The sequence below is a fragment of the Bradyrhizobium sp. Tv2a-2 genome (genome assembly GCF_000472425.1).
GTDB lineage: Bacteria > Pseudomonadota > Alphaproteobacteria > Rhizobiales > Xanthobacteraceae > Bradyrhizobium.
Window position 1 is genome coordinate 336,968 of sequence record NZ_AXAI01000007.1, and the last position, 56,405, is coordinate 393,372.

The 56,405-nt window shown below is 63.4% G+C and carries 55 protein-coding genes (2 of these 55 running past the window's edge); 26 read left to right on the forward strand and 29 right to left on the reverse strand.

Going from position 1 to position 56,405, the window contains the following annotated elements; all coding sequences use genetic code 11:
* A protein-coding gene (locus A3AI_RS0116720; RefSeq protein WP_024516697.1) for an ABC transporter permease crosses the window boundary here: on the forward strand, positions 1-251 show its end. 577 nt of this gene lie to the left of the window's left edge; only the last 251 of its 828 coding nucleotides appear in the window; its start codon lies off the left edge, out of view; it ends in the stop codon at positions 249-251.
* 194 nt (positions 252-445) lie between these two features.
* On the opposite strand, the gene gtdA is transcribed toward A3AI_RS0116720, so the two are convergent.
* The gene (gene gtdA, locus A3AI_RS0116725; protein WP_024516698.1) at positions 446-1,486 is read right to left on the reverse strand and encodes a gentisate 1,2-dioxygenase; all 1,041 of its coding nucleotides are present in this window, start codon (positions 1,484-1,486) and stop codon (positions 446-448) included.
* A 101-nt stretch (positions 1,487-1,587) separates the two neighbouring features.
* Here gtdA and maiA point away from each other — a divergent pair, with 101 nt between their 5' ends.
* Positions 1,588-2,220 (forward strand): maleylacetoacetate isomerase, encoded by a 633-nt coding sequence (maiA, locus tag A3AI_RS0116730; RefSeq protein WP_024516699.1) that lies wholly within the window; start codon positions 1,588-1,590, stop codon positions 2,218-2,220.
* Positions 2,210-2,716 carry a MarR family winged helix-turn-helix transcriptional regulator gene (locus A3AI_RS0116735; RefSeq protein WP_024516700.1) on the forward strand — a complete coding sequence of 169 codons (507 nt, stop codon included), beginning with the start codon at positions 2,210-2,212 and terminating at the stop codon, positions 2,714-2,716. The genes maiA and A3AI_RS0116735 overlap by 11 nt, the downstream gene beginning before the upstream one ends.
* 166 nt (positions 2,717-2,882) lie before the next feature.
* Here the strand turns inward: A3AI_RS0116735 and A3AI_RS0116740 are convergent, their stop codons facing one another.
* The 4 genes from A3AI_RS0116740 to A3AI_RS0116755 form a co-directional block, all read right to left on the reverse strand.
* Entirely contained in the window at positions 2,883-4,496 is a 1,614-nt protein-coding gene (locus A3AI_RS0116740; protein WP_024516701.1) for a benzoate-CoA ligase family protein, read from the reverse strand.
* A 1-nt stretch (position 4,497) separates the two neighbouring features.
* A complete protein-coding gene (locus tag A3AI_RS0116745; protein ID WP_024516702.1) occupies positions 4,498-5,643 on the reverse strand; it encodes an FAD-dependent monooxygenase in 1,146 nt (381 codons plus the stop codon).
* A 230-nt stretch (positions 5,644-5,873) separates the two neighbouring features.
* Positions 5,874-6,737 (reverse strand): cysteine rich repeat-containing protein, encoded by an 864-nt coding sequence (locus A3AI_RS0116750; RefSeq protein ID WP_024516703.1) that lies wholly within the window; start codon positions 6,735-6,737, stop codon positions 5,874-5,876.
* Between the two features lie 190 nt (positions 6,738-6,927).
* Positions 6,928-7,929 (reverse strand): NADP-dependent oxidoreductase, encoded by a 1,002-nt coding sequence (locus tag A3AI_RS0116755; RefSeq protein WP_024516704.1) that lies wholly within the window; start codon positions 7,927-7,929, stop codon positions 6,928-6,930.
* 201 nt (positions 7,930-8,130) lie between these two features.
* Here A3AI_RS0116755 and A3AI_RS0116760 point away from each other — a divergent pair, with 201 nt between their 5' ends.
* The 3 genes from A3AI_RS0116760 (at position 8,131) to A3AI_RS0116770 (ending at position 11,163) form a co-directional block, all read left to right on the forward strand.
* Complete coding sequence (locus tag A3AI_RS0116760) at positions 8,131-9,426, forward strand: dicarboxylate/amino acid:cation symporter (RefSeq protein ID WP_024516705.1); 1,296 nt, start codon at positions 8,131-8,133, stop codon at positions 9,424-9,426.
* Between the two features lie 12 nt (positions 9,427-9,438).
* Positions 9,439-10,362 carry an amino acid ABC transporter substrate-binding protein gene (locus tag A3AI_RS0116765; protein ID WP_024516706.1) on the forward strand — a complete coding sequence of 308 codons (924 nt, stop codon included), beginning with the start codon at positions 9,439-9,441 and terminating at the stop codon, positions 10,360-10,362.
* Positions 10,363-10,572: 210 nt separating this feature from the next.
* Positions 10,573-11,163 carry a PAN domain-containing protein gene (locus A3AI_RS0116770; RefSeq protein WP_024516707.1) on the forward strand — a complete coding sequence of 197 codons (591 nt, stop codon included), beginning with the start codon at positions 10,573-10,575 and terminating at the stop codon, positions 11,161-11,163.
* Between the two features lie 132 nt (positions 11,164-11,295).
* Here A3AI_RS0116770 and A3AI_RS0116775 read toward each other — a convergent pair whose 3' ends face one another.
* The 3 genes from A3AI_RS0116775 to tldD are packed head-to-tail and all read right to left on the reverse strand — an operon-like array spanning position 11,296 to position 14,173.
* Entirely contained in the window at positions 11,296-11,898 is a 603-nt protein-coding gene (locus tag A3AI_RS0116775; RefSeq protein WP_036048597.1) for a nucleotidyltransferase family protein, read from the reverse strand.
* Between the two features lie 38 nt (positions 11,899-11,936).
* Positions 11,937-12,749: a signal peptidase I gene (lepB, locus tag A3AI_RS0116780; RefSeq protein ID WP_024516709.1), complete on the reverse strand. Its 813-nt coding sequence runs from the start codon at positions 12,747-12,749 to the stop codon at positions 11,937-11,939.
* Complete coding sequence (tldD, locus tag A3AI_RS0116785; RefSeq protein WP_024516710.1) at positions 12,746-14,173, reverse strand: metalloprotease TldD; 1,428 nt, start codon at positions 14,171-14,173, stop codon at positions 12,746-12,748. The genes lepB and tldD overlap by 4 nt, the downstream gene beginning before the upstream one ends.
* Positions 14,174-14,262: 89 nt before the next feature.
* Here tldD and A3AI_RS0116790 point away from each other — a divergent pair, with 89 nt between their 5' ends.
* Complete coding sequence (locus A3AI_RS0116790) at positions 14,263-14,754, forward strand: GNAT family N-acetyltransferase (RefSeq protein WP_024516711.1); 492 nt, start codon at positions 14,263-14,265, stop codon at positions 14,752-14,754.
* Positions 14,755-14,953: 199 nt separating this feature from the next.
* On the opposite strand, the gene A3AI_RS0116795 is transcribed toward A3AI_RS0116790, so the two are convergent.
* Positions 14,954-15,523, reverse strand: coding sequence for an invasion associated locus B family protein (locus A3AI_RS0116795; protein ID WP_502685749.1), 570 nt, complete (start codon positions 15,521-15,523; stop codon positions 14,954-14,956).
* A 497-nt stretch (positions 15,524-16,020) separates the two neighbouring features.
* Here A3AI_RS0116795 and coxB point away from each other — a divergent pair, with 497 nt between their 5' ends.
* The 13 genes from coxB (at position 16,021) to A3AI_RS0116860 (ending at position 27,682) form a co-directional block, all read left to right on the forward strand.
* Positions 16,021-16,857 carry a cytochrome c oxidase subunit II gene (gene coxB, locus A3AI_RS0116800; RefSeq protein WP_024516713.1) on the forward strand — a complete coding sequence of 279 codons (837 nt, stop codon included), beginning with the start codon at positions 16,021-16,023 and terminating at the stop codon, positions 16,855-16,857.
* Positions 16,858-16,940: 83 nt separating this feature from the next.
* Positions 16,941-18,560 carry a cytochrome c oxidase subunit I gene (gene ctaD / locus A3AI_RS0116805; RefSeq protein ID WP_024516714.1) on the forward strand — a complete coding sequence of 540 codons (1,620 nt, stop codon included), beginning with the start codon at positions 16,941-16,943 and terminating at the stop codon, positions 18,558-18,560.
* A 64-nt stretch (positions 18,561-18,624) separates the two neighbouring features.
* Positions 18,625-19,563, forward strand: coding sequence for a heme o synthase (locus tag A3AI_RS0116810; RefSeq protein ID WP_024516715.1), 939 nt, complete (start codon positions 18,625-18,627; stop codon positions 19,561-19,563).
* A 7-nt stretch (positions 19,564-19,570) separates the two neighbouring features.
* Positions 19,571-19,747, forward strand: coding sequence for a cytochrome c oxidase system small membrane protein (locus tag A3AI_RS0116815; RefSeq protein ID WP_024516716.1), 177 nt, complete (start codon positions 19,571-19,573; stop codon positions 19,745-19,747).
* A 5-nt stretch (positions 19,748-19,752) separates the two neighbouring features.
* Positions 19,753-20,388 carry a cytochrome c oxidase assembly protein gene (locus A3AI_RS0116820; RefSeq protein ID WP_024516717.1) on the forward strand — a complete coding sequence of 212 codons (636 nt, stop codon included), beginning with the start codon at positions 19,753-19,755 and terminating at the stop codon, positions 20,386-20,388.
* A 72-nt stretch (positions 20,389-20,460) separates the two neighbouring features.
* Positions 20,461-21,357 (forward strand): cytochrome c oxidase subunit 3, encoded by an 897-nt coding sequence (locus A3AI_RS0116825; protein WP_024516718.1) that lies wholly within the window; start codon positions 20,461-20,463, stop codon positions 21,355-21,357.
* A gap of 190 nt (positions 21,358-21,547) precedes the next feature.
* On the forward strand, positions 21,548-21,946 hold the full coding sequence (locus A3AI_RS0116830; RefSeq protein ID WP_024516719.1) for a DUF983 domain-containing protein: 399 nt from the start codon (positions 21,548-21,550) through the stop codon (positions 21,944-21,946).
* Positions 21,943-22,701 (forward strand): SURF1 family protein, encoded by a 759-nt coding sequence (locus A3AI_RS0116835; protein ID WP_502685747.1) that lies wholly within the window; start codon positions 21,943-21,945, stop codon positions 22,699-22,701. Before A3AI_RS0116830 ends, A3AI_RS0116835 begins: the two co-directional genes overlap by 4 nt.
* Positions 22,702-22,848: 147 nt before the next feature.
* Positions 22,849-23,418, forward strand: a complete 570-nt coding sequence (locus A3AI_RS0116840; protein WP_024516721.1) for a cysteine hydrolase family protein — start codon at positions 22,849-22,851, stop codon at positions 23,416-23,418.
* 187 nt (positions 23,419-23,605) lie between these two features.
* Positions 23,606-25,024, forward strand: coding sequence for a threonine synthase (gene thrC, locus A3AI_RS0116845; RefSeq protein ID WP_024516722.1), 1,419 nt, complete (start codon positions 23,606-23,608; stop codon positions 25,022-25,024).
* Positions 25,021-26,310, forward strand: a complete 1,290-nt coding sequence (locus tag A3AI_RS0116850) for a M16 family metallopeptidase (RefSeq protein WP_024516723.1) — start codon at positions 25,021-25,023, stop codon at positions 26,308-26,310. The genes thrC and A3AI_RS0116850 overlap by 4 nt, the downstream gene beginning before the upstream one ends.
* A 34-nt stretch (positions 26,311-26,344) precedes the next feature.
* Positions 26,345-26,932 carry a GNAT family N-acetyltransferase gene (locus A3AI_RS0116855; RefSeq protein WP_024516724.1) on the forward strand — a complete coding sequence of 196 codons (588 nt, stop codon included), beginning with the start codon at positions 26,345-26,347 and terminating at the stop codon, positions 26,930-26,932.
* A gap of 114 nt (positions 26,933-27,046) precedes the next feature.
* On the forward strand, positions 27,047-27,682 hold the full coding sequence (locus tag A3AI_RS0116860) for a hypothetical protein (protein ID WP_024516725.1): 636 nt from the start codon (positions 27,047-27,049) through the stop codon (positions 27,680-27,682).
* A gap of 141 nt (positions 27,683-27,823) precedes the next feature.
* Here the strand turns inward: A3AI_RS0116860 and A3AI_RS0116865 are convergent, their stop codons facing one another.
* The 5 genes from A3AI_RS0116865 to A3AI_RS0116885 all read right to left on the reverse strand — a co-directional run bounded on the left by A3AI_RS0116865 (position 27,824) and on the right by A3AI_RS0116885 (position 30,380).
* Entirely contained in the window at positions 27,824-28,309 is a 486-nt protein-coding gene (locus A3AI_RS0116865) for a F0F1 ATP synthase subunit B family protein (RefSeq protein WP_024516726.1), read from the reverse strand.
* A gap of 6 nt (positions 28,310-28,315) precedes the next feature.
* Positions 28,316-28,882: a F0F1 ATP synthase subunit B family protein gene (locus A3AI_RS0116870; protein WP_024516727.1), complete on the reverse strand. Its 567-nt coding sequence runs from the start codon at positions 28,880-28,882 to the stop codon at positions 28,316-28,318.
* A gap of 31 nt (positions 28,883-28,913) precedes the next feature.
* Positions 28,914-29,141, reverse strand: coding sequence for a F0F1 ATP synthase subunit C (locus A3AI_RS0116875; RefSeq protein ID WP_024516728.1), 228 nt, complete (start codon positions 29,139-29,141; stop codon positions 28,914-28,916).
* A gap of 40 nt (positions 29,142-29,181) precedes the next feature.
* Positions 29,182-29,931 carry a F0F1 ATP synthase subunit A gene (locus tag A3AI_RS0116880; RefSeq protein WP_024516729.1) on the reverse strand — a complete coding sequence of 250 codons (750 nt, stop codon included), beginning with the start codon at positions 29,929-29,931 and terminating at the stop codon, positions 29,182-29,184.
* Between the two features lie 68 nt (positions 29,932-29,999).
* Positions 30,000-30,380 carry an AtpZ/AtpI family protein gene (locus A3AI_RS0116885; RefSeq protein ID WP_024516730.1) on the reverse strand — a complete coding sequence of 127 codons (381 nt, stop codon included), beginning with the start codon at positions 30,378-30,380 and terminating at the stop codon, positions 30,000-30,002.
* A 359-nt stretch (positions 30,381-30,739) separates the two neighbouring features.
* Here A3AI_RS0116885 and A3AI_RS0116890 point away from each other — a divergent pair, with 359 nt between their 5' ends.
* From A3AI_RS0116890 to A3AI_RS0116900, 3 genes are all read left to right on the forward strand, one after another.
* Positions 30,740-31,369, forward strand: a complete 630-nt coding sequence (locus tag A3AI_RS0116890; protein ID WP_024516731.1) for a 2-hydroxychromene-2-carboxylate isomerase — start codon at positions 30,740-30,742, stop codon at positions 31,367-31,369.
* 85 nt (positions 31,370-31,454) lie between these two features.
* Positions 31,455-31,964 (forward strand): hypothetical protein, encoded by a 510-nt coding sequence (locus A3AI_RS0116895; RefSeq protein ID WP_024516732.1) that lies wholly within the window; start codon positions 31,455-31,457, stop codon positions 31,962-31,964.
* 182 nt (positions 31,965-32,146) lie between these two features.
* A complete protein-coding gene (locus tag A3AI_RS0116900) occupies positions 32,147-32,620 on the forward strand; it encodes a secondary thiamine-phosphate synthase enzyme YjbQ (protein WP_024516733.1) in 474 nt (157 codons plus the stop codon).
* A 162-nt stretch (positions 32,621-32,782) separates the two neighbouring features.
* On the opposite strand, the gene A3AI_RS0116905 is transcribed toward A3AI_RS0116900, so the two are convergent.
* Entirely contained in the window at positions 32,783-34,417 is a 1,635-nt protein-coding gene (locus A3AI_RS0116905; protein ID WP_245286904.1) for an MFS transporter, read from the reverse strand.
* Between the two features lie 320 nt (positions 34,418-34,737).
* On the opposite strand from A3AI_RS0116905, the gene A3AI_RS0116910 reads away from it, so the two are divergent.
* Positions 34,738-35,412, forward strand: coding sequence for a response regulator (locus tag A3AI_RS0116910; protein WP_024516735.1), 675 nt, complete (start codon positions 34,738-34,740; stop codon positions 35,410-35,412).
* Between the two features lie 134 nt (positions 35,413-35,546).
* Here A3AI_RS0116910 and A3AI_RS0116915 read toward each other — a convergent pair whose 3' ends face one another.
* The 7 genes from A3AI_RS0116915 to A3AI_RS0116945 form a co-directional block, all read right to left on the reverse strand.
* Entirely contained in the window at positions 35,547-39,053 is a 3,507-nt protein-coding gene (locus A3AI_RS0116915) for a hybrid sensor histidine kinase/response regulator (protein WP_024516736.1), read from the reverse strand.
* A 382-nt stretch (positions 39,054-39,435) separates the two neighbouring features.
* Positions 39,436-40,665 carry a 5-aminolevulinate synthase gene (hemA, locus tag A3AI_RS0116920; protein WP_024516737.1) on the reverse strand — a complete coding sequence of 410 codons (1,230 nt, stop codon included), beginning with the start codon at positions 40,663-40,665 and terminating at the stop codon, positions 39,436-39,438.
* A gap of 303 nt (positions 40,666-40,968) precedes the next feature.
* Positions 40,969-42,030, reverse strand: coding sequence for an MBL fold metallo-hydrolase (locus A3AI_RS0116925; protein ID WP_024516738.1), 1,062 nt, complete (start codon positions 42,028-42,030; stop codon positions 40,969-40,971).
* A gap of 208 nt (positions 42,031-42,238) precedes the next feature.
* Entirely contained in the window at positions 42,239-44,377 is a 2,139-nt protein-coding gene (locus A3AI_RS0116930) for a methyl-accepting chemotaxis protein (protein WP_024516739.1), read from the reverse strand.
* Between the two features lie 170 nt (positions 44,378-44,547).
* A complete protein-coding gene (locus A3AI_RS0116935; protein WP_024516740.1) occupies positions 44,548-45,276 on the reverse strand; it encodes an outer membrane protein in 729 nt (242 codons plus the stop codon).
* Positions 45,277-45,510: 234 nt separating this feature from the next.
* Positions 45,511-45,828 (reverse strand): helix-turn-helix domain-containing protein, encoded by a 318-nt coding sequence (locus A3AI_RS0116940; protein WP_024516741.1) that lies wholly within the window; start codon positions 45,826-45,828, stop codon positions 45,511-45,513.
* A 146-nt stretch (positions 45,829-45,974) separates the two neighbouring features.
* Entirely contained in the window at positions 45,975-47,198 is a 1,224-nt protein-coding gene (locus tag A3AI_RS0116945; protein ID WP_024516742.1) for an ABC transporter substrate-binding protein, read from the reverse strand.
* A gap of 75 nt (positions 47,199-47,273) precedes the next feature.
* Here A3AI_RS0116945 and A3AI_RS0116950 point away from each other — a divergent pair, with 75 nt between their 5' ends.
* The gene (locus tag A3AI_RS0116950; protein WP_084800949.1) at positions 47,274-48,197 is read left to right on the forward strand and encodes an NAD-dependent protein deacetylase; all 924 of its coding nucleotides are present in this window, start codon (positions 47,274-47,276) and stop codon (positions 48,195-48,197) included.
* A 28-nt stretch (positions 48,198-48,225) separates the two neighbouring features.
* Here A3AI_RS0116950 and A3AI_RS0116955 read toward each other — a convergent pair whose 3' ends face one another.
* From A3AI_RS0116955 to A3AI_RS0116970, 4 genes are all read right to left on the reverse strand, one after another.
* Entirely contained in the window at positions 48,226-48,708 is a 483-nt protein-coding gene (locus tag A3AI_RS0116955) for a hypothetical protein (RefSeq protein WP_024516744.1), read from the reverse strand.
* Positions 48,709-49,552: 844 nt separating this feature from the next.
* Positions 49,553-49,789 carry a hypothetical protein gene (locus A3AI_RS47570; protein WP_156927810.1) on the reverse strand — a complete coding sequence of 79 codons (237 nt, stop codon included), beginning with the start codon at positions 49,787-49,789 and terminating at the stop codon, positions 49,553-49,555.
* Between the two features lie 10 nt (positions 49,790-49,799).
* Positions 49,800-50,822, reverse strand: a complete 1,023-nt coding sequence (locus A3AI_RS0116965; protein ID WP_024516746.1) for an LLM class flavin-dependent oxidoreductase — start codon at positions 50,820-50,822, stop codon at positions 49,800-49,802.
* 120 nt (positions 50,823-50,942) lie between these two features.
* A complete protein-coding gene (locus A3AI_RS0116970; protein ID WP_024516747.1) occupies positions 50,943-51,140 on the reverse strand; it encodes a hypothetical protein in 198 nt (65 codons plus the stop codon).
* 654 nt (positions 51,141-51,794) lie between these two features.
* Here A3AI_RS0116970 and A3AI_RS0116975 point away from each other — a divergent pair.
* Positions 51,795-52,034: a hypothetical protein gene (locus tag A3AI_RS0116975; RefSeq protein WP_024516748.1), complete on the forward strand. Its 240-nt coding sequence runs from the start codon at positions 51,795-51,797 to the stop codon at positions 52,032-52,034.
* Between the two features lie 169 nt (positions 52,035-52,203).
* Here the strand turns inward: A3AI_RS0116975 and A3AI_RS0116980 are convergent, their stop codons facing one another.
* The 3 genes from A3AI_RS0116980 to A3AI_RS0116990 all read right to left on the reverse strand — a co-directional run.
* Positions 52,204-54,504: a penicillin acylase family protein gene (locus A3AI_RS0116980; RefSeq protein WP_198030126.1), complete on the reverse strand. Its 2,301-nt coding sequence runs from the start codon at positions 54,502-54,504 to the stop codon at positions 52,204-52,206.
* A 595-nt stretch (positions 54,505-55,099) separates the two neighbouring features.
* Positions 55,100-56,155: a glycosyltransferase family 9 protein gene (locus A3AI_RS0116985; RefSeq protein ID WP_156927811.1), complete on the reverse strand. Its 1,056-nt coding sequence runs from the start codon at positions 56,153-56,155 to the stop codon at positions 55,100-55,102.
* A 199-nt stretch (positions 56,156-56,354) separates the two neighbouring features.
* Positions 56,355-56,405 carry the 3' end of an SURF1 family protein gene (locus tag A3AI_RS0116990; protein WP_024516751.1) on the reverse strand. Its footprint extends 717 nt past the window's final position, so the window shows 51 of its 768 coding nt (coding positions 718-768); its start codon lies beyond the right edge, outside the window; it ends in the stop codon at positions 56,355-56,357.

Below are 56,405 nucleotides of genomic sequence, written 5' to 3' on the forward strand. Positions count from 1 at the left end.
GCGTGATCTGGCCGGGCGCGCTGCCCTCGATCCTCGCCGGCTTCCGCATCACGGCGTCGGTGGCGCTGCTGCTGGTGGTGAGCGCGGAAATGATCGGCGCCGAATACGGCATCGGCGCCTTCGTGCTGCAGGCGGGCAATCTGATGCAGACCGATCAGCTGCTCGCCGGTGTGGTCATCCTGTCGCTGTTTGGCCTCGCGATCGGGAAACTGATCGGGCTGCTGGAAACGCGGCTGTTGCACTGGCGGTAGTCGTTAGAGCGTTTTCGAGCGAAGTGGACACCGGTTCGCGTGAAGAAAACGCGTCAAAACAAGAATCTGGCGCAACCGCCGCCACAGCGTCATGCCCAGGGCCTGTTCCGGGCATCCACGTCTCTCCTCAGGCGCAGCTTTTCGTGGATGGCCGGGTCAAGCCCGGCCATGACGGAGAAGGGGCTTCGCACGCCCTACGCGTTCCCGCGATCTTCCCTGAACAGGTCGAGCTTCTGCTGCACCGGGCGGTCGGAGAAGCTGAACAGCACGGCGTCCTCATCGGCCTCGTGCGTCACCCAGTGCCAGCTCGGCACCACGAACAGATCGCGCGGCCCCCATTCAAAGGTCTGGTCGCCGATCCGGGTGCGGCCCCTGCCTTCGACCGCGGTAAACACGGTGGCATCTGTCGAGCGATAGCGCGCGGTCTTGAACCCTTTCGGCAGCAGCTGGATGAAGGTGCCGATGGTCGGCATGGCGAAATCGCCGGTCTCGGGGTTGGAGAATTTCAGCTTCAGCCCGTGGCAGGTGTCCCATTCCTCGCGTTGCCGCGCCTGCTCCAGCGCCTCGCGGGTATGGCTGTAGGGATAATTGAAGATCGGCGACGTCCCTGAGCTGCGCTTGTCGTCGACCGGCAACAAATTGCGGCCGTAGCGTGCAAAGCTGTCGCCGACGGGCTTTGTGATTGTCTGCTGGTCCTCCTTCGCGCCTTCGGCAAAGGAGGCGTCGAAGAACTGCACCACGGGAATGTCGAGCCCGTCGAGCCAGAACATCGGTTCGCTGGTTTCGTTGCCGTGGTCGTGCCAGGCCATCGATGGCGTGATGACGAAATCGCCTGATGCCATCATCGTCTTCTCACCGGCGACGGTGGTGAACGCGCCCTTGCCCTCCAGGATGAAGCGCAGCGCCGACTGGCTGTGCCGATGCGCGGGCGCGATGTCGCCGGGCAGCACCAGCTGGATGCCGGCGTAAAGCGAGGTCGTCACCTTGGACTGCCCGCGCAGGCCCGGATTTTCCAGGATCAACACCCGCCGCTCGGCTTCCTTGGCGGTGATCAGCTTGCCCGCTTCCATCATGTAGGCGCGGATGGCATCGTAGTTCCACAGATGCGGCCGGCAGGCGCTCCTCGGCTCCGGCGTGATCAGGTCACCCATGACATTCCACAGCGCTGATAGGTTTTCGCCGTCGATCTTGCTGTAGAACGCCTCGCGTTCCGGCGTCTTGGCCACGGCTTCCATGGGGAGCCTCCGGATCTTGTTGCTGGATTAATTGACAGCATACTGACAATATAGGTAGCGTCAATCGGCAACCATAATCGCCGTGAGTGGGGGAGGCCTTGATGAAGCTGCATGGCTATTTCCGCAGCAGTGCATCTTATCGCGTTCGAATAGCCCTGAACCTGAAGGGCCTGCGCGCCGAGCATCTGCCGCATCATCTCCGCAAGGGCGAACAGTGTGCGCCCGCCTATCTCGCGCTGAACCCGCAAGGCTTTGTGCCGACGCTCGAGAGCGACGCCGGCGACATCCTGACCCAGTCGCTTGCGATCATCGAATGGCTGGAGGAAACGCACCCCACGCCGCCGCTGTTGCCGAAGGATCCGCTGCGCCGTGCAAAAGTGCGGGCGTTCTCGATGGCGCTCGCCTGCGACACCCATCCGGTGCAGAACCTGAAGGTGCTGGCGCGGCTGCGGCAGCTCGGCCTGCCCGAGGAGGCGGTGACGGAGTGGGCAGCCTGGGCCAACCGCGAAGGGCTCACGGCGAGCGAGAAGCTGGTCGCGGGCGAAGCGGGGCCGTTCTGCTTCGGCGCGGCGCCGACCATGGCCGATCTCTGCCTGGTGCCGCAGCTCGCGAACGCGCGCCGCTTCGGCGTGGATGTCTCGGCCTTTCCGCGGCTGTTGCAGGCCGAAGCTGCCGCAAAGGCACTGCCGGCCTTCGCGGATGCCGCACCGGAGCGCCAGATCGATGCCGAATAGGGAAGCGCCGCTGACGATGGATGCGGTCTACACCAAGCCGGGCTATCTGTTCCGGCGCATGCAGCAGATCGCGGTCGCGATCTTTGTCGAGGAGTGCAAGGATATCGACATCACGCCGGTGCAGTATGCGGCGCTGGTCGCGATCCAGACCCATCCCGGCATCGACGCGACGCGGCTCTCCGCCGTGATCGCCTTCGACCGTTCCACGCTCGGCAGCGTGATCGAGCGTCTGGAGACGAAAGGCCAGATCGAGCGCAAGGCGGCAAACGACGACAAGCGCGTCAAGCTGCTTTATCTGACGCGCGCGGGCTCAAAACTGCTGCGCGACATTCTGCCCGCGGTCGACCGCGCCCAGGCGCGTATGCTGGAGCCGCTCAAGGCCGGCGACCGCAAGCTGCTGATGGCGCTGCTCGCCCAACTCGTCGACCGCAACAACGAAGCCTCCCGCGTTCCGCTGCGCGCGGAGGAGGCGCTGGAGCATCTGGGGCGGGGGTGAAGGCAACGAGAGGGCCAACCGCTCATTGTCGTCCCAGCCCCCCGTGCGCAATTGCGCACTAAAGCGCGTCTTTGATTGAGCATGATCTTTTCGGAAAACCGCTACACACTTTTCCGGATCATGCTTTAGGCCGGGACGACACCGAGGATGCATCGCTGTCCTGCCGTCACATCCGCATTACAGCCTGCCGATCGATCTTGCCCGTGCCCGTCTTCGGCAGTTCGTCGATGAAGCGGATCTCGCGCGGATATTTGTAGGGCAGCAGCTTTGCCTTCACGTAATCCTGCAGCTCCCTGGTCGCGCCGCTCTCGTCGAAGCCGGCCCTGTTCATCACCACCACTGCCTTCAATGTCATGCGGCGGTCGGGCAACTCGGCGGCGAAGACGGCGCATTCGCGCACTTCGGGGTGCTCGGCGAGACAGAGCTCGACCTCGAGCGGATAGACCCACTGTCCTGAAATCTTGATCAGGTCATCGGCGCGGCCGCGGAAGAAGTAGAAGCCGTCGGCATCGCGCACGAAGCGGTCGCCGGTGTAGATCCAGCCGCCTTCGCGGATGGTCTCGGCGGTCTTGTCCGCGCGGTTCCAGTACAGCGGCGTGGCGGAATCGCCGCGCACCCAGAGAATGCCTTCCTCGCTGTCGCCGACGTCGCGGCCGTCCTTGTCCTTGAGCGCGATCTCATAGCCGGGCACGCGCAGGCCAGCCGCGCCGAGCTTCTTCGTTTCCGCGCGGTTGGACAGATAGACGTGCAGCACCTCGGTGGAGCCGAGGCCCTCGACGATCTCGAGCCCGGTCAGCGCCTTCCAGCCATTGAACACGTCGCCGGAAAGCACCTCTGCGGCGGAGACCGCCATGCGCAGCGACGAGAAATCGCATCCTGCGGCGCCGTCGGCCTTGGAGAGCGAGGTGTAGAGCGTCGGCAGCCCGAAGAACACGGTCGGGCGGAAGCGCGCGATCGCCTCGAAGATCGCCGCCGGCTTCGGCTGGCCGGGCAGCAGCAGCGTCGCTGCGCCGGCGGAAAATGGAAAGGTGATGGCATTGCCGAAGCCATAGGCGAAGAAGATCTTCGGCACCGAGAAGCAGATGTCGTTTGCGCCAAGCCTTAGCACGTTGCGCGCGAAGGCCAGCTCGCTATAGGCCATGTCGTGCTGCAGATGCACGATGCCCTTCGGCCGGCCGGTCGAGCCGGAGGAGTACATCCAGAACGCCATCTCGTCGCGATGGGTATCGGCTTCCGCAAGCCGGGACGGAAATTGCGCGAGCCATTGGTCGGCGGCGATCACGCGCGGCGCGGCATTCTGACTCGCCCGGCCATTGACGACGATCAGTGTGCGCAGCGCAGTGTCGCGACACGCCTCGGCGTTGAAGCGGGCGCAGAACTCGGCATCGGCAATCGCAGCGCCGGCATCCGAATCGGCGAGATAGAAGTGCAGCAGCTCGGGCGGCGTCAGCGTATTGATCAGGAGCGGCACGAAACCGGCACGCACCGCGCCGAAGAACGCCGCGGGGTAGGCGGGCGTATCGTCCAGAAACAGCAGCACGCGGTCGCCGCGCTTCAGCCCCAGCGAGATCAGCCCGTGGCCCCAGCGCGCGGCGTCGGCACAGAGCTCGGCATAGCTCAGTGTACCGGCCGGGCCGGTCAGCGCGAGCGCTTCGCCGCGGCCCTGTGCGAGATTGTCGAACAGAATTCGGCTCGCATTGTAGCGCTCGGGAATCGCAAAGCCGATCTCGAGCGCGCCCGCCGCGTCGCGCGGCACCGCGTCCCGGATATTGGTCGTCATCTCAGCCATTTTCGCTGGCTCCAGCCTGACCTGCGGCCTCGTAGGCGGCCATGAAGCGCGGCGACATCGCGCGCAGCCTCGCGTCGTCGATGCGGCCGGAGCGGGTGATGTAGCTATAGGCAAAATCAAGCGGATCGAGCTGCATGTGGCCCGGGAATTTCTCGTACCAGTTGGCGCTGGTGCGCGCGGCGGTGACGAGCTTCTTCACGATCGGCTTGCGGTCGGCCTGGTAGCGCGCAAGCGCAGTCGCGACATGCGCCTCCGCTTCCAGCGCCTTGGCCAGCGCAATCGCGTCCTCGATCGCAAGCCGCGTGCCGGAGCCGATCGAGAAATGCGCCGAATGCAGTGCATCGCCGATCAGCACCATGTTCTTGTGGAACCAGTGCTCGTTCCACACCCAGGGGAAATTGCGCCACACCGACTTGTTGGAGATCAGCATGCCGCCGCCGAGCGCTTCGGCAAACACTTCCTCGCAGATTGCCTTGGATTGGTCGACGTCCTTGTACGCGAAGCCGTAGTGGTCCCAGGTGGCGCGGTCGCATTCCACCAGGAAGGTGCTCATATCTGGCGCGTAGCGATAATGATGCGCGTTGAACGTTCCGCGCGCGGTCTTCACGAAGGTCTGCGACAGTGTCTCGAAGCGCTTGTGGGTGCCGTACCAGGCGAACTTGTTGGTCGAGTAGGAGATGGAGAAGCCGAAATCGCCCTCAAAGCTGCGGCGCACCAGCGAGTTGAGCCCGTCGGCGGCGACGATCAGATCGTAGCCGTTCAATTGGTCGAGCGAGTGGATCGGGTTGCTGAAATGCGCGGTGACGCCGACCGCAAGCGCGCGCGCCTGCAGGATGGAGAGAAGTGTCAGTCGCCCGATGGAGGAGAACCCGACGCCGTCGATCTCGACGCTCTCGCCGCGATGGTTGAGCGTGATGTTGTTCCAGCTCTCCATCTCGGGTGCGATCGCATCCACCGTTTCGGGATCGTCGGCGCGGAGGAACTCCAGCGCCTGTTCCGAGAACACCACGCCGAACCCCCAGGTGGCGTCGGGGGCGTTCTGCTCGAACAGATCGATCTGTGCCTCCGGATGGCGTCTCTTCCAGAGATAGGCGAAATAAAGCCCGCCGGGGCCGCCGCCAAGAACGGCAATGTGCAAGGCGTTTCCCTCCCAATTTGACAGTATACTGCCAATTGGCGCGCACCATAATCCGACCGCCGGCGCTGCGCCAGCGAAAAAAGGTGGCGGGCCGGGTGTGGTCAAGCGTGCAGCCCTACGTCGACACCGGCAGTGGCCCTACCCGACAACCACAGCACGATATCGTTGTTTGGCTTACCTCTCCCTCCGGGAGAGGTGGGCGCTGCCCGCCGAAGCTGCGCTCGATCTCTCTACTGCGCGGCGAATTGGCCGAGCACGGCGCGACAGTCGGGCGACAGCGACGAGGCGTTGCTGGCGAGGCACTGCAGGATGCGGCCGCCGCCGGGGTCGACACCGGCGCACAGCGTGCGGACGTCGGCGCCGCAGGCCGAGCGCATCACGAAGAGCACCTCGCGTGGCCGCATCGGCCGCAGCACGATCGCTGCGGGGGCGGATGGTGCGGCAGGCGCGGCAGCAGGCGCGGCGGGGCTGGTTGCCGCCTCCTGTGCCGGCGCGCTGCCGGCCGGCGCTGTGGCGCCACCGGCGACCGCAGCGACAGCGTTCTGGCAGGCCGGTGAGACACCGGCCTTGTTCTTTTCCAGGCATTGCAGAGCCTGCGCGCCGCCGGTGGGTACGCCAGCGCAAACCTTCGGATAGTCGGAGCGGCAGGCCGAGCGGATCGCCGCGATCTGCGCGCTCGATGGCTTCCTGGCGGTGGTGGTCTTCGTCTTCGCAGCCGGCTTCTCTGCGGGCTCAGCCGCGGGCGCTGCGGCCGTCGCCGGTGCCGGTTCGGTTTTGCTTTCCGTCGCGGGCGTCGCTGCGGGCTCTGTCTTGGTTTCCGTTCTGACTTCGGATGGCGCGGCGACCGCGCTGACGGCGGCCTGGCAGCCGGGTGCGAGGCTTGCCATGTTCTTCCGCAGGCATTGCAGCGAGGCCGCGCCGCCAGGGGGAATGCTGGAGCAATGCGCGATGTAGTCGGAGCGGCATTGTGATTTGATCGCGTCGCGCTGGGCCTGGGTCGGGGCCTGCGCCATCGCTCCTGTCGCCACGATGCTTGCTGTAGTTGTGATGATCGCGGCCGAGCGAGCCAAGGCACGGCTGAATGCGTCGTGCATTTGCATAAATCCCTTTTTTTGATCTTGTTCTCTTTAATCTTGTTATCGCTCGAGCCGCCGTTCCAAGCGAAAAAAGTCGAATAGTTTTGGTCCTACAAATGCCGGCAAGCGGCATCATTCGCTGGTTTCGGCTCCACTTCAAGTAGAATGTGGAGCCGAAGGCATGAATAACTTCGTCGTAGCTTGTTCTTTAAAGCCTGACCATCCGCTTGCCGCGGTTTTCGCCCGCAAGCAGCCCGATCAAAGCGCGCGGCGTGTTTTCCAGACCGTCGATGATGTCCTCCTGCACCTTCAGCCGGCCGGAGGCGACCCAGCCTTGCAGATCGGCGATGGCGCGCTCGCGCTGATCCATGAAGTCCATCACGATAAAGCCTTGCATGATCAGGCGCTTTACCACGATCAAGCCGGGCACGCCGCGCGGCCCATGGGCGGACGGCACGCCGTCATATTGCGAGATTGCACCGCAGCAAGCGATGCGGCCACGCAAATTCATCAATGACAGGCACGCTTCGAGAATGTCGCCGCCGACATTGTCGAAATAGACATCGATGCCATCAGGGGCCGCTGCGCGCAGCGCCTTGAAGGTGGCGCCATCCTTGTAGTCGACCGCGGCATCGAAGCCGAGCTCGCCGGTTAGCCAGTTGCATTTGTCCTTGCCGCCGGCGATGCCGATGACGCGGCAGCCCTTGATCTTGGCGATCTGGCCGACGATCGAGCCGACCGAGCCGGCCGCAGCCGACACCGCCACCGTCTCGCCAGCCTTCGGCTTGCCGACGTCCAGCAGCCCGAAATAGGCGGTGAGGCCGGCAATGCCGAACACGCTGAGCAGATGCGACAGCGGCTCGATCCGCGGCAGCTTTGTCAGCTGCTTGGCAGGAAGGGCGGCATAGTCCTGCCAGCCGGTGTCGGCGAACACGATATCGCCGGGCGCAAAGCCTGATGCCTTGGAGTCCACCACCTCGGCAATACCGCCGCCGGCCATCACCGTGTTGGCTTCGACCGCGGAGCGGTAGGTCGCGCCGTGCATCCAGGCGCGGTTGGCGGCGTCGAGCGAAATATAGCGGACCTTCAGCAAGACCTCGCCATCGCGTGGCGAGGGAGGTGCCGATGACGTCTGCTTGAAATGCTCCAGGCCGAGCTTTCCGCTCGGCTTCTCGGCCAGCAGGATCTGTCGGTTGACGGTGTCGCTCATCGCATTTCCTCCTCTCGTTGCTTGATCATTATTGATGCAGTGCGCGCGCAGGAAACGTGCAATCCCGCGCTTTGTGCATTGCGCTCAAGCTAGAGAAAGCGCGCCTGTTTCACAACGGGAACAATTTCCCAGCTCGAAGCGAGTTGCACGGGTTACAAAATCTGCCAAACTCCAGGCGCCGGAGTTGACGGGGGTTGACGAATGTCGAACAGGTTTACGCAGTACATCCTGGGCGCGATGGTGCTGGGCATCATCACAGGCACGCTGATCTTCAATTTCCTTCCCGACCAGCGAGCCGAGCTCGCGGCCGACATCAATCTGATCGCGATGCTGTTCCTGCGCCTGATCAAGATGATCATCGCGCCCCTGGTGTTCGCCACGCTGGTCGGCGGCATCGCGCATATGGGCTCAGGTGCCAAGCTCGGGCGCATCTTCGCCAAGACCATGGGCTGGTTCATCAGCGCCTCCTTCGTGTCGCTGCTGCTCGGCCTCGTGATGGTGAACCTCCTGCAGCCCGGTGCAAACTTCCCCGGCACGCTGCCGGACAAGTCGCAGTCGACAGGCCTGCCGGTCTCGGCCTTCTCGCTTGAAAAGTTCCTGACCCACCTGATCCCGACCTCGATTGCGGACGCGATGGCGCAGAACGAGATCCTGCAGATCGTGATCTTCGCCGTGTTCTTCTCGGTCGCGATGGGCGCGCTGCCTGAGCGGTCCAAGCAGATCCTGTCGTTGATCGATGATCTCGGCCACATCATGCTCAAGGTGACGAGCTATGTGATGATGTTCGCGCCCTTCGCGGTGTGGGCGGCGATCGCTGCCACCGTCGCCAAGAACGGCCTCCTCGTGCTATGGAAGCTCGTGGTGTTCATGGGCGGCTTCTATCTGTCGCTCATGATCCTCTGGGGCCTCCTGGTGATCGTCGGCTTCGTGGTGATCGGGCCGCGCTACAGCCAGCTGCTGCGGTTGATCCGCGAGCCCCTGATGATCGCATTCTCGACCGCGAGCTCGGAAGCCGCCTATCCCAAGACGCTGGAGGGGCTCAACCGCTTCGGCGCCTCGTCGCGGATTTCGAGCTTCGTGCTGCCGCTCGGCTATTCCTTTAATCTCGACGGCACGATGATGTACTGCACTTTCGCGTCCATCTTCATCGCGCAGACCTACAAGATCGAGATGTCGCTCGGCACGCAGCTTGCGATGCTCGCGACATTGATGCTCACCTCGAAGGGCGTGGCCGGCGTGCCGCGTGCCTCGCTGGTGGTGATCGCCGCGACGCTGTCCCAGTTCGGAATCCCCGAGGCGGGGCTGCTCATGATCATGGGCATCGACACCTTCCTCGACATGGGACGCAGCGCCACCAACGTCATCGGCAACACGCTCGCCACCTCTGTTGTGGCGAAATGGGAGGGCGAGCTTGCGCCCGAACATGCGCTCGGCCCCGATGACGTGGTGCCGCCGAGCATGATCCCCGGAGAGGTGGCTGCGATGGCAGGACACTGACGGAGGCTCTCAATGCGTCAAGCCTCAAGTCGAGCAATCGGGGCGATCGGCCTGTTGCTGGCGGCGTTGCTGCCGGCGACGGCGACGTTCGCGCAAGGCGGCGAAGGGCTCAGCCCCACGCTCGCCCGGATCAAGAGCGCCAATGTCGTCCATGTCGGCTATCGCGAAAGCTCGCCGCCGTTTTCGTTCCTGGACGCAGCCAACCGCCCGATCGGCTACAGTCTCGAGCTCTGCGAGGCCATCGTCGAGGAGATCGCCGCCGAGGTCGACGCCCCCGATCTGAAGATCGACTATGTCAAGGTAACCTCCGACGACCGCATCCCGGCGGTCGTCCAGAACAAGATCGATCTCGAATGCGGCTCGACCACAGCGAATGCCGAACGCTCCAAGCAGGTAGCGTTCTCGCCACTGATTTTCGTTGCCGGCACCAAGCTGATGGTGGCGAAATCGTCGCCGATCGCGGCGGCGACGGATCTCAAGGGCAAGACCGTGGTGGTGACCAAGGGCACCACCAACGAGCAGGCGATGCACAATGTCGACAAGAAATTCCAGCTCGGGCTGAACATCGTGACGGCGGGCGATCACGAGCAGTCCTACCAGATGCTGGCCGACGGCAAGGTCGATGCCTTCGCGACCGACGACATCCTCCTCTACGGCCTGATCGCCCATCACAAGTCGCAGGACAAATTCCGCGTCACCGGTGATTACCTGTCCTACGAGCCCTATGGCATCATGTTCCGCAAGGGCGAGCCGGAATTGGCAGGCGTCGTGGAGCGCGCCTTCCGCAAGCTCGGCTCCAACCACGACCTGATCCCGCTCTATGAGAAGTGGTTCGTGCGGCGGCTGCCGACCGGGGAGCGCCTCAATGTCGCGATCTCTCCGCAGCTCGAGGAGGCCTTCCACGCCATGGACGATTCCCCCGGCGCCAATAATTAACAATTGGTAAGGGGCGGGCGGGGGCGCCCGGCTGCATGAAACCCGCAGCTTTGCTGCGCCGGATTGCCGCCCAGCCTGATCGGTTCGCCCGATCAGTTGGAGGTGGCCTGACGCCCGTTCACGCCGTTCATCCGCCATACAGGTTCGTGGCGATCAAATGGCGGCCTTTCAAAAAGCAAGCTGGTTCAATAAGTCGGAAGCTGGTCGCGAATGGGGAAAGGCCGTCGGAACGGGGCGTGGTCGGCGACGCTCGCCTGTGTGGCGGCCGCCGCCTTGCTGTGTGCTGCCTGCGTGTGGGTCGCGTTGGACGTCCCGGCACAAGCGCAGACGCAGGTCAATTTTGACCGGCCGGGCGGCGATTACACGAACGCGCCGATCCCCTCCGGCGACCCCGCCGATTGCGCGCTGTTGTGCGAGCGTGACCGCCACTGTCGTGCCTGGAGCTTCAACTACCCGAACGACTCCACGCCGGGCGCGGTGTGCTGGCTGAAAAGCACGGTGCCGGCACGAGTCCAGGACGATTGCTGCGTCTCCGGCGTGCGCGGCGCCGGCGTGGTCGAGCCGCGCAATCGGATCGCGGAGACCTCGATCGACCGCGCCGGCGGTGATTACCGCTCGTTCGAGCTGAAAGGCGACGAGGGCGACGAGGCCTGCCACGCCGCCTGCATCGCCGACAACAAATGCCGCGCCTGGACCTTTGCGAGGCCCGGCTATGTCGGCAAGGCGCCGCATTGCTTCCTGAAAAAGGAAGTGAAGCCGCCCCACCGAAAGGCAGGATTCATTTCGGGCGTAGTGAGATGATCTCTGCAGTCTTCCCGGCGAAAGCCGGCACGACGACGGGTTGAACTAAAGTGTTTTCGGGCGAAGCGGACATCGGTTCGCAGTGAAGAAAACGCGTCAAAACAAAAATTGGGAGCTTCGGTTCTGATCGAATCAGAACCGAAGCTTTTGGACGTCCTCCGCCTCGAGCACCGTCAACTCTGGCCACAGCGCCTTCCAGCGCCTGGCCTTGGCCGCATAATTCGCCGGCGAAAAATTCGGCCCCGGATTGGGTCGCACGATCAGGCCGGCGATGTCGGCAAATCCGTGCGGCGCATAGACCTTGTAGCTGTCGCGGTCGCGCCGAATTCCGACTTGCGTATTCCTGGTGATAAAGCGGCCGATGCCCTCGGTCGAGCAGGCCAGCGGCGGATAGGGCAAGCCGTGCTTGTCGGGATACCAGAGATGGACGCGCGCCTGGTTGCGCACCTCGACCGCAACGGGGCCGACGTGATGCAGCAGCCTGTGGATCACGGCATCCTCCGCCTCCCAGGACGTGTCGGGATCGAAATAGAACACGTCGTAGTCGAGAATGCCGTAGTCGGCCGCGCGCCCGGTCAGCACATTCCACACGGTCTGTACCAGGCAGCCCGAGACCAGCCAGGCGTCGGGCAGCTCAAGCTCGCTGAGTGCGCCGATGATCCGGTCGTTGACAGGATTTGCCAGCGCCGCGGCGAGGAAGTCGTCTTCGGTCCAATTGTGATCAACTGTGGGCACGGCACAAACGCCTTTGCCCAAGCTACAGGTTTCGCGCCTCAATGCACCGGGGTGAAGAACCGAGCCAGGCGGAAGCCGGAGAGCCAGGTCCACATCGGCTGGTGGCGGACACCGAGATCCCAGGAGCCGACCACGGCATCGGCGCGGCCGACCAGATTGTCGATCGGCAACAGCCCGACGCCGCCTTCGCGCACCGGCACGCGGCTGTCGGCGGAGTTGTCGCGGTTGTCGCCAAGCACGAACAGGTGGCCCGGCGGCACGGTCACTTCAGGGGTGTTGTCGAGGCGGCCGTTGTCGCGCAGCTTGAGGATCTCATGGCTGACGCCGTTGGGCAGCGTCTCCACATAGCGATAGGCCGGCTCCTTGCCGCCATCATCGTCCTCGGCTTCGCCGAGGCCGTCCGGCTTCAGCGAAGCGGGGTGATCGTTGATGAAGAGCTGGCCCTGCCGCATCTGGATGCGGTCGCCGGGTAGTCCCACCACGCGCTTGACCCATGCCTGCGAGGTGTCGCCCGGCCAGCGGAACACCACGACGTCGCCCCGCTTGGGGGGCTCGCCGAACACCCGCTTGGTTTCCGGCAGATTGATCTGCATCGGCAGCGAGGCGGTGCCGTAGCCATAGGGGAATTTCGAGGCGAGCAGCGCGTCGCCGATCAGAAGCGTCGGCTCCATCGAGCCCGACGGCACGTAAAACGGCTCGGCGATCGCGCCCTTGGCGAGAAACACGGCGGCGACGATGCCGATGAGCTGCACCGCCTGGCTGCGCCAGCCGGTCGTGGTGCCGCTCTTGCCGTTGGCTTTGCTTTTGGCGCTTGTGCTCTCGGCCGGATCGGACATCTTCTCAACGCTCATCGGCCGGTGCCTCCAACAGTGATTCGATCCATGCGCAGCGTCGGCTGGCCGACGCCAACAGGCACACCCTGGCCGTTCTTGCCGCAGGTGCCGATTCCGGTGTCGAGCGCGAGGTCGTTGCCGATCATGGTGATGCGATGCAGGTCGGTCGGTCCGTTGCCGATCAGCATCGCGCCCTTCAGCGGCGCGCCGAGCTTGCCGTTCTCGATCTTGTAGGCCTCGGTGCACTGGAAGACGTATTTGCCGGAGGTGATGTCGACCTGGCCGCCGCCGAAATTGGCGGCGTAGATGCCGTTCTTCACCGAGGCGAGGATCTCGGCGGGATCACGACCGCCTTCGAGCATGTAGGTGTTGGTCATGCGCGGCATCGGCACATGGGCATAGCCCTGGCGGCGGCCGTTGCCGGTCGGCTTCATGTTCATCAGCCGCGCGTTCTGGCGGTCCTGCATGTAGCCGACCAGGATGCCGTCTTCGATCAGCACGGTGCGGCTGGTCGGTGTGCCCTCGTCGTCGATCGAGAGCGAGCCGCGGCGCGAGGCCATGGTGCCGTCGTCGACCACGGTGACGCCCTTGGCCGCCACCTGCTGGCCCATCAGGCCGGCGAAGGCCGAGGTCTTCTTGCGGTTGAAGTCGCCTTCCAGTCCATGGCCGACGGCTTCATGCAGCATCACGCCGGGCCAGCCGGCGCCGAGCACGACGTCCATCTCGCCGGCGGGCGCCGGCACCGATTCCAGGTTGATCAGGGCCTCGCGCAAAGCGTCGTCGGCGGCATTGCGCCAGGCCTTGGTCTCGATGAAGCGGGCATAGGGCTCGCGGCCGCCATAACCCTTGCTGCCACTCTCCTGCCGATCGCCCTGGCCGGCGACAACAGAAACATTGAGCCGCACCAGCGGGCGAATGTCGCGATAGCTTTCGCCATCGGGGCGCACGATCTCCACCACCTGCCAGGTGGCGGCGATGCTCACGGTGACCTGGCGCACCCGCGGATCCTTGTCGCGGACATAGGCGTCGATCTCGCCGAGCAGTTTCACCTTGGTCTCGAAGCTCGGCGCGTCCAGCGGGTTCTCGTCACCATAGAGGCGTACATTGGTGTGGGCGGGCGGGGCTGCAAAGGTGCCGGAATAGCCGCCGCGGACGGCGGCGACCGCGTCGGCGGCGCGAATCAGCGCTGGCACCGAGACGTCGGAGGAATGGGCGTAGCCGACCGCATCGTCCTTTACCGCGCGTAAACCGAAACCCTGGCTGGTATCGTACGTAGCTTGCTTCAGGCGCCCATTGTCGAACATCAGGGCTTCGGTTTGGCTATATTCGAGAAACAATTCGCCGTCGTCGGCGCCCGCGAGCCCGCGAGCCACTTCATGGCGCACGGTGTCGCGGTCAAGCTGGGCGCGGTCGATCAACGAGGTTGCTGCAGGGCTGGTCATCGCTCGGTCCGTTGTCGGGAGGTCAAATCCAAGATAGTTCTTTCCTTGTCGTTCGGCGAGGGGCAGGATCGGCACATTACGGAAACGACATGATTGACATCGTTCCGATCAGTCCGGGTCACATCGACAGCTTTCACCAGACCCTCGACGTCGTCGCGCGGGAACGGCGCTATCTGGCCTTTTTCGAGGCGCCGCCGCTGGAGACCACGCGCGCTTTCGTGCTCGACATGATCGGCCACGGCTACCCGCAATTCGTCGCGGTCGCGGACAGCGGCGACGTGGTCGGCTGGTGCGACGTGACGCCGAAATCGCTCCCGATCTATGCGCATGCCGGCGTCTTGGGAATGGGCCTATTGCCGCAGTTTCGGCATCAGGGGCTTGGAACCCGGCTGATGCGCCAGGTGCTCGACGCCGCGCACGCCTTCGGCTTCTCCCGGGTCGAATTGTCCGTGCGCCAGAACAACGAGAATGCCATCGCGCTCTACAGGAGATTCGGCTTCGTCACCGAAGGGTTTCAACGCAACGCCTGCAAGGTCGATGGCGAGTATGAAAACCTGATCCTGATGGGGCTGTTGTTTTAGCGGCAGTGTCGATCTGTTGCCGCAGCGAAGAAGCACCTCTCCCAACGGGAGAGGTCGATTTTGCTTTAGCAAATCGGGTGAGGGGTTACAGTCCCTCGTGAGCGCTGCGGCCCCTCATCCGGATTGCTGCGCAATCCGACCTCTCCCGTCGGGGAGAGGTGGACCGAGTGCGCAGCGGCATCTCGACCGGTCAAAGTCCTCACGGCAGCTTGTCGTAGCCCTCCGAGAGTCCGTTCAGGCTGAGCGGGAAGCCGATTCCTTCCTCAGGTGTCTCGAAGATGATGAAAGTCGCAGTCTTCGCCGTCTTCAGCTGGTTGAGCAGCTTGTCGTCCATCACGACCTCGGCCACGCAGCCATTGGGCAGGCAGCGGACGAAGCCGGCGCGGCCGACATCGACATTGTCGAGCTTGAGACCGAGGCCCGAGGGCAGCAGCACGCCGAGCGGCGCCACCACCCGCATCAGCCGGCTCTTCTGGTCGGCAGTCTTGAGCACGATGACGGTGAGCCCGGCGTTGGAGCGGTCCTCGGCCACCACGCTCTGGATCAGGGCGCATTGCTCGCTCTGTGCGCCCGGCGGGGTGTCGCAGCGGATCTGCCAGTCGCCATGCACCGAGCGCACGGCGCCTTGCGCGTGGGCCGGGACGGCACCAAGGAGGGCGGCGGCCAGGACCGCGCAGGCAGCCAAGCCTTTCGCAGCCAAGCCTTTTGCAGCCAAGCCCTTTAAAGCAAAGCTTTTCAAAATCTGTTTCGCAGGCCCCATCCGGGTCAATCCCTTCGGAGTTTTCCTAGTCTTGAGCACTTTATCGGTTTCGCCGTGATAGGTCCAAAGTCTGCCCCGCGCCGCCGACTGATACGGCAATGAGGGCACAGTGAAGGCACACCGCGCGAGCTTCGCCCGCGCCTCGCGTCACGAATCAGTTGCACCTCACGAGCAGCCGATTGTGCCTACAACGGGGGATGCGCCTGTCAAGCGCCGCAAGCCCCCGAAAGGGCATTTTGGCCCCACTTTCACGGTAAAATGTGGCGCCATCCGGCACGCTGCCGCCCCCGTCGGGCAATAACCGACGCCGCTGCCGAATGCTCCCCACGACTGCATTGCGATGCCTCAAGAATTATGGTTTGAGAGGCTTGATTTCTGCGTTCTGGCGATCCGGCCCGGTGTCCCTCGCGGGTACCAAAGCGGCCGCTTGTTTGGGAGCGGATCGTCGTGCCGGCGGGGCTAGCGGGCGCGATTTGGGGATGAAATAAATAAGGAGCGGAAACGACATGAATATGTCGAAGGGCAGGGTTGGCCGGTGGGTCGCGGGTCTCGCGATCGCTGGTGCCGCGGTTTTTGCGAGCGGCGCGGCGTTCGCGTTGGGTCAGCCCTCGCCGTGGGAATGGAGCCTGCAGCCCTCGGGCTCGCCGGTGATGGACAACATCCATTGGTTCCACAATGTGCTCCTGACCATCATCACCGTGATCACATTGTTCGTGCTGGCGCTTTTGATCACCGTAATGGTCAAGTTCAACGCCCGCGCCAACCCGGTTCCGTCCCGGACCACCCACAACACGCTGATCGAGGTGGCCTGGACGCTGATCCCGGTCCTGATCCTGGTGGGCATCGCGGTGCCCTCGTTCCGCCTGCTGTTCCTCGAACTCGACCTGCCGAAGGCCGACATCACCATCAAGGCGACCGGCAAGCAGTGGTATTGGAGCTACGCCTATCCTGACAACGGCAAGTTCGAATTCGATTCGCTGATGGCGCAGGACAAGCAGCCGCGCCTGCTCGGCGTCGACAATGAAATGGTCGTGCCGGTCAACAAGGTGGTGCGGGTGCAAACCACCGGCGCCGACGTCATTCACTCCTTCGCCGTGCCCGCCTTCGGCATTAAGATCGACGCCATTCCGGGCCGCCTGAACGAAACCTGGTTCAAGGCCGAGAAGACCGGCATGTATTACGGCCAGTGCTCCGAGCTTTGCGGCAAGGACCACGCCTTCATGCCGATCGCGGTGCGCGTGGTGACCGACCAGGAGTTCACGGCCTGGGTCGAGGACGCGAAGAAGAAGTTCGCATCCGCCACGACCAACACCTACGCATCAGCGGCGGACGCGGCGCAGTAAAAGCGCCGCGGCGTCAAGAATAAAGGGCGACGAGGACCTCGAAAAAGAGGTCCGAGAGGGACTTCAAGGCTAGGATTTGAAAGATGGCAACGAACGTAGCGACGCACGGCGATCATGCCCATGACGATCACGCCCACGACCACCCGACCGGGTTGCGGCGCTGGCTGTTCTCGACCAACCACAAGGACATCGGCACGATGTACCTGGTGTTCGCGATCATCGCCGGCATCATCGGGGCTGCGATGTCGATCGCGATCCGCGCCGAGCTGATGTATCCGGGCGTGCAGATTTTCCACGAGACGCATATCTACAACGTGTTCGTGACCTCGCACGGCCTGATCATGATCTTCTTCATGGTGATGCCGGCGATGATCGGCGGGTTCGGCAACTGGTTCGTGCCGCTGATGATCGGCGCGCCCGACATGGCGTTCCCGCGCATGAACAACATCTCGTTCTGGCTGTTGCCGGCCTCCTTCGCGCTTCTGATCCTCTCGACCTTCGTCGAGGGCGAGCCGGGCGCCAACGGCGTCGGTGCCGGCTGGACCATGTATGCGCCGCTGTCGACCTCGGGCCATCCGGGACCGGCGGTCGATTTCGCGATCCTGGCGCTGCATCTCGCCGGTGCGTCCTCGATCCTCGGCGCCATCAACTTCATCACCACCATCTTCAACATGCGCGCGCCGGGCATGACGCTGCACAAGATGCCGCTGTTCGTGTGGTCGATTCTGGTGACGGTATTCCTGCTCCTGTTGTCGCTGCCGGTTCTGGCGGGCGCTATCACCATGCTGCTCACCGATCGTAATTTCGGCACCGCCTTCTTCTCGGCCGATCAGGGCGGCGATCCCGTGCTGTTCCAGCACCTGTTCTGGTTCTTCGGTCATCCCGAGGTCTACATCCTGATCCTGCCGGGCTTCGGCATGGTCAGCCAGATCGTCTCCACCTTCTCGCGCAAGCCCGTGTTCGGCTATCTCGGCATGGCCTACGCCATGGTCGCGATCGGCGGCATCGGCTTCGTGGTGTGGGCGCATCACATGTACACGGTCGGCATGTCCTCGGCGACGCAGGCCTATTTCGTCGCCGCAACCATGGTGATCGCGGTGCCCACCGGCGTGAAGATCTTCTCCTGGATCGCCACGATGTGGGGCGGCTCGATCGAGTTCAAGACGCCGATGCTATGGGCGATCGGCTTCATCTTCCTGTTCACGCTCGGTGGCGTCACCGGCGTGGTGCTGGCGAATGCCGGCGTCGACCGCGTGCTGCAGGACACCTATTACGTGGTGGCGCACTTCCACTACGTGCTGTCGCTCGGCGCCGTGTTCGCTATTTTCGCAGGCTGGTACTACTGGTTCCCGAAGATGTCGGGCTACATGTACAACGAGACCATCGGGAAGGCGCACTTCTGGGTCACCTTCATCGGCGTCAACCTGGTGTTCTTCCCGCAGCACTTCCTCGGTCTCTCCGGCATGCCGCGCCGCTATGTCGATTACCCGGATGCCTTCGCCGGCTGGAACCTGGTGTCCTCGATCGGCTCCTACATCTCCGGCTTCGGCGTCCTGATCTTCATCTACGGCGTCATCGATGCCTTCGTCCGCAAGCAGGAGGCCGGCAACAATCCGTGGGGCGCAGGTGCTACGACCCTGGAGTGGACGCTGTCGTCGCCACCGCCGTTCCATCAGTTCGAAACGCTGCCGCGCGTGCAGTAAACCAAGACCAGGCATGGCGCCGCAAACCGGCGCCGCGCCGTTTTAACGAAGCGAGCGTCTCATAGTGTCCGTCGTCGATCACAGCGGAATTGGCTTCGCGCCCCGGATCTCCGAGGCCGAGGTCTCCGATTACATCGCCCTCCTCAAGCCGCGGGTGATGTCGCTCGTGATCTTCACAGCGCTGGTGGGACTCGTGCTGGCGCCCGGCCATTTCCATCCCGTGCTCGCCTTCACCTCGCTACTCTGCATCGCGGTCGGTGCCGGCGCTTCGGGCGCGCTCAACATGGCGCTGGAAGGCGACATCGACGCGTTGATGACCCGCACCGCCAACCGCCCGATCCCGCGTGGCCGCATCACCAGCGGCGAAGCCATGGCCTTTGGCTTAACGCTCGCCTTCTTCTCAGTGATGACGCTCGGCATCCTGGTCAACTGGTTTGCCGGCGCGCTGCTCGCCTTCACCATCTTCTTCTATGTCGTGATCTATACCCTCGGGCTAAAGCGCCGCACCGCCCAGAACATCGTGATCGGTGGCGCCGCGGGCTCCTTGCCGCCTGTCGTCGCCTGGGTTGCGGCAACAGGCTCGATCTCGGTCGAGCCGCTGCTACTGTTTTTGATCATCTTCTTCTGGACGCCGCCGCATTTCTGGGCGCTGGCGCTGTTCCGTTCCGACGACTATGCCCGCGCCGGCGTGCCGATGCTGCCCGTGGTCGCCGGTCCCGACGCGACGCGGCTGCAGATCCTGCTCTACACCATCGTGCTGGTGGCGGTTGCCGCGAGCCCTTGGCCGCTCGGTTATTTCGACGCGATTTACGGCGTGACCTCGCTGGTGCTCGGCGCCGGCATGCTGGCGCTCGCCGTCAACGTCTATCGCCGTCGCGAGCGCAGCGAGTCGCTCCGTGCCACGCGGAAGCTGTTTGCCTTCTCGATCCTGTACCTGTTCGCGCTGTTCGCGACGCTGCTGCTCGAAGTCGTCGTGCGCGCGCTGCTCCCGCTCATAGGCTAGGGGGCGCATGGCGACCACGATGTCCGACCACGAGCCGCAAGAGGGGATCGTCCTTACCGAGGCGCAGAAGCGCAGCCGGCGGAATCGCTCGATCGCGACGGCGCTGGCGCTCGGCGTGCTCGTGCTGTTGTTTTTCGCAGTCACCCTGGTCAAGGGACCGGCCGTCCTGAACCGGCCGTTGTAGCTGACATGGCGCAAGAACCAGCTAACCAGCCGACCCGCCCGCCGACAAGAACCGCCCCGCGGCTCGGCCGCGACGCGCTGGTTGCCGCGATTTGCGGCTTGGTGGTGGTGCTGATGGTCGGCGCCGCCTATGCCGCCGTGCCGTTCTACAACTGGTTCTGCCGCGCCACCGGCTTCAACGGCACTACCCAGGTCGCGAAATCGGCGCCGACGACCAAGCCGCTGGCGCGCACCATCGCCGTGCGGTTCGATTCCAACGTCTCGGGCGGGCTGCCCTGGAAGTTCGAGCCGGAGAAGACCGAGGTCCAGGTCCATATCGGCGAGGTCACGACCGTCTATTACACCGTGACCAACCAGTCCGCGCGGCCCACGACCGGACAGGCCGCCTACAACGTCGCGCCGCTCACGGTCGGGGCCTATTTCGTCAAGATCAACTGCTTCTGCTTCACCGAGCAGACCTTTGCGCCGGGCGAGAAGCGGGAGCTGGCGGTGGTGTTCTATGTCGATCCCGGAATCGTCGAGGATCATGACAACGACAGCCTGAGCGCCATCACACTATCCTACACCTTCTATCCCGTTCGCGGGGAGACGAAGCCGGTTGCCGCGGGCGAGCCGGACAAGCGGGCGCGACCGCCGGGGTAGCGATTTCGGATTTGATTTTCGAGGAAATATGTGCCGAATGATCCGGCACGGTTTAGGGAGCAAGCGGGCAAAATGGCTACGGCGCAAGTCAAGCATCACGATTACCATCTGGTGGATCCGAGCCCGTGGCCGGTCGTCGGCTCGATCTCGGCCTTCATCATGGCTGTCGGCGCGATCACGTGGATGCACCACATGTTTGCCGCCGCGCCCATCGTCTTCGGCATCGGTACGATCGGCGTGCTCTACACCATGGCGAGCTGGTGGGGCGACGTCATCAACGAGGCCCAGCACAAGGGCGATCACACCCGCGTGGTGCAGATCAGCCACCGCTACGGCATGATCCTGTTCATCGCCTCCGAGGTGATGTTCTTCGTCGCCTGGTTCTGGGCTTTCTTCAATTCGTCGCTGTTCCCGGCCGACGCCGTGCATGCCACGCGCGACGCGGTGTTCGGCTGCGGCACCGGGACCGCGATGGGCGCCTGCGCCGTGCCCGGCACCTGGCCGCCCAAGGGCATCGAAGCGTTCGATCCCTGGCACCTGCCGCTGCTCAACACGCTGATCCTGCTCACCTCGGGCACGACCGTCACCTGGGCGCACCACGCGCTGCTCGAGAACGACCGCCGGGGCCTGAAATACGGCCTGATCCTCACCATCCTGCTCGGCGCGAGCTTCACTTGCGTGCAGGCCTGGGAATATGCCCACGCTGCGTTCGCCTTCTCCGGCAACGTCTACGGCGCCACCTTCTTCATGGCGACCGGCTTCCACGGCTTCCACGTCCTGGTCGGCACCATCTTCCTGATCGTCTGCCTGGTCCGTGCCTATCTCGGCCACTTCACCCCGAAGCAGCATCTCGGCTTCGAATTCGCCGCTTGGTACTGGCACTTCGTCGACGTGGTCTGGCTGTTCCTGTTCATCTGCATCTATGTTTGGGGCACCGGCGGCGGCCGTGTCGGCGTCATGGGCGAGTAGGTATTCGCAGAACCGTGCTTCAAAGGGCGGCCGCAGGGCCGCCCTTTTTGTTTTCGGATGTGCGACCTTATTGGTTAGACTGACACATCCGCGAACCCGGTTCACCTCGCCCTGCATGCGGGGAGAGGTCGCCCTCTCCCCGCGGGCGGGACGAGGGGGAACTTCGTTCATCGCTCAGGCAGACGCTTCCATGAACGGACTCTCTTCAACCCCTCATACCACCGTCCTGCAGAGCGCGCTGCGCGGCATCGCCTGCCGCTGCCCGCGTTGCGGCCACGGAAAACTTTTCGCCGGCTTCCTCACCCTGCGTCCGCAGTGCGAATCTTGCGGCCTCGACTACGCCTTTATCGATGCAGGCGACGGTCCGGCCATCTTCGTCATCATGCTGGCCGGCGCCGTGGTCGTGACTTGCGCGCTGATCGTGGAGGTGAAATACCAGCCGCCGTTCTGGGTGCATGCGGCGCTGTGGTTGCCGCTGATCCTGGCGACCACGCTGTTGCCGCTCCGCTCGATGAAAGCGCTGCTGATCGCGCTGCAATTCCATCACAAGGCCGCCGAAGGCCGGCTGATCGAACGCGCGCCGAAATGATGTCGCCTGTTGCGCGTCGGGGCGGTGCCGGTTTCGCTCTTTTCACCCTCGTCATGGTGGCCGTTTTCATCGGCCTCGGCGTCTGGCAACTGCAGCGACGCGCCGAGAAACATGCGCTGATCGCGGCGCTGACCGAGCGTCTCGCGGCCGCGCCGGAGTCGCTGCCCGGCGTCTCGCAATGGCTCAAGCTCGATCCCGCGCGTGACGAGTTCCGCCGCGTCAGCTTCACCGCCACTTATGTTCGCGCGCCCGACGCCATGGTCTATTCCGCCGGCTCCGCCGTGCGCGAGGATATTTCCGGTCCGGGCACCTGGGCCTTCCTGCCCGCGCGCCTCGCAAGCGGCGAGACCATCGTGATCAATACGGGCTTTGTCGAGAATACGATGCAGGAGCGCGAGCTCGAGGATCGCGCGGTCGCCAAGCTTGCCACGGGCCAGCCGGTCACGCTCACCGGCTATCTGCGCTTCCCGGAGCGCGCGGGTCTGCTCACGCCGGCCGAGAACCGCGGGAAGCGCCTGTGGTTCGTGAGGGATCACGAGGCGATGGCGAGCCAGCTCGGCTGGGGCAACGTCGCGCCGTTTTACATCGATCTCGAGCAACCAGTGCCGGCGAACGGCGTCCCGAAGCCCGGTCCGCTCACCGTGCACCTGCGCGACGACCACATGCAATACGCCATCACCTGGTTCTCGCTCGCGGTTGTCGTGGTGATCGCGTTTCTCATGTGGTTGCGTAGTCGTAGGATCGGTAGAGCGTAAGCGAAACCCATCATTGTCGTCTTCAAAGCAGGATGGTTTTCGCTTCGCTCTAGCCATCCTGCCGGTCCTGAAACGAGGGCAAAACGGCCTTTCCGACCACGCGACCGCATCGCATACTCGGCCTATCGCATCCGGAAAGCCTCTCGCATGTCGACCCCACGCGCCCGCACAGCTCTCATTATCGTCGACGTCCAGCGCGCCTTCGACGAGTGGGAGGCGGCCGGCAGGCGGCGCAACAATCCGGAAGCGGTGGCGCGGATCGTCGATCTCCTCGCGGCGTTCCGCGATCGCGGCGCGGCCATCTTCCATATCCGCCACGAGGGCACACGGCCGAACTCGTCGTTCCGGCCTGATGGCACCGGTTACGCCGTCAAGGAGGAGGCGCGCGAGCGTGCCGGCGAGCCCGTGATCGTCAAGCGCGTCAACGGTGCCTTCATCGGCACCGATCTGGAAACACGGCTGCGTATGGCCGGCATCACCACACTCGTCATCTGCGGCGCCACCACCAATCATTGCGTGGAGACAACGACGCGCATGGCCGGCAATCTCGGCTTCGACGCCCGCCTTGTGCGCGACGCGACCTGGACCTTCGATCGCGTCGGCCCGGATGGCGATACGCATTCCGCCGAAGAAATTCACGCAATGACGCTCGCCAATCTCAACGGCGAGTTCGCGCGGATCGTGACGACTGCGGAGGCAATCGCCGCGCTGGAGTGAGGGCGGCGGCGCCGAAGCGCATTTGTGGGTCATGGACTCCCGGCCGACGACGCGGTTACCATGCCAACAACCCCTTTCCCCTTCCTCGCAAAACGCTCTATGGTGCCAGCCAAATCTGCTGAGATACGATTTTCTTTTCTAATAAAATCAATGACTTAAGGCCGCGGCCGAGGGTCGGGAGACGGATTTGGCGCGCTATGTTTCGACGCGGGGGGAGGCACCTCCGCTGGGCTTCTGCGATGTGATGCTGACCGGGCTTGCCCGCGACGGCGGCCTTTACGTGCCCGAAATCTGGCCGCAGCTTTCGCCCGAGGCCATCGCCGCCTTCTTCGGCAAGCCCTATTGGGAGGTCGCGGTCGACGTGATCCGTCCCTTCACGGGCGGCGAGATTTCCGATGCCGATCTCGGGCGCATGGCGAACGAGGCCTATGCCACCTTCCGCCATCCCGCGGTGGTGCCGCTGAAGCAGATGGCGCCGCATCTGTTCATGCTGGAGCTGTTTCATGGCCCGACGCTGGCGTTCAAGGACGTCGCCATGCAGCTCATCTCGCGGCTGATGGATCACGTGCTGGCCAAGCGCGGCGAGCGCACCACCATCGTGGTCGCGACCTCGGGCGACACCGGCGGCGCCGCAGTCGAAGCCTTCGCCAATCTGGAGAATGTCGACCTCGTCGTATTGTTCCCGCATGGCCGCATCTCCGAGGTGCAGCGGCGGATGATGACCACGACCGGCGCGGCCAATGTGCACGCGCTCGCCATCGAAGGCACCTTCGACGACTGCCAGGCACTCGTGAAGGCGATGTTCAACCATCACCGCTTCCGCGACCGTGTGGCGCTGTCCGGCGTCAACTCCATCAACTGGGCGCGTATCGTCGCGCAAGTCGTCTATTACTTCACGTCCGCGGTCGCGCTCGGCGCGCCGGCGCGACCCGTCACGTTCACCGTGCCGACAGGCAATTTCGGCGACATCTTTGCAGGCTACGTCGCCAAGCGCATGGGCTTGCCGGTACGCTCGCTGCATATCGCCGCCAACGTCAACGACATCCTGGCGCGCACGCTGAAGACAGGCATCTATGAGGTGCGCGAGGTGCATGCGACCGCATCGCCCTCGATGGACATCCAGGTGTCCTCGAATTTCGAGCGGCTCTTGTTCGAAGCAGGCGGGCGCGACGCTCCCGCCGTGCGCCGGCTGATGGAGCAGCTCAAGCAATCCAGCCGCTTCGTGCTGCCCGATGCCATGCTCGCCAGCATCCGCGCGTCGTTTGACGCGGGCCGCGCCGACGAGACCGAAACCTCGGCTGCCATCCGCGCGGCCTGGCGCGAGGCCGGCGAACTGGTCGATCCGCACACGGCCGTGGCGCTGAGCGTCGCCGAGCGCGACAGCTCGGACACCGCGGTTCCCAATATCGTGCTGTCGACTGCGCATCCTGCCAAGTTCCCCGACGCGGTCGAGGCTGCCTGTGGCGTTCGGCCGCAATTGCCCGCCTGGCTCGACGGGCTGATGACTAGGAACGAGCAGGTCAAGATCATGAAGAACGACCAAAGCGAGGTCGAGCGGTTGGTGCTCTCTGTGAGCCGCGCCGCAAAGGAAGGAGTCGCCGGATGAGCGTCGAAGTCACAAAGCTTCCATCCGGGCTCACTGTCGTCACCGATACCATGCCGCATCTGGAGACCGCGGCGCTCGGCGTCTGGGCCGGCGTCGGCGGCCGCGACGAGAAGCCCAACGAGCATGGCATCTCGCATCTCCTGGAGCATATGGCGTTCAAGGGCACCACGCGGCGCAGCTCACGCGAGATCGTCGAGGAGATCGAGGCGGTAGGCGGCGATCTCAACGCGGGCACCTCGACCGAGACCACCGCCTATTATGCGCGGGTCATGAAAGCCGATGTGCCGCTGGCGCTCGACGTGCTTTCCGACATTCTCGCCAATCCCTCCTTCGTGCCGGACGAGCTCGAGCGCGAGAAGAACGTCATCGTCCAGGAGATCGGCGCTGCCCAGGACACGCCGGACGACGTCGTGTTCGAGCATTTGAATGAGCTCTGCTATCCGGAACAGCCGATGGGGCGCTCGCTGCTCGGCACCGCCAAGACGCTGAAGCGTTTCGATCGCGACATGCTGCGCGGCTATCTCGCAACTCACTATCGCGCGCCCGACATGGTGGTTGCGGCGGCCGGTGCCGTCGACCATGCGCACGTGGTGGCCGAGGTCGAGGCTCGCTTCGGCAGTTTCGACCCGACGCCGGCGCCGAAGCCGGAGCCGGCGTCGTTCGGCAAAGGCGGCTCGCGCGTGGTGCATCGCGACCTCGAGCAGGCGCATCTGACGCTGGCGCTTGAAGGCGTGCCCCAAACCGACCCGTCGCTGTTCTCGCTGCAGGTCTTCACGAACACGCTCGGCGGCGGCATGTCGTCGCGGCTGTTCCAGGAGGTGCGCGAGAAGCGCGGCCTGTGCTACTCGATCTACACCTTCCATGCGCCCTATACCGACACCGGCTTTTTTGGCCTCTACACCGGCACGGATCCGGCTGACGCGCCCGAAATGATGGAGGTTGTGGTCGACGTCATCAACGAATCCGTGGAGACGCTGACCGAAGCCGAGGTGGCCCGCGCCAAGGCGCAGATGAAGGCGGGGCTGCTGATGGCGCTGGAAAGCTGCTCCTCGCGCGCCGAGCAGCTCGCGCGACACATTTTGGCGTATGGCCGGCCGCAGACCCTGGAAGAGCTGATCAGTCGCATCGAGGAGGTCAGTGTCGAATCGACGCAGAACGCCGCACGTGCGCTTCTGACGCGTAGCCGCCCTGCGGTCGTTGCATTGGGCAGCGGCAGGGGACTGGACACGGCGGTGAGTTTTGCGGAAGGATTGACGAGGTCGAAGGAGCGGGCGCGGCTGCACTGACGGCAGTCACGCCGCGTCCGGGGGAGCATCACGGATGGCCCTGTTTCGATTGCCAACGGGAGGACCGCCCGCGCTGGCGCCGCGCGGCAACGGCTTGGTATTGCGCGCGCCGCAGATGTCCGACTTTGCGCAATGGACGCATTTGCGCGAATTCAGCCGTGAATATCTCACGCCCTGGGAGCCGATCTGGCCGTCCGACGATCTCACCCGCTCCGGGTTCCGCAGGCGGCTGCGCCGCTATGCCGAAGACATCGCCGGCGACCGCTCCTATCCCTTCATCGTTTTCCGCGAAGCGGATGGCGAGATGATCGGCGGCATCACGGTTGCCAATGTCAGGCGCGGCATCGTGCAGGCCGGGACCATCGGTTACTGGGTCGGCCAGCCGCATGCGCATCGCGGCTACATGACCGCCGCGTTGCGCGTGCTGTTGCCGACGCTGTTCGGCGAACTCAATCTGCACCGGGTCGAGGCCGCCTGCATTCCGTCCAATTTCGCCTCCATCCGCGTGCTGGAGAAATGCGGCTTCACCCGCGAGGGCCTGGCACGGCGCTATCTCTGCATCAATGGCGTCTGGCAGGATCACCTGCTGTTCGGCCTTTTGAGCGAGGATTTCCGCGGGTAGCCAAACGGCGTTTCGTGTGCCGGACCATTGGTCCCCTGCCACGGCTTCGCCCTGATCGCCTTGATATAGTTTTTGCAGGGGATGACAGCCTGATGCACTCAGGACTTTCGGACAATGGGTAAGACAAGCTTCAAAATCGCGACCTCCAGCCTGCTGGCGCTGATGATCGGGGCGATGGTCTCGGCAACGCCGGCGGCGTCGCAGTCGCTGACCGACCGCTTCAAGAGCCTGTTCGGCGGCAAGTCGGACGAGCCGCCGCCACCGATCGTGGACAACAAGGGGCCGGCACCTGACATCAACTGTCCGCCGGTCGGGATCCGCGCGGGCGCCTCGACCTTCGCGGTGGCCGCACCGGGCAAGGAGGCGGTCGGCAACGACGTGCGCTATCAGGCCACCATCACCAAGACCGCGCGCGAATGCATCAAGAACGGCGGCGAGATCACCGCCCGTATCGGCATTCAGGGCCGCGTCATCGTCGGCCCTGCCGGCGCGCCGACCAGCGTGGAAGTTCCGCTCCGCATCGCCGTGGTGCAGGGCGGCGTGTCCGAAAAGGTGCTGGCCACCAAGGCCTACCGCACCAATGTCGAGATAGGCGAGCAGGATAGCGTGCCGTTCTCGCTCGTGGTCGACGACCTCGTCTATCCGGAGCCGCAGGGCGCCGACGGCGACAAATACATCTTCTATATCGGCTTCGACCCGCAGGCGCTGGCCCCGGAGCCGAAGCCAAAGGCTGGGAAGAAGAAGAAGTGAGCGGAGCTGATCGCGTCGAGTGTGTTGCAACCCACTCTCGGTGTCATCCCGGCCTTTCGCGACCGACGACCGTGGAGCAAGGAAAAAGGCCGGCGCGAGATCATCGCGCCGGCCTCGGTCATTTTGGTGCCAGAATTTCCGTCAGTTCAGCTTTTGCCGAACGTCCGCGATTCCCTTGGTGAGCAGGTCGTCGGCGACCTGGCCCTTTACCGTCTTCGACAGGATGGTGGAGGCCGCCGCAACCGCGGCGTCGGCGGCCGCAGCGCGGACGTCGGCGAGGGCCTGGGCTTCGGCGAGTGCGATCTTGCTCTCGGCCGTCTTGGTGCGACGGGCGACGAAGTCTTCCATCTTTGTCTTGGCTTCCGCCGCGATCCGTTCGGCTTCCGCCTTGGCGCTGGCGATGATCTCCTGCGCCTCGGATTCCGCGGTGGCGCGGCGGGCCTTGTAGTCCGCGAGCACCTTGGCCGCCTCATCCTTCAGGCGCCTGGCGTCATCCAGCTCGGCCTTGATGCGCTCGGCACGATGGTCGAGTGCGGTCAACACCGTCTTGTGCACGCCGGCATAGGCGAACACCCCCATCAGGATGACGAAGGCAACCGCAACCCAAAATTCCGGTTCGGCAAACATCTTCCTCTACCCCTTCAAGGATGCGTCGACCGCGCGCTGGACCGACTTGCCGTCGGGCGCGATGCCGGTCAGCCGCTGCACGATTGCGCCGGCCGCGTCCGCCGCGATGCTGCGGACATTGCTCATCGCCGTCGTCCGCGTTGCCGCGATGGTCTTCTCGGCATCCGCAAGCTTCACGGCCAGCCGCTCTTCCAGCGTCTTGCGCTCGGCGTCCGATTGCGCGTTCAGCTTTTCGCGGGTCTCGTTGCTGATGGCCTGCGCGCGCGAACGGGCGGACGCGAGCTCGGCCTCATAGGCCTTCAGCGCGGCATCCGATTCGTCCTTGAACTTCTGCGCAGCGGCCAGATCGCCGTCGATCGCATCCTGGCGTGCATCGATCACGCCGCCGACACGGGGCAGCGCGATGCGCGACACGATCAGGTAGAGCGCGACAAAGGCAATCGCCAGGGACACCAGTTGCGAGGCAAAGGTGTCTTTCTGGAACGGCGGAAACGCGTGCGCTCCGCCTTCGGCCTCGGTATGGGCCGCGGTGCCTTTCGCCGGCTCCTTGGCCCCGCCATGACTTTCAGCCATGGGCTACTCCTTCAAGGCTGGCGGCCGGACCTTACAGCGCGAACAGCAAGAGCAGCGCGATCAGCAGCGAGAAGATGCCGAGCGCTTCGGTCACGGCGAAGCCGAAGATCAGGTTGCCGAACTGGCCCTGCGCGGCCGAGGGGTTGCGCACCGCGGCGGCAAGGTAGTTGCCGAAGATGATGCCCACGCCGGCGCCAGCGCCACCCATGCCCATGCAGGCGAGACCAGCGCCAATGTACTTCGCGGCAATCGGATCCATGAATCGAACTCCTTCCAGAGGTTTGGTGAGACGGGCCGGATCAGTGGCCCGGATGGATAGCATCGTTGAGATAGATGCAGGTGAGGATGGCGAACACGTAGGCCTGCAGGAACGCGACCAGCAGTTCGAGCGCGGTCAGGGCGACCACCAGCGCGAGCGGCAGCAGGGCGCCGAACCAGCCGACGAAGCCGAAGGCGCCGAGCATGGTGATGAAGCTCGCGAACACTTTCAGGGTGATGTGGCCTGCCAGCATGTTGGCGAACAGACGCACGCTGTGCGAGACCGGACGCGACAGGAAGGAGATGATCTCGATCGCCACCACCAGCGGCAGGATCACGATCGGAACGCCTGAAGGCACGAACAGTTTGAAGAATTTCAGGCCGTTCTTGTAGAAGCCGTAGACCAGCACCGTCACGAACACCAGCAGCGCCAGCGCGGCGGTGATGATGATGTGGCTCGATATCGTGAAGGTGTAGGGAATGATGCCGATGATGTTGGAGACGGCGATCAGCATGAAGATCGAGAACACGAAGGGGAAGAACTTCATGCCCTCGCGGCCGGCGGTCGAGCGTATCGTGTTGGCGACGAACTCGTAGGAAAGCTCGGCCATGGACTGGAAGCGGCCGGGAACCAGCTGCTTGCCGGCAACGCCGCCGATCATCAGCAGCGAGATCAGCGCGACCGTGCCGAACATGTAGGCCGAGGAATTGGTGAAGGCGATCTCCTGATTGCCGATATGGCCGATCGTGAAGATCTTTTCGATGTTGAATTGTTCGATCGGATCGATCATCCGCGCGGAGTCTCATGCTTCGCCGGAGGGCCCGGCGTATTGAAAATTCAGTGTTCAGGCGTCAGACGCTATCCGAGCGGCCGGTTCTGTCCGGGGCCAACGCCCGCCGATCTCACCACGTTGACGATGCCGGCCACGAAGCCGAGCAGGAAAAACACGATGAGCCCGAAAGGCGACGTCGACAGCAGATGGTCGAAGCCCCAGCCAATCACCGCCCCAACAAGGACGCCGGCGACCAATTCCGATGAAAGCCGGAGAGCGCGCGCCATGGCTGATGCCCTGGCCGCTCCGTCCCCGTTTCCACTTGCGGGTTGGTCAGTCCTGATTTTGCGGCTGTCGCGGAGCGCGGACAACCGCTGGTCAAGACTTCCGAGCCTTGCGGAAAGCGCAGCTTCGTCAGGCGATTTATCGCGACTTCCATTTCCGCTGCCGTCCGTGCGTTCCGCCATGTTTGGAGACCCGACACGATGTCGCTGGAAACAGAAATTACGCCCGTCACCCTTTAAAGCCGCGCGGACCATACTGACCGCAAATCACCGAGTCAAGATTGCGTGTTCAATGCTTAGCTTGTTGATTCGATTGGATTTCCATCGTCCTGGCGGCATCGCTTCCACAGCGGCCGCTGCGTCGCAATGCGATGGAGCGGTTTTGGTGCCGGCGTTGGCCCCTGGCGCGGCCCGGTGGACGATTCGGCCGGAGGAGGCTGCTTCAGTCGAATCCGCCTATCGGATGCCCTGCAGGGGAGCCATTCTGTGCGCGGGGTCTGTTAGGATGAGGGATAGAAACGAGTGCCAGGGAGCCAGTCCGCATGTCGCGCCAGGTCGATTATTATTTCTCGCTGTCCTCGCCCTGGGCCTATATCGGCCACAAGGTGTTTCGCGACCTGGTTGCAAGCTACGACCTGAAGGTCAACCACAAGCCGGTTGTGCTGGTGGATCTGTTTTCCGAGACCGGCGGCCTTCCGCTGATCAAGCGCCATCCGGTGCGGCAGCGCTACCGGATGGTCGAGTTGCAACGGTGGCGCGACAAGCGCGGGCTCTCGTTCCATCTGCAGCCGAAATTCTCGCCGTTCAATGCGCGGCTCGCCGACGGTGTCGCGATCGCGGCGATGGAAGCGGGCCTCGATCCCGATCCGCTTCTGCGCCGCGCCTTCGCGGCGGTGTGGGAGGACGAGCTCAACCTCGCCGACCCCGATACGGTTGCGAGGATTGCAGACAGTGTCGGCTTTCCCGGCCAAAAGCTGGTCGAGCGCTCGCCTTCCGATGCGATCAGCGCGGTCTATGAGAATAATCGCCAGGATGCCATCGCGGCCGACGTGTTCGGCTCGCCGGTCTATGTGCTGGACGGCGAGGTGTTCTGGGGCCAGGACCGTCTCGAATTGCTCGCCGACGCGTTGAAATCCGGCCGCGGTCCCTATAGGTCTCAGGGGCAGACATGATCTGGAAAAGTGGACGCCGGTTTTCGGATAAGATCATGCTCAATAAGTAGGGGGCTGAACACGCGTGTCACGGCGGAGCAACCGCATGAGCCCGATCGCATCGCCTTCCATTTTCACCGGCCTTTTGGCCATGACCTTCTCTTGTGCGGCGCTTGGATCCGCCGTCGCGGATTCCGGCCCGGATACCGAGAACGGCCGCTATACGCTGTCGCAGACTGCCGACGGCTTTGTTCGCCTCGACACCCGGACCGGCGCGGTATCGACCTGCGGCAACAACGGCAATGGCTGGGCCTGCTACGCCGTGCCGGACGAACGCAAGGCGATGGATACCGAGATCGGACGCCTGCAGGCCGAGAACGAGAGGCTGAGGGCACAGCTCGCCTCGCGCGAGGGCGCGTCCTCCGGCAAGACCGATGAGGCTTTGCCGAAATCGGACAAGCAGGTCGCGCCGAAAGCGGAGAGCGAGCCCCGTATAGAAATTCCGCTGCCGAGCGATGCCGACGTCGATCGCGTGATGTCGTTCCTGGAGCGCGCCTGGCGGCGGCTGGTCGAGATGGCCAACCGCGTTCAGCGCGATGCGTCGGGGAAGATCTGAGGTCTGCGCGCGGCGTCGCCTCGGCGAAAGCCGGGACTCATACAGCGGAATCGATCCTTGATGTTCGGTGGCAGACGACCTTCGCATGATAACCGCTTGGGGTTATGGGCCCGGCTTTCGCCGGGACGAATTTGAAATGACGCCCTTGAAATGACGACTTTGAAATATTGTGAGAGTTCAACGTGACGTCGCCCAGATCAGTCTCCCGCACCCCGCCGTCGGCCGTCACCGCGGATACAATCGTCACATCGCAACTGGAGGTGCAGACGGCAGGCGTGGGATTTTTCGATATCACCAGCGAGGTTGCCGCCTTCCTGCGCGAAGCCCATGCGCGGGAAGGAGCGGTCACAGCCTTCATCCGCCACACCTCGGCTTCACTGACCATCCAGGAAAATGCCGATCCGTCCGTGCTCGACGATCTCGCCACCGCGCTCGACCGGCTGGCGCCGCAGGGCGCGGGGTGGACCCACGACACCGAGGGGCCCGACGACATGCCCGCTCATATCAGGACCATGCTGACCTCGGTCTCGCTGACCATTCCTGTGCTCGCCGGCAAACTCGCGCTCGGCACCTGGCAGGCGATCTATCTGGTCGAGCATCGCAAGGCTCCGCACCGCCGCCAGATCGTGCTGCAGTTTTGCGGCCGCATCGCCTAGAGCATTTCCGGTTCTGATTGAAGCAGAACCGAAGCTCTAGATTCTTGTTTTGACGCGTTTTCTTCACGCGAACCGGTGTCCACTTCGCTCGAAAACGCTCTAAAAACAAAACGGCCGCGGGAAGCTCCCGCGGCCGTTGCTTCGAGCGAACTTGCTCGTTGATCAGGTCTTGGTGATGTCGATGTCCTTGGTCTCCGGCAGGAACAGGAAGCCGATGACCAGGCTCATCGCGGCAATGCCGACCGGGTACCAGAGGCCGGAGTAGATATTTCCGGTCCAGGCCGCAATCGCGAACACCAGCGCCGGCAGGAAGCCGCCGAACCAGCCGTTGCCGATATGGTAGGGCAGCGACATGCCGCTGTAGCGGATGCGGCTCGGGAACAACTCAACCAGCCACGCCGCGATCGGGGCGTAGACCAGCGTCACATAGATCACCAGGATCCAGAGCAGCACCGTGGTCATGACAAAGTTGATCTCGTTCAGGTCGGCGGTGGCCGGATAGCCGTGCTTGCTGATCGCAGCAGCCAGCGCCTTGGCGAAGTCGGTGGCTGTCGGCGACAGGGTCTGGTCACCGATCTTGACCTGCGCGGGCGTGCCCTTGGGCGCATCCTCATTGGCGTAGTTCACCGACAGGTTGACCAGGGCTCCCTTCGCGATATCGCATCCGCTGGTGTATTTTTCGGTGCCCGTCGCCTTGAACTGGAACGAGCACTCGCTCGGATCTGCGACAACCGTGACAGGCGACGAGGCAAGCGCCGCTTCAAGCCTCGGGTTGGCGAAGTGGGTGATGCCCTTGAACAGGGGGAAGTAGGTCACCGCCGCCAGCAGGAACCCCGCCAGGATGATCGGCTTGCGGCCGATCTTGTCGGACAGCCAGCCGAACAGCACGAAGAACGGCGTGCCGAGCGCAAGTGCGATCACGATCATGATCTGCGCCGGCACTCCGGGAACCTTCAGCGTCTGGGTGAGGAAGAACAGCGCGTAGAACTGCCCACCGTACCAAACGACCGCTTCGCCGGCCGTGGCACCGAACAGTGCCAGGAGCGCGACCTTGGCGTTTGCCCATTCGCCGAAAGCTTCGGTGAGCGGACGCTTGGAGGTCTTGCCCTCGTCCTTCATACGCTGGAACACCGGCGATTCGTTCAGGCTCAACCGGATCCAGACCGAGACGATCAGGAGGATGCCGGAGGCCAGGAACGGAATGCGCCAGCCCCAGTTGCCGAAGGATTCTTCACCCATGGCGGTGCGGATGCCGAGGATCAAGAGCAGCGCCAGGAACAGGCCGAGCGTTGCCGTGGTCTGAATCCACGAGGTGTAATAGCCGCGCTTGTCCTTGGGCGCGTGTTCGGCGACGTAGGTCGCGGCACCGCCATACTCGCCGCCGAGCGCAAGACCCTGCACCAGACGCAAGGCGATCAGCACGATCGGTGCGGCCAGGCCCCAGGTTGCAAAGCCGGGCAGCAGGCCGATGAAGAAGGTGCCGACGCCCATCAGGCTCATCGTGATCAGGAAGGTGTATTTGCGGCCGATCATGTCGCCGAGGCGGCCGAAGATCAGCGCGCCGAACGGGCGCACGGCAAAGCCGGCGGCGAAGGCGAGCAGCGCAAAGATAAAGCCGACGTTGGCCGGTACGCTGGAGAAGAAGTATTTTGCCAGGAACACGCCAAGCGTGCCGTAGATGTAGAAATCGTACCACTCGAAGACGGTGCCAAGCGAAGACGCGAAAATGACCTTTCGCTCCTCCGCCGTCATTCCTCCTGAGCGGACGCCACCGCCCGCTGTCGCAGCTATCGTCATTGCCTGGCTCCCCGTAAAGATTATGCGTCCCCTCCCCCGCGCGCCGGAATCCACTGGCGTCGCTTTGGGGCTCGACCCCACGGTAACATCGCGGTGAAATGCCGCACATAAGACTTTCGGCCTTTCGTCTCCCTATCAACCGGGGATTGTCTGTTGCAATGCACAGGCGGCAATTAACCGCTTTGCCTGGGGTTGTGATTGTGTGCTTGCATGCGAAATACCAAGTGAGGAATATTTAAAGGAATATACAGGTGAGAAACGGGAGAGATGGCGCTAAGGCATCCGCCACTATCCCTGCAACCGATGCCCTAGAAAGCAAAATGGCAGCTTCCGCGACCCATCTCGTCATCGCCGACGACCACCCGCTGTTCCGTGCCGCGCTGCGGCAAGCGGTCGGCAGCGTGATGAGTTCCGCAAAGATCGATGAGGCGGGGGCGTTCGAGGAATTGACTGCCCTCCTGGAGCAGGACGCCGATGTCGACCTGATCCTGCTCGATCTCTCCATGCCCGGCATCTCCGGCTTCTCGGGCCTGATCTACCTGCGTGCGCAATATCCGGCGATCCCGGTGGTCATCGTGTCCGCCAGCGACGACGGCGCGACCATCCGCCGCTCGCTGGATTTCGGTGCCTCCGGCTTCATCCCGAAGCGTTTCGGCGTGGAGACCCTGCGCGATGCCATCCTCAAGGTGATGGAGGGCGATGTCTGGGTTCCGCCGGATACCGACTTGTCGTCGCAGGCCGACCCCGAAATGACGCGGCTGCGGGACCGGCTGGTCACGCTGACCCCGCAGCAGGTGCGCGTGCTGATGATGCTGTCGGAGGGACTGCTCAACAAGCAGATCGCTTATGAACTCGGCGTATCCGAGGCGACCATCAAGGCCCATGTCTCGGCAATCCTGCAAAAGCTCGGCGTCGAGAGCCGGACGCAAGCCGTGATTGCCGCCGCCAAGATTGCCGGCAGCCAGTGGCGGCAGGGCACGCCGTCCGAGCAGTAGTAAGTCGCATTCCGTCAATCCGGGGCGGTCCGCAGGACCGAACCCGGAAGCTCGAGATTCTCAGGTGCGCAATTGCGCACCATAGTTCGATGCTTACGCATCGCCCCGGAATGACGATCACCGAGAAGGCGACCTCACTCCGCAGCGACCATCTGCTGGATGCGCCATTGTCCCAGCAGCGCGCGCAGCGAGGCCGGCTTGAGCGGCTTGTTGAGCACCGCGATGTTCTCATCGCGGGCGGCCGCGCGGACATGGGGGCTGCGGTCCGCCGTGATCAGGATGGCGGGAAGCGCCTCTCCGAAGCGGCGGCGGATGTCGCGGATGGCGGCGACGCCGTTGCCGCGGTCGAGATGGTAGTCGACCAGGAGACCGGTGACCGGGCGTTCCAGATGCTCGATCGCCTCGATCGCGGCCTCGAGATCTGCGACCGCGATCACCTCGGCGTCCCAAGCGGTCAGCAGCGTCTTCATGCCGTCGAGGATTGCGGCATCGTTCTCGATGCAGACGATCAAAGCGCCCGAGATCGGCGTTTTCGCAAGCGGCGTGGCGCTGGTGACGGCGGCGGTGTGGTTGACCGCTTTCGCGACCGGCGCAGTCACCGAGAACACCGAGCCGCCGCTCGCATTGGCACTGAGCGCGATGCCATGCTTGAGCACGCGCGAGAGCCGCTCCACGATCGATAAGCCAAGCCCGAGCCCGCGAGCGATCCGCGCGCCCTGTTCGAGGCGGTGAAACTCCTTGAAAATTTCGCTGCGCTTGAGCGGGGGAATGCCGACGCCGGTGTCGTAGACGCAGATCTTCAGCGACGAGCCGTGGCGGCGACAGCCGACCAGGACGCGGCCCTTGAGGGTGTATTTGATCGCATTCGAGATCAGGTTCTGCAACAGCCGCCTCAGCAGCAGGCGATCGGATTCCACCGGCAGCGAGCAGGGCACGAAACACAGATCGAGGCCCTTTGCGCGCGCAATGGGTTCGAATTCGATCTCCAGCGATCGCATCAGATCGCCGATCTTGAAGCTCGAGATCGATGTCGTCATGGCGCCGGCATCGAGCCTGGAAATGTCGAGCAGGGCGCTCAGGATTTCCTCGATCGCCTCCAGCGAGTCGTCGATATTCTCGACCAGCCGCGAATCCTCGCCGCCATTCTGCCGCTCGACCAAGCTCGTCACATAGAGGCGCGCGGCGTTGAGCGGCTGCAGGATGTCGTGGCTTGCCGCCGCCAGGAACCGCGTCTTGGAGATGTTGGCGTCCTCCGCCGCGCTCTTGGCCAGCGCAAGCTCGGAATTGAGGCGGGTCAATTCCTCGGTGCGCTCGCGCACGCGCTTTTCCAGCGTGGCGTTGGCGCGTTCCAGCGCCTCGGCCGCTTCGAACGAGGGCGTGACATCGGTGAAGGTGACGACCTGGCCGCCATCGGGCATGCGGTTCGAGCGCACCTCGACCACCATGTGGCGGTCGGGCAGGCGCTCCAGATAGGACTGGCCCTCGGTGGTGTAGGCCACCAGCCGCCGCGCGATGAAGGCCTCGTCCTCGTCGAGATCGGAGAGGTTGATCTCTGCCATGAAGCCGAGGATCTCGCGCAAGGGAATGCCGATCTGCACCAGATGCGGCGGCAGGCCCAGGATCTCGCCGAACTGGCGGTTGGAGCAGATCAGGTGCAGGTCGGCATCGAACACCGCAATGCCCTGCCGCACATGGTCGAGCGCGGCCTGCATGATCTCGCGGTTGAAGTGAAACGCGGCGTGGGAATCGTCGAGCAGTTTCAGCGCGGCCTTGGCAGAGACCGTGCGCTTTTTCAGGAGCAGCGACATCACCAGACGCGAGGACGCCGCGCCGATCGAGGAGGCGATCAGGTGCTCGGCATGCTGCAGCAGCTCGAAGTCGGCGGGGGCGTCGGGATCGAGCCTGGCATGGCGGGTCAGCGCGAAGGCCTCGAAGGACTGCCGGGCGCGCTCGGGGCCGATATACTGCGCGACCGTGCTCTGGATGTCCTGCACGGTGACCGTGGTGCGCCAGCGGCGGAAGTTAGGTGCGGTCGGCGCGAGCTCGTTGGGTACGAACAGGTCGGCCTGCAGCCGCTCGATCGAGGAGGGCTGCCGCCACAACGACAACAGCACAAAGGTCGCGACATTGAGCGACAAGCTCCAGAGCACTCCGTGCAGCAGCGGCGGCAGGTCGGTGCCGAACAGCGCCTGCGGCCGCAACGTCTCGATGCCGAACGGACCGTGCTGCAGCAGCAGGATGCCGGCGGTGTTGGTATCGAGGAAGCTCGGCAGGAACAGCGTGTACATCCACACCGCGCAGCCGACCAGCATGCCGCCGATGGCGCCGCGCGCGGTGCCGCGGCGCCAGATCAGCCCTCCGAAAAACGCGGGCGCGAGCTGGGCGATGGCCGCGAAGGACAACAGGCCGATCGCCGCGAGCTGGGTGTGGCCGAGCGCGCGGTAATAGAAATAGGCCATCGCCATGATGGCGAAGATCGCAAAGCGCCGCACCTTCAGCAGGAAATCGCCGAAGGCGGCCGCGGCGCGGGAGCGCGGCGCGCGCTGCAGCACCAGCGGCACCACCATGTCGTTCGACACCATCACCGAGAGCGCCACGCATTCCACGATCACCATTGCGGTGCCTGCCGATAGTCCGCCCACGAAGACGCCCACGGACAAGGCTGACGCGCCGCCCTCGATCGGCAGTGCCAGCACATAGACGTCGCTGTCGACCGCGCCGAACGGGAAGGTGATGAGGCCGGCGAGCGCGATCGGGATCACGAACAGATTGATGGCGACGAGATAGAGTGGGAACAGCCAGCGCGCGCGGCGCACCTCGGCATAGCTCGCGTTCTCCACCACGCTGACATGGAACTGCCGCGGCAGCAGCATGATCGCGAAGAACGACAACAGCGTCGTGATCAGGAAATTGCCGATCGAGGGCACATATTCGATCGCGCGCACCGCCTCGGGCGTCTTCATCGCGCGCTCGACCAGCTCATGCGGCGAGAACATCCAGAAGGTGACGAAGGCACCGGCCGCGAGGAAGGCCACCAGCTTGACGATGGATTCGGTCGCAACCGCCAGCATCAGCCCATGCTGGTGCTCGGTGGCGTCGGTCTGCCGGGTGCCGAACAGCACGGCGAAGGCCGCCATCGCGAGCGTCACCAGCAGCGGAATGTCGCCGATGATCGGTATGCGCGAAATCGCGTGGTCTTCGCTCAGGATGGTCTCGAGCGAGGAGGCCACCGCCTTGAGCTGGAGCGCGATATAGGGAACCGAGCCGATGATCGCGATCACCGCGACCGTGACGGCGACCGCCTGGCTCTTGCCGTAGCGCGCGCCGATGAAGTCGGCGATGGAGGTGATGTTCTGGGACTTGGCGAGCTGGATGACGCGGCGCAGCAACGGCGTGCACAGCCCGATCATCAGCACCGGGCCGGCATAGATCGCGAGGAAATCGATGCTGGTGCGGGTCGCGGAACCGACCGAGCCGAAATAGGTCCAGGAGGTGCAGTAGACCGCAAGCGACAGCGGATAGATCAGCCCGCTGGCGCGGCCGCGCTGGTCCGGAGACAGCCGGTCGCCGTAGCTCGCCACCAGGAACAGAAACCCGATGTAGCCGAAGGCGGCCCCTATGATGCCCCAGTCGTGCAGCATCGCTGCTCGATCCTCCTGTAGAGCATGATCCGGAAAAGTGTGTAGCGGTTTTCCGAAAAGATCATGCTCAATCAAAGACCTAAAGCGCGATGACGATTCAACCGAATCTCATCGCGCTTTAGAGCGGACTCAAGGATGCGCGGGATTGTCTTCCGCTGTCATCGCCCGGTTCGACCGGGCGATCCAGCATTCCAAAAGGGCGCGTCTGACTTGTCATTGGCGCCTCGGAGTACTGGATGCCCCGCCTTCGCGGGGCACGACGGAAGGAGTGCGGCTCCGTCAGTCCGAAATCTGAGGAAATCTAGCGCCTTACGCTGGCGCAAGCGACAGCGAATTCCCGATTTGTTTCGGGAACGAATATCGTCGTTAAGACGGGGGGCCGTTATTCGGCCGCCAGCGACTTCTCATTCAGCGGCAGGCCGAGGCGCTCCCACACCTGCAGCAGGCTTTCGGCAAGCTGATCGATCAGGCCGTCATCGTGATACGGCGAGGGCGTGATGCGCAGGCGCTCAGTGCCCTTGGCTACCGTCGGGTAGTTGATCGGCTGGATGTAGATGCCGTGCTCATCGAGCAGGATGTCCGAGGCCTGCTTGCAACGCTCGGCGTCGCCGACAAACAGCGGCACGATATGGGTTTCGCTCGACATCACCGGCAGCCCCGCGGTGGAGAGGATCGCCTTGACGCGCGCGGCGCGGTCCTGATGGCGCTCGCGCTCCCAGCTGGAGGTCTTCAGATGCCGGATCGCGGCAGTCGCCGCCGAGCAGATCGAAGGCGGCAGTGCAGTGGTGAAGATGAAGCCGGGCGCATAGGAGCGCACCGCGTCGATGATCTCGCCCTTGGCCGCGATATAGCCGCCGAGGCAGCCGAAGGCCTTTGCCAGCGTGCCCTCGAGAATGTCGATCCGCTGCATCACGCCGTCGCGTTCGGCAATGCCGCCGCCGCGTGGACCATACATGCCAACGGCATGGACCTCGTCGACATAGGTCATGGCGCCATAGCGCTCGGCGAGATCACAGATCCTGGCGAGCGGCGCGACGTCGCCGTCCATCGAATAGAGGCTCTCGCAGGCGATCAGCTTGGGTCGCTTGTCGCCGGCCGCACGCAACAGCTCCTCGAGATGCGCCATGTCGTTGTGTCGGAACACGATGCGCTCGCAACCGGACTGCCGGATGCCCTCGATCATGGAATTGTGGTTGAGCGCGTCGGACAGGATCAGGCAGTTCGGGATCAGCTTGCCGATGGTGGCAATCCCGGTCTGGTTGGAGACATAGCCCGAGGTGAAGAGCAGCGCGGCGTCCTTGCCGTGGAGGTCGGCAAGCTCCGCCTCGAGCTGTACCAGTGGGTGATGGGTGCCGGCGATGTTGCGGGTGCCGCCGGCGCCGGTGCCGAAGCGCGTCGCGGTCTCGACCATGGCGCCGACCACTTTCGGATGCTGCCCCATGCCCAAATAATCATTCGAGCACCAGATCACGACATTGCGCGCGCCTTTCGGCGAGTGCCAGATCGCATGGGGAAAACGTCCGGCGATGCGTTCGAGGTCAGCGAAGACACGGTAGCGCCGTTCATCGTGAAGACGGCCAAGGGCGGCACTGAAATACTGGCTATAGTCCATCGCAAGACCTGAATTTTAAGCTTGGGAACCAGACGGCTAGCAAGCCTTTTAGAGCGTTTCCAGTTGCGCTGTCGAGGACCGAATTGTCCAAGCGGCGGCCCCCGTCTGGACGGCATGGATATGAGATGGGGCGCCGCCCGAGTTGATCCGGATCAAGTCGGCGTGAACGGCGTCCTCAACACGGAATCGTCACCTGAGGAGGCCGCCGCGGCCGTCTCGAAGGGCGACGGCCGGCTGTCGCATCTCCGGCGCTCATCCTTGGAAGGGCGCGCACGTCGGGATGACGGGAAGGTTTCGCGCGCCTTACGTGGTCCTGAAGCGCAGGACGCCGTCCCTTTCCTGCGACGTCAGGCGACCTTCGACCAGCATGTAGTTGACATGGGCGACCAGCTCGCCGGCGGCAAAACCCATCTGGTGCGCGTCCAGCACATGCTTGTGGAACACCACCGGCACGAGCTGTGCCGAGGTCTTCGGGTCTTCGCGGCAGGCATCCGCAATCAACTGGCAGCGTTCCTCGTGATGGTCGGCAAGCTGCTTGATCCGCGTCTTCATGCCGTAGAACGGCACGCCGTGCCCCGGCAACACCATCAGGTCGTAGGGCAGGGTGGTGGTGAGGCTTGCGAGCGACCCCAGATATTCGCCGAGCGAGTTCTGGTCCGGCTCGACCGCCCAGACGCTGACATTGGGCGAGATCTTGCTCAACACCTGGTCGGCGGAGAAGAACAGCTTGTCGGCTGCGCAATACAGCATCACCTGATCGAGCGCGTGCCCGCCGCCGGTGATCACCTTGAAGCGACGGCTGCCGATCGTAACCTCGTCGCCATGCGAGATGCGCCGGTAGGACGGCGGCAGCACGGAGACGCGCTTCAGATAATCCGAGCCGCGGCCAAGCAGTTGCTCGGTCAGGCTCTCGTCCATGCCGTGGCGGCGGAAGAACAGGCGCTGCGCATTGCGCCGCTCCTCGGTGCCACGATTCTGGTGATAGACCGATTGCAGGTATTCGACCTGCGACATCTCGAGCGGGCAATTGAAACGCTCGACGATCCACCCCGCCAGCCCGACATGATCAGGGTGCGAATGGGTGACGATCAGCCGGCTCACCTTCACATGGGAGAGCGGACCTTCGAACAGCGCGGTCCAGGCGGCGATGGTCTCCTCATTGCCGAAGCCGGAGTCGACCATGGCATAACCGTCGCCGTCGGCGATCAGGTAGATGTTCACATGGTTGAGGCGGAACGGCAGCTTCAGCCGCACCCAGAGTATGCCCGGCATCACCTCGACGACCTGATCCGGCCCGGGATGAGCCTCCCAGGGGTATCTCAATGCCTCGGCCGAGGACTGAATCTTGTCGGTCTTCGAATGCATAATTTAAGGACTTAACCGCAACGGTGGCACAGCGCCAGCCGAAAAGGTGGGGCCGTCAGCGGAAATTGCCGTTCCGCGCAATATCCTCGGTCATTCCCATGCATGGCTGTCATTCCCCGGCTCGCGTTGGTGCAAACTCGGAAGCTCGCGCCAACACCTCGTCATTCCGGGCTCGACGCTTCGCGCGCCAGGGAATGACGAGGGACGTTTACGCTGCCCTGATATTGCTCAGGAAGGCGTCGATCTCCGCGCGCAGCGTCTCGGCTTCGCTGCGCAGTGCTGCGGAGGCATCGAGCACCTGGGTCGCGGCGGCGCCCGCCTCGGCTGAAGCCGTCGAGACGCCGACGATGTTCGAGGAGACCTCGCTGGTGCCGCCGGCCGCATGCTGGATGTTGCGCGCGATCTCGCGCGTTGCCGCGCCCTGTTCCTCGACCGCTGCCGCAATCGCCGTCGTCACGTTGTCGATCTCGCCAATGGTCTCGCCGATCTTGCGGATGGCGCCGACCGTCGACGTCGTCACGGCCTGCATGCTGGCGATCTGGGTGCGGATTTCGTCGGTCGCCTTCGCGGTCTGGCTCGCGAGATTCTTCACTTCCGAGGCGACCACCGCAAAGCCGCGGCCGGCTTCGCCGGCGCGCGCGGCCTCGATCGTGGCATTGAGCGCGAGCAAATTGGTCTGCGATGCGATCACCTGGATCAGGTCGACCACCACGCTGATGCGGCTTGCATTGTCGGCAAGGCCCTGCACCGTGGAATCGGTAGCGCCGGCCTCGTCCACCGCCTTGCGCGCGATCTCGGCCGAGGTCACCACCTGGCGGCTGATCTCGGCAATCGAGGAGGACAATTGCTCTGTGCCGGCCGAAACCGTCTGCACATTGACGGAGGTCTCTTCGGCAGCGGAGGCCACCGCATTGACCAGCGCGGTGGACTGGTCGGCCGTGTTGGCCATGCTCTGCGCCGTGGTCTGCATGGAATTGGCGGCGCTTTGCAGATTGTCGAGCGCGGCGCGGACCATGGCCTCGAATTCGGCGATGCGGGCTTCCATGCGCGAGGCGCGCTCCGCCTTGGCCACGCGATCCATGTCCTGGTCGGCGGACAGCGTGCGCGCTGCGACCATGCTTTCGCGGAACACTTGCAGCGAGCTTGCCATCGACGCGATCTCGTCGTCCTGGTGGCTCTGATAGATCTCGCTCTCGAGGTCGCCGGCGGAGAGCTGCTGCATCGAGCGCTGCAGGCTGCCGATCCGCCGCAGGATGTTGCGGCCGACATAGAGCCAGACGAACAGCACCGATCCGATCAGCGTCGCGATCCCGAGCCCCAGCATCACGGTCGTTGCCAGCGAAATCTCCTCACGCGCCTGGAAGGTGGCGGCATTGGTCTCCTTCTGCACCCCGTCGACCAGCTGCTGCACGCTGATGCCGAGTCCGACATTGAGCTTGCGGGTCTCCTCCAGCACGGTCTGGCCGTAATCGTCGGCGTCGAGCTCCTTCTGCCGCACCTTGAATACGCCGGTCTTGCCTTCGCCGAGCGCCAGCAGTTTTTGCGCAGCCTCGCGCAGGCTCTTGGTGCCGGCATTGTCGGGCAGAAGCTCGAGGTTCGCTTTGACCTTGGCTTGCGTCTCCTTGAAATCCTTCTGGACGGCATCGAGCGCATCGCTGTCATTGGCCGTCAGCGCGGCCGCCAGATCGGAAGCCGCGAGATTGCCGCTCGCCACGACATTGCCGAGCTGCTCGACGCTGCGCGAGGCGGCGGTGGCGTCGTCGACCGAGATCTCGGCGGCGCTGAGGATGGCGTTGACCTGGGTCTGCGCATCCAGCATCACCGGGCCGGCGGCGGCCACGAAGGCGGCCTGCGCGGCGCGCAAGGAGGCGTAGGTCTTGTTGTGCAGGGCACCGGCGTCGAGCCGCTCGCGCGCGGCGGAGCCCAGGCTTGCGATGGCTTCATTGATGTTCTTGACCGTCTCGCGTAGCGCATCGACGATCGCCTTGTCGGCGCCAAGTTCGATGATCTCGCCGAGCTTGTCCATGGTCAGCTTCTTGATGTCCTCGACCTTGGCGGTGCGCTCCTTCAGCGCTTCCTCGCTTTGCGAGGCGAGCAGGGCAGGGCCCTGCGCCGCCAGCGTCGCGCTCTGCGCCTGCAGCTGCAGGCTTGCGGAGAGTCTGGGAATGTCCCTGCCGGAGAAATCGAGCATGACGCCGCCGAGATGACGGAATACGAAGCCCGCGCCGGCCGAGATGATGATCGCCATTGCAGCGATCACGGCAAAGGCCGCGAACAGGCTGCCTCTCACTCCAAAACGCGGACGCAAGCGGCCGAAAAACCGGCCAATTCCCAATCGTAACGCCATGCCCAATGCCCCGAGCCGCTACCACAAGACGAAAACGGCCGAAGTATCGTGTTACCCGGTTAAGAAGTTGGGAATTTTAGAACGTTCCGAGCGCCTCCCAAGCAACAAACGCAAAAGAGGCCGGCGTTGAGCCGGCCTCTTTGTCGAATGCGTTAACGCTTGCTTGCGGCTCAGTAGCGAGCTGCGACCGGCGGGCCCCAGTTGAAGCGGTAGTTCACGCCGGCCGTGACCGTGTGATCGTCGGTGGTGAAGCTGCCGGCCGGCACCAGGCCCGCGGGCGCGATGAAGGTCGCGCTGCCGAAATTGTAGTACTGGTACTCGGCCTTGGCCGACCAGTTCGGGGCGAACATGTACTCGACGCCGACGCCGACGGTCCAGCCATTGCTGTGGTCGCCATTGGTCGCGAAGGCGACTGGCACGCCGCCGAGCGTGACGGTCTCGTTGTTGTCGGAAAAGGCGTAGCCGCCCTTCGCATAGAGCAGGCCCGGACCCCAGGTGTAGCCGACGCGGCCGGTGATCGAGCCGAGCCCGCGCTGGTTGTTGGTGTAGGCTAAGCCGCCCGGGAACACCGCGCCGACATTGCCCGACAGCCAGGAATACTGGCCTTCGACGCCCGCCACGAAGTTCGGCGAAAACTGATAGTCGTAGCCGGCCTGCACGCCGCCCATGAAGCGGCCGTTGGAGTTGTTGCCGGTGGAAAGGCCGGAGAAATTGTTATCGCTGGAGAACGCGCCGCCGACATGACCGCCGATATAGAAGCCGGTCCAGTTGTAGATCGGCGACGGATACATGGGGCCCTTCTGGTAGTAGGACGGGCTGCCGCCGAGGTCGGCGGCAAGTGCTGGCGCCGCGGCCGCGATGGAGGCGAGCGCCACAGCTGCGAGGAGGATTTTCTTCATTGTTGGTCTCCGAACTAATCACTGAAGGAGACGCCGTGTCGGGCGCCATCGCTGGAAGCGCCAGATAGACCGTATTTGAATAAAATGCTGTCACTGCCCGAGCACACCGGCTCTCAAAGCAAGCTATTGGAAATTAAACAATTTCTTGTGATTAACGGAGCCTTAACGAGAGCTGAAGAAAGGCTTAACGCAGCGGGTCTCTTTGCCCCTTGGGACAGCCGGTTAACACGCGCTCTAAGCGAGCCGGCGCCGCACCTCGGCGCGCATGCTGTCGCGGAACTCGGCGCGGCGTGCGGGGCGATCCTTTTCCGGCACGTCCCAGCGGTCGAACACGTTGAAGTTCTCCAGGATCGGGTAGCGATCGCTCGCCATGGCGAGGATGCGCAACAATTCGCTCGCGGGTCCGCTCGGCCCGCTCACCTCCCAGCGCAGGATGGTGTCGGTGCTGCCCGCGGACAGGCCGCAGAGTTTCGCCATGTCGGCAATCGAAAGCTCTCGCCCGATAGCCTCGCTCAGGTCTTTGCGCAATTGCTTGAGTTCAGATCCCGTCAAGATTCAAATCCTGTGCACGCGAAATGCTGTCGCCTTATGGCGTGCACAGGTTTGACGATTCGTAAGGCGAGATCATGAAGCGAGGAACGCGTCAGGCCGCGGGTAGGCGGACGATCCGCGACCGCGCGGGGCCAGCCTGACGGCGTCTACTGCGACTTTGCCAGATACGGGCAGCCGCCTTCATTGAGCGGCCGGAACGCCTGGTCGCCCGGGACGGTCGCGAGATATTCGTACAGATCCCATTTGCCCTTGGATTCTTCCGGCTTCTTGATCCGCATCAAATACATGTCGTGCACCATGCGGCCGTCCGCGCGCACCACGCCGCCTTGGGCGAAGAAGTCGTTGACCGGCGTCTTGCGCATCTGTGCGATGACGGTTTCCGAATCGACCGAGTTGGTCGCCGCCACCGCCTTGAAATAGTGCCGCAACGCCGAGTTGACGCCGGCCTGGTAGGCGGTCGGCATCGCGCCATGCCGCTTGAAGAATTCCTGCGCGAAGGTGCGCGTCTCCGGCGTGCGGTCCCAATAGAAGGAATCGGTGAACAGCAGATCATGCGCGTGCTGCAGGCCGAGCGCGGGCACGTCCGTGAGTGTCACCTGAAGTGCAACCACTTGCATGCTTTCGCGGATATTGAACTCGTCAGCCTGGGCGACCGCGTTGCGGAAGTCCGAACCGGCATTGGCGAGCGCGAGGATTTTTGCGCCGGAGGATTGCGCCTGCAGCAGGAAGGAGGAGAAGTCGGCGGTATCGAACGGGTGCCGGACTGCGCCCAGCACCTTGCCGCCCGAAGCCGTCACCGCCTTGCTCGCGTCCCGCTCCAGCGCCTGGCCGAAGGCGTAATCCGCGGTGAGGAAGAACCATGGCGTGCCGCCGCGGGCGACCACGGCCTTGGCGGTCGCGTTCGAGGAGGCGTAGGTGTCGTAGGTCCATTGCACGCTGGTCGGCGAGCATTGCTTGCCCGTGAGATCCGACGAGCCGGAGCCCGAGATCAGGAACAGCTTCTTGCGCTCGCGCGTCACGGTCTGGATGGCAAGCGCCACCGCCGAATTCACGCCTTCGGCAATCACGTCGACACCCTTGGTGTCGATCCAGCTGCGCACGATTCCTGCCGCCACATCCGGCTTGTTCTGGTGATCGGCCGAGATGATCTCGATTTTGCGCCCCGCAACGGTGTTGCCGATCTCCTCCGCCGCCATTTGCGCCGCGACCACCGAGCCGGTGCCGTTGCCGTCGGCATATTGTCCGCTCATGTCGGTGATGATGCCGACGCGCAGCACGCCATCTTCGGCCCGCGCGATGCCTGCCGTGAGCAAGAGAGAAGCGCCGAGCGCGATTAGCAATCTGGATGGCGAAGCTTTGATCTTGATCATTTCCGGTTCCGAATTTTGAACATCTGGGATGTTCAACTGCAGGAAACGCGTCTCGCGGACAACCGCCGTGCGGACATGGCCCTCTGCAATGATGCAGCGGGATTTCGCGCGAAGGAATTATGCGGCGCGGGGCTGCCGCGCGTGGCCTCGCCGTTGGCAATCGAGGCCAGGCACACTAAATCCCCGCCCATGAACCGTAGCGCTCTCCAGGACTTCGTCGATTGTCACCCGCGTCTGTTCGTCTTGACGGGCGCGGGCTGCAGCACGAACTCCGGCATCCCCGATTATCGTGATAGCCACGGCAACTGGAAGCGAACGCCGCCAGTCACCTACCAGGCCTTCATGGGCGAGGAGGCGACGCGGCAGCGTTATTGGGCGCGCAGCCTGGTCGGCTGGCGGCGGTTTGGCCGGGCACAGCCCAACGATGCGCATCGCGCGCTGGCACGGCTGGAGGCGAACGGGCAATGCGAGCTGCTGCTGACCCAGAATGTCGACCGGCTGCACCAGGCGGCCGGTAGCCGCCAGGTGATCGATCTGCATGGCCGGCTCGATCTCGTCCGCTGCATGGGCTGCGGGGCAAAAATCCCGCGGCAGGAGTTCCAGCACGAGATGGAGCGCCTCAACGCCGACTGGCTGGCGCTCGACGCGGCCGATGCGCCTGATGGCGATGCCGATCTCGAGGCCGAGGACTTTTCGTCCTTTGTCGTTCCGTCCTGCGCCGCCTGCGGCGGGCTGCTCAAACCCGACGTGGTCTTCTTCGGCGAAAACGTGCCGCGCGACGTCGTCGGGGCCGCTCATGACCGCCTTGAGCACTCCGACGCCATGCTGATCGTCGGTTCCTCGCTGATGGTCTATTCCGGCTTTCGCTTCGTCCGGGCGGCCGCGCAAAGACAGATCCCTATCGCTGCCATCAATCTCGGCCGCACCCGCGCCGACGATCTGCTCACACTGAAAGTCGAGGATCGCTGCGAAGCGGCGTTAGGTTTCCTGCTGGAGTAGAGGTCGCCGGGTGCGGCAGTCGCCGTGATCAGGCTACCGCCGTCAGCCTGCTATCGGCATCCGGGGTTGCGCAGAGCAGGCGCTTGCGAATGGCCTCTTCGACGAGCGCGAGCGCTTCCTTGGCCTGTCGCGCTTCGGCTTCAGCAACATCGGCGCGAAGCTCTGCAGCCGTCAACTTGTCCTTTTGGGCTTCGATACACGACTGTGCTTGCTGAAGGGCTCTGCACGCATCCTGCAACTTATGTTCGGTGGTGATGACGAATTCGCGTTGCGCCCGCTCGGCGGCCTCAGTTCGCATTTCGGCTAGCCGCAATCTTTCCAGGGCGCTCGTGCAAAGCGACTGCGCGCGTGCTTCGGTTTCGCGCGCGTGCTCCTCCATACTGCGGAAAACATCGGCTGCCTGATACACCAGATCTAGCGCCGTCGCTCCCTTGTCGGGGGCTGACACTGGGGCAAAGCCCAGGACATTCTCGTCCCTGCCGAAAGACGCTCTGGAATTACGCTGGGCCATATAACTCAAGCCTCGTCGCGAACACATACACACACGCACAGCATCATGAAAAGCTATGGTTAACAAATGGTTAAAGAACCCTTATACCGGGCATGCCGAGGCTGCAGCCGATCTAGCCCTGCGTGAGCGGAGCGGATGCCGTCGCTGCTGCGGGCAGACGGCCCGCGCGAGGTTTTGCCGGTTTGCTGATCTGCGCTGTGCGGCGAACTGAAACGCCACGGCCGGGCGCGTGCTCGACGGGCCCGGTGCTGAGCTTTGGAGCCGTTTCGGCTCGTTTGTGGCCGTCAGGTGAGATTCAGGGTGCGCGGTGCATTTGCACCATCAGGCTAAAGCGCGATGAGATTTGGTTGAATCGTCATCGCGCTTTCGGTCTTTGATTGAGCATGATCTTTTCGGAAAACCGCTACACACTTTTCCGGATCATGCTTTAGTGGGTCAGTTTGTAGCAATGCCCGCCGCCCCTGTGCCTTACGCGTGCGCGACACGCCTCCAGTGTCGAAAACGAGCAGTCAGGTTCTCCGGCGGCCGTCGCCCCTCTCAACTGCGCGCAAAACTTGGCAGCATTGGCAGAGCCTTGGGGATAAAGAGCGAAGCCCATCGCGAGAAGCAGCATCAGTGCGCCAAGCGCAAACTTCGAACGCCACATATCAAGCCTCCCTGTAAGGTTTTTGCCCCCCAGCTTTGAGGCTGCCCGTGCGGCAGCTTTTTCAGTGTTCCGAGCCGTCCACGGACGAACCCTGACGAGCACCGATATGGTTTTTAGCACGGAAGTGCACCTAGCGGTAGAGCGCTGAAGCATGATCCGGAAAAGTGTGTTGCGGTTTTCCGAAAAGATCATGCTCAGTCAAAAACCTGAAGCGCGATGACGATTCAACCAAATCTCATCGCGCCTTAGGCGGCCTGAAATCGTTGTTGCGTCGCCGTTGAGTGCAGCCTTGCAACGGCATCGAGCGTCGATCTCTTTGTCGAGGGATTTTGCGGTTGTGTGGCGAAACGCCTGTGACCAACGCCTGATCGCTTTGTGAAGTAACACCTTCCCTGGCTTGGTGATCGCAAAGGCCTGCGCGATGACTTCTTCCAAGCCGCTTCCCTCAGCGCCAGCCGAGGGCGGGAGCCACGTGTGTCAAAATCGATTCGAGCGCATGCGCGTTGTAGGCAACGCCCAATTGGTTGGGGACGGTCAGCAGCAGCGTATCGGCCTCGGCGATGGCCTCGTCCTGCCTGAGTTGCTCGATCAGGACATCCGGCTCGGCGGCATAGCTGCGGCCGAAGATCGCTCGGGTCCGCGGGTCGATGAAGCCAAGCTGGTCCTCATTCTCGCCGCCGCGGCCGAAATAGGCGCGATCGCGATCGTCGATCAGCGCGAAGATACTGCGGCTGACCGAGATCCGCGGCTTGCGCGTATGTCCGGCCTCCTTCCACGCCGCACGATAGGCGCGAATCTGCGCGGCCTGCTGCACATGGAAGGCCTCGCCGGTCTCGTCGTTCTTGAGCGTCGAGCTCTGCAGGTTCATGCCGAGCCTGGCCGCCCAGACCGCCGTGGCGTTGGAGCCGGCGCCCCACCAGATGCGTTCCCGCAGGCCCTCGGAATAGGGTTCGAGGCGCAACAGCCCGGGCGGATTTGGAAACATGGGTTGCGGATTGGGTTTCGCAAAGCCCTCGCCGCGCAGGAGGTCGAGGAAGATCTCGGCGTGGCGCCGCCCCATGTCGGCATCGCTCTCACCCTCTGCGGGCTGATAGCCGAAATAGCGCCAGCCATCGATCACCTGCTCGGGCGAGCCCCGGCTGATGCCGAGCTGGAGCCGGCCGCCTGAGATGAGGTCCGCGGCACCCGCATCCTCGGCCATGTAGAGCGGGTTTTCGTAGCGCATGTCGATGACCGCGGTGCCGATCTCGATCTTGCTCGTCTTCGCGCCGACTGCGGCGAGCAGGGGAAAGGGCGAGGCGAGCTGGCGCGCGAAGTGATGAATGCGAAAATAAGCCCCGTCCGCGCCGAGCTCCTCGGCTGCGACGGCGAGCTCAATCGATTGCAGCAGCGTGTCTGCGGCAGAGCGGGTCTGCGATTGCGATGAGGGCGTCCAATGCCCGAACGAGAGAAAGCCGATCTTTTTCATGCGGGCAATCTAGTCATGATGCGCGCCCACGACCAGTTCTCGGCGTGAATAGCAACGCGCGGGCCACCCTCACGAGCCTTGGGCTTGCTCAGCGCCCGGCAATATTAGCGGCCGCGGCTCTCAATTGAACCTGGCAAGCAGATCCTGCAGGGCTTCTTTCGCCAGCTCCTTCGCAATCTTCTTCTTCTCGATCGGAGTGGCGGTCGCAAATTGCTGGGCCGAGAGCGATACCCTGACCTGGATGGCGCCCTTCCTGGTGGCGGTCCTCACCATGAATTCGTTCTGACCGCCGTTTTGCTCAATTCGGATAGCAGCCATCCAGCACCCCTAAATCAGTCATTCCACGACGATAACGCACCGAAGGACGATCGGCCAAGGGCAAGCACGGACTGATCGGTGGACATTCGAGGTCCATTGTAAGGGGCCCAGCTCATCGACGTCGCCTGTCTGGCGTGGGGGAAGAACGCCGCGTTCTGATGCTGCCGAACCGGCTTGAACGATTGCGGTCTGACAACAGCGCGCTGAAAAGTCAAAGGTTTTTCGCTCTGCTCACGCTCGTTGTGTATCAGCTCGGGGATCATTTGCGAAGCCCTGACACTAGCACAACCGTTACGGTTCCCTCTATTGCCGATTCAATTTCCTTGATGAGGTTCTTGGACAGCTCCTGACAGTCGGCTTGACCAATCCCTGCACAGCTGCTGCTTCCGGTTCAAGTCCTCCGCCGAAACGAAGTTAGAGCCAGTGTCGTTGATCCGCTCCGACGTAATCGAAGTGGCGGTCTCCCGAGCCGAGAAAGCAACGGGATATAAAGTCGTGTTTGCAGGCTCCTGGCTTGATTGATTGAGGCTCGGGCAGATGTCGTGGGTCAAATCATCGCCGAACGATTACTGCGATTTAACTGGCGGATCGTGTGGGGGCAGGCGATGGCTGCCCGCGGCCAGCACCGGCCGCGAAAACCCTCCATTGAGACCGATGCCGGATATTGAGATCACCGAGGAGTGCCGTGCCCTGATCGCGGCCGAGTTCCCGTTCAACGAGACCTGGTGGCGCTTACCGGACGGCAAGTGGCAGATGGAGATTGATGCGGAAACCTTGCAGCGCTTGCAGAAGGTGCGGCGGCACGGCGAAACCATATCCGACTGCATCATCCGCGTGATCATCGTTACCCAGCACAGGCGCAGCTTGGTGGATAGACGTCAAATGCTTGGATGACAACTCATCATCTTCATCATCGAAGCTGGGCGGAGTGAACCTGGCCATCGCAGCCTGATGTCGATCCAGCGCATCTGAAAATCATTTTCAGCGGGTGACACAGTTGCCCGAGTTCATTGCGGGTGGGCGATCCGAGAGCCGGTTCGTCGCGACGGGCGCATGCTTCAGGTTAGGGCAGCAGTTTGATGCGTCCTTCAACCCGTGCGGCTTCAGGAGCCAGTAAGACGGTATCCCCGTTGCGCCAACGCGTGATAAAGTCGCGGGCATGCCGGCTCAGCAAATGACCGGATTGCCCCGGCGCGATGACGAACAGGCTGCGATCCAGATCCGCAAGGTCGTAGACTCCCCGATAAGACGGCCCGTGGATCGAATCGAAGCCGGTCCAGCCTGTGCTACCGCGATCGACCGTACTGTCGTCACCCGGGCTGGCGATGCGCGCGACGGCGAAACGGCCGATGATCGGGAATCGGCCGAGGAGCGGATGAGCGAACACCGCCTCATGCGCAGTCCCCCAGCGCCAGGCGGACAGATCTGAGCCGAATCGCTGAGCAAGCGCCGTGGTGACGTCAGTGAGTGTGGCAGTGAGCAATCCTGAACAGTCACCCCCGCACCAGTGTGCACCCGCGGGAGTCAGTACGAAGGCGACGAACTCCGCGGATGCGACCGCGACGGATGGCTCAATGTGGGCTTGTCGTAAAATCTCGCGTCGAAAGCGCTGCATCCAAGCATCGAAGATGAGTGGCTGGGGTTTATCCATCTCCATGGCCCCGTCCCAATTGGTCAACGTTGCCAAGGCCTGCGCGGCGATGGGATCCGTGGCATGTACCTTGAGCAGAACGGGCAGGAGTTCGATCGCGTAGGCGCTGACCACGTCTCGTTGGATAGCCGCAAAATCACCGGCAGTGTGCCGCTCGCTCGCGGCGATGCGTGCCCGGATGCGCTGGCTGCGCCAGTCGCCGTACCAATCGCGCGCCAGCAGAAAAGCGCTTGCCGGCCCGACGCGCTCGTTGGCGTTAACCAGCGAGCCGCCCGACGGATCAACATCATGGGGCAACACATCTCCGTTCGCCCACCCGATCCAGTCATGCGCCCCATCCGCACCAGGGACTGGCGCACTGCCGTCACCTGCACGACGGATGGGTACGCGACCGGTGACGTAGAGGGCGATGCGATCATGATCGGCGACGAGCAAGTTCTGTACCGGGGACGTGATCTCAGCGGCGGCCTTTCCGGCCTCCTCGACGTTGAGAGCGTGGTTCAACGCCATCAAGCCGGCCGCGGCCATATTACCAGGCGCGAGATTGGCGGCCTGCAGCGCCAAAACCGGCCCTTGTTCGCCCGCCAGCAGGTCGCTTATCACGGGTCCGTGGCGGGTCTCGCGCACACGGAGAATTTGGTCCGCCTGGCCGCGCACATGGATACGCTCCTCGCGTACGGCAAAAGGGCGTGGCCCCTCGGGTGTCGCGTAGCCGCTACCCATGGGCGTTTCGACGAAGAGATCCTGCACATCAGCGCCCGTGGTGGTGAAGGTCCAGGCGATGTGGCGGTTGTGACCGATCACGAGGAAGGGCAATCCAGGGGCCGTGGCGCCGGCGAGCGTCTCGTCCGGTGTATCTATGCGGGCAAGATACCAGATACCGGGCATGCCGAAGCCAAGATGCGGATCGCCCGCGAGCAATGGTGCGCCAGTGACAGTGTGCCGGCCGTCAGCCGCCCACTCGTTACTCGCCCTGTGTGGCTGAGTGTAGGGCAGCGGGAAATCGGGCAGCTCAGCCAGAAGTCTTCGTGCCGTGCCAACCAGCGCGGGATCGAGTCGCATTGCGTGTTGCCGTACGACGCTGGCGTCTCGCGGCCAAAGCTCGTCGATCTTCTGCTGTGGCAACTGCTCCGCTAGGCTGAGGCGGGCGAGTTCCACCCGCCAATTATCCGAGAGCCAGACGCCCATTGTCGCGCCCCAAAGCAGGCTGTCTACGGGAGTCCAAGGCTCGGGGGCGCCGAAGAGCAGGAACTCTTCACTGCTGAAGCGGCCGCGTTCGCCGATCCATGCATTTACGCCGCGCGCATAGGCTTCCAGCATGCGCCGCGTCGACTCCGGCATGCTGTCGAGATCGGATGAGACTCGAACGCGAAGCCCGAGTGTGCGCATCATTCGATCCATCGGCAGTGCCGCCGGGCCGCCGATCTCGGACAATCTCCCAGAGGCCGAACGACGCATCAACTCCATCTGAAACATCCGGTCGCGTGCATGCAGATAGCCAAGCGCTGTAGCTGCATCGAACAAGTCTGCCGCGCGGATCCGCGGCACACCATCTTCGTCCAGACGCACCATTGCCGCGGCGGAAAGTCCGGGGATTTGCAGCTCGTCGTTCGACGGCGGCAACGTCTGCCAAAGCAGGATCGCGACGACGCCAACTCCAACAAGCATGACACCGATGGAATAGGCGGCGGCCCGCATGACGGCTTTTCTCATCAATCTGCTTCCCGATCCCGGCATGTGCGAGACAGCGTTTCCAATCGCGATCAGTAGCCCATCCTGGCGGCTTTGTAGATCGTCCGCCTATCTCGACTTTCGTGAGCGAAAAAAGAAGGCGCGTGAGCCATTCTCAAAATTGGCATCGTGTCCCTGTTGAAAGACTACTGCAGCCGACGCGTGCGAAGAATGTGAGGCGCGGCGTTACCGGGTAATGTCAGTCATTGGAGGAGTGGTTGCGATTGTAATCGGACAACGTGCCCAGCGCGATGAGATTTGGTTGAATCGTCATCGCGCTTTAGGTCTTGATTGAGCATGATCTTTTTGGAAAACCGCTACACACTTCTCCGGATCATGCTTAGCGCGCTCCGCGATCGGTTCTGGTCTGCGAATCCTGTTATCCAAGTTGCTGTCCACGATAGCCGCGCTTGAGATCGCTGTTTTGTTGGTGATTTCGCGATTGGCTTGGCCGATCAGTAGTCAGCGCGCCGTCGTCTCCTTTCAAGGGTAACAGGCCCGGAATGCGCAACGCTTCGCCGAAGCGTAGCTCGGCGACGGAGTGTGACTCCGAGTAATTCAGGAGGTGCGTTATACGTTAAGTAGCCTCGAGGGATGGCTTCAGTACGTCCGTGAGCCAACCGAGGTCGCCATTGTCCGAAAACCAGCCCGCCTGGGCGAGCTCTTCGTCGCCGGAGACGCGAGCGAACTCGAGACCAGGTGGAAGCTCGCTTCGTAGCATAACGGCACGGCAGTTGGGATAGTCGCGAACACGCCATTTGGGGAGATGCGTCGGAAAGAATGCCAGGCACGGCACGTCGAAGGCATCGGCGAGATGCACCATGGCTGTATCGGTCGATATGATAAGTTTGGCATGACGAACCAACCCGCACAAATCTCCCAGGGTTTTGCAGGGCAAAGCGCGGATCACACGATTGCAAAGTTTATCCGGCACTTGGCCCTGAGTTACGACCGGACCGACAGCAAGTGCTTCCTGCAAAATGAGTTCGTGGACAGCTGGTGGCATGTTGCGCAAAGGCGTCGACGAATTAGGACAGACGAGAATGTAGCCAGACGGAAAGAGTGGCTCCGCGCTGACTACACGTGGCGATAGCCAGGCGTTCCGCTTGTCGGCGGTCGAGATCGAGCTCGATGGCACGCCGAGGCGCCGGAAGAAAAAGTCAATCATCGAGGTTCGCTGGAAATCGAGATCGAAAGCATAATTACGCAAGTCGATGACCCGAGCATATGATCCGTGATGATCGAAGTGTCGTTCCTTGGTTGCAAAGTGCCATGGCAGGGTTTTTATTCGAACGAACTCAGCAGCCTCGTAGATCGCTTGGACCATGGTTGGCAGATAAGGCAACCGAAACAGCGTTGCGGGTGCCGGAATGGCACGGATTCGCACAGCTACAGAGAGGGCTTGGAGCCCGATGATGCTATCGCCTAACGTCCGGCCAAATCCGTTGAGAATTCCAACCGAAGCAGAAGAGCCTTGATCGACGTCGCGATCCAATGCCGTGGTCTCGTTTGTCCCATGTAATTCATGTTCGGGTTCGTCAGTCACGGCGTGAGAATTATCGGTCAAGATTCTTTGAGGGGTCGTCGGGGCGCCCGACTTGATCTGGAGTCCAGATGATTTGGCAAAGTCCAATTGCACGTTCGTTGCAAGTTGGTGAAAGCTGGTTGCAAATGAAATGAAATGCAATTGTTCGCTTGGCGTGCGTCCTGCACCTGAGCTGCAAGTGTTGTTGCCGCTGGACTCGGCGGCAGTTGCTCGCTTGTGTCCGAGATAGGCCGCAATCGGACGTCCGCTTCAGCTCCAACGGTAGCAACGGGGCCGGAAGCCGATCTCAGAACGGGGCGCGCAAGCGACGGCGTTGCCTGACTGCAAATGCGATCAG

Coding starts and splice junctions, on each gene's coding strand:
- maiA (WP_024516699.1), top strand. CDS start 1,588: ATGAAGCTGCATGGCTATTTCCGCAGCAGTGCATCTTATCGCGTTCGA.
- hemA (WP_024516737.1), bottom strand. CDS start 40,665: ATGGACTATAGCCAGTATTTCAGTGCCGCCCTTGGCCGTCTTCACGAT.
- A3AI_RS0116835 (WP_502685747.1), top strand. CDS start 21,943: ATGATGTCGCCTGTTGCGCGTCGGGGCGGTGCCGGTTTCGCTCTTTTC.
- A3AI_RS0116945 (WP_024516742.1), bottom strand. CDS start 47,198: ATGATCAAGATCAAAGCTTCGCCATCCAGATTGCTAATCGCGCTCGGC.
- coxB (WP_024516713.1), top strand. CDS start 16,021: ATGAATATGTCGAAGGGCAGGGTTGGCCGGTGGGTCGCGGGTCTCGCG.
- A3AI_RS0116750 (WP_024516703.1), bottom strand. CDS start 6,737: ATGCACGACGCATTCAGCCGTGCCTTGGCTCGCTCGGCCGCGATCATC.
- A3AI_RS0116975 (WP_024516748.1), top strand. CDS start 51,795: ATGCCGGATATTGAGATCACCGAGGAGTGCCGTGCCCTGATCGCGGCC.
- A3AI_RS0116870 (WP_024516727.1), bottom strand. CDS start 28,882: ATGGCTGAAAGTCATGGCGGGGCCAAGGAGCCGGCGAAAGGCACCGCG.
- A3AI_RS0116855 (WP_024516724.1), top strand. CDS start 26,345: ATGGCCCTGTTTCGATTGCCAACGGGAGGACCGCCCGCGCTGGCGCCG.
- ctaD (WP_024516714.1), top strand. CDS start 16,941: ATGGCAACGAACGTAGCGACGCACGGCGATCATGCCCATGACGATCAC.
- A3AI_RS0116980 (WP_198030126.1), bottom strand. CDS start 54,504: ATGAGAAAAGCCGTCATGCGGGCCGCCGCCTATTCCATCGGTGTCATG.
- A3AI_RS0116880 (WP_024516729.1), bottom strand. CDS start 29,931: ATGATCGATCCGATCGAACAATTCAACATCGAAAAGATCTTCACGATC.
- A3AI_RS0116955 (WP_024516744.1), bottom strand. CDS start 48,708: ATGGCCCAGCGTAATTCCAGAGCGTCTTTCGGCAGGGACGAGAATGTC.
- A3AI_RS0116760 (WP_024516705.1), top strand. CDS start 8,131: ATGTCGAACAGGTTTACGCAGTACATCCTGGGCGCGATGGTGCTGGGC.
- lepB (WP_024516709.1), bottom strand. CDS start 12,749: ATGAGCGTTGAGAAGATGTCCGATCCGGCCGAGAGCACAAGCGCCAAA.
- A3AI_RS0116755 (WP_024516704.1), bottom strand. CDS start 7,929: ATGAGCGACACCGTCAACCGACAGATCCTGCTGGCCGAGAAGCCGAGC.
- A3AI_RS0116905 (WP_245286904.1), bottom strand. CDS start 34,417: ATGACGATAGCTGCGACAGCGGGCGGTGGCGTCCGCTCAGGAGGAATG.
- A3AI_RS0116935 (WP_024516740.1), bottom strand. CDS start 45,276: ATGAAGAAAATCCTCCTCGCAGCTGTGGCGCTCGCCTCCATCGCGGCC.
- A3AI_RS0116895 (WP_024516732.1), top strand. CDS start 31,455: ATGAGCCCGATCGCATCGCCTTCCATTTTCACCGGCCTTTTGGCCATG.
- A3AI_RS0116885 (WP_024516730.1), bottom strand. CDS start 30,380: ATGGCGGAACGCACGGACGGCAGCGGAAATGGAAGTCGCGATAAATCG.
- A3AI_RS0116875 (WP_024516728.1), bottom strand. CDS start 29,141: ATGGATCCGATTGCCGCGAAGTACATTGGCGCTGGTCTCGCCTGCATG.
- A3AI_RS0116765 (WP_024516706.1), top strand. CDS start 9,439: ATGCGTCAAGCCTCAAGTCGAGCAATCGGGGCGATCGGCCTGTTGCTG.
- A3AI_RS0116865 (WP_024516726.1), bottom strand. CDS start 28,309: ATGTTTGCCGAACCGGAATTTTGGGTTGCGGTTGCCTTCGTCATCCTG.
- A3AI_RS0116890 (WP_024516731.1), top strand. CDS start 30,740: ATGTCGCGCCAGGTCGATTATTATTTCTCGCTGTCCTCGCCCTGGGCC.
- A3AI_RS0116770 (WP_024516707.1), top strand. CDS start 10,573: ATGGGGAAAGGCCGTCGGAACGGGGCGTGGTCGGCGACGCTCGCCTGT.
- A3AI_RS0116820 (WP_024516717.1), top strand. CDS start 19,753: ATGGCGCAAGAACCAGCTAACCAGCCGACCCGCCCGCCGACAAGAACC.
- A3AI_RS0116915 (WP_024516736.1), bottom strand. CDS start 39,053: ATGCTGCACGACTGGGGCATCATAGGGGCCGCCTTCGGCTACATCGGG.
- A3AI_RS0116790 (WP_024516711.1), top strand. CDS start 14,263: ATGATTGACATCGTTCCGATCAGTCCGGGTCACATCGACAGCTTTCAC.
- A3AI_RS0116910 (WP_024516735.1), top strand. CDS start 34,738: ATGGCAGCTTCCGCGACCCATCTCGTCATCGCCGACGACCACCCGCTG.
- tldD (WP_024516710.1), bottom strand. CDS start 14,173: ATGACCAGCCCTGCAGCAACCTCGTTGATCGACCGCGCCCAGCTTGAC.
- A3AI_RS0116825 (WP_024516718.1), top strand. CDS start 20,461: ATGGCTACGGCGCAAGTCAAGCATCACGATTACCATCTGGTGGATCCG.
- A3AI_RS0116815 (WP_024516716.1), top strand. CDS start 19,571: ATGGCGACCACGATGTCCGACCACGAGCCGCAAGAGGGGATCGTCCTT.
- A3AI_RS0116830 (WP_024516719.1), top strand. CDS start 21,548: ATGAACGGACTCTCTTCAACCCCTCATACCACCGTCCTGCAGAGCGCG.
- A3AI_RS0116970 (WP_024516747.1), bottom strand. CDS start 51,140: ATGGCTGCTATCCGAATTGAGCAAAACGGCGGTCAGAACGAATTCATG.
- A3AI_RS0116850 (WP_024516723.1), top strand. CDS start 25,021: ATGAGCGTCGAAGTCACAAAGCTTCCATCCGGGCTCACTGTCGTCACC.
- A3AI_RS0116860 (WP_024516725.1), top strand. CDS start 27,047: ATGGGTAAGACAAGCTTCAAAATCGCGACCTCCAGCCTGCTGGCGCTG.
- A3AI_RS0116740 (WP_024516701.1), bottom strand. CDS start 4,496: ATGACGACCAATATCCGGGACGCGGTGCCGCGCGACGCGGCGGGCGCG.
- A3AI_RS0116840 (WP_024516721.1), top strand. CDS start 22,849: ATGTCGACCCCACGCGCCCGCACAGCTCTCATTATCGTCGACGTCCAG.
- gtdA (WP_024516698.1), bottom strand. CDS start 1,486: ATGGAAGCCGTGGCCAAGACGCCGGAACGCGAGGCGTTCTACAGCAAG.
- A3AI_RS0116735 (WP_024516700.1), top strand. CDS start 2,210: ATGCCGAATAGGGAAGCGCCGCTGACGATGGATGCGGTCTACACCAAG.
- A3AI_RS0116930 (WP_024516739.1), bottom strand. CDS start 44,377: ATGGCGTTACGATTGGGAATTGGCCGGTTTTTCGGCCGCTTGCGTCCG.
- A3AI_RS0116925 (WP_024516738.1), bottom strand. CDS start 42,030: ATGCATTCGAAGACCGACAAGATTCAGTCCTCGGCCGAGGCATTGAGA.
- A3AI_RS0116965 (WP_024516746.1), bottom strand. CDS start 50,822: ATGAAAAAGATCGGCTTTCTCTCGTTCGGGCATTGGACGCCCTCATCG.
- A3AI_RS0116950 (WP_084800949.1), top strand. CDS start 47,274: ATGGCCCTCTGCAATGATGCAGCGGGATTTCGCGCGAAGGAATTATGC.